At 43.6% G+C, this 57,671-nt stretch carries 51 protein-coding genes and 1 riboswitch (2 of these 52 cut by a window edge); of the genes, 8 read left to right on the top strand and 43 right to left on the bottom strand.

Annotation, left to right across the window (positions count from 1 at the left end; translation table 11 throughout):
• From NIE32_RS04610 to NIE32_RS04810, 41 genes are all read right to left on the bottom strand, one after another.
• A protein-coding gene (locus tag NIE32_RS04610) for a tRNA dihydrouridine synthase (protein ID WP_253053488.1) crosses the window boundary here: on the bottom strand, positions 1-745 show its 5' portion. The gene continues 254 nt to the left of window position 1, outside the view; the window shows 745 of its 999 coding nt (coding positions 1-745); it begins with the start codon at positions 743-745; its stop codon lies off the left edge, out of view.
• A 576-nt stretch (positions 746-1,321) separates the two neighbouring features.
• Entirely contained in the window at positions 1,322-2,071 is a 750-nt protein-coding gene (gene arr / locus NIE32_RS14415; RefSeq protein ID WP_253053489.1) for an NAD(+)--rifampin ADP-ribosyltransferase, read from the bottom strand.
• 498 nt (positions 2,072-2,569) lie between these two features.
• Complete coding sequence (gene rlmD / locus NIE32_RS04620; RefSeq protein WP_253053490.1) at positions 2,570-3,946, bottom strand: 23S rRNA (uracil(1939)-C(5))-methyltransferase RlmD; 1,377 nt, start codon at positions 3,944-3,946, stop codon at positions 2,570-2,572.
• 901 nt (positions 3,947-4,847) lie between these two features.
• Complete coding sequence (locus NIE32_RS04625; protein WP_253053492.1) at positions 4,848-5,387, bottom strand: cupin domain-containing protein; 540 nt, start codon at positions 5,385-5,387, stop codon at positions 4,848-4,850.
• A gap of 328 nt (positions 5,388-5,715) precedes the next feature.
• Entirely contained in the window at positions 5,716-7,362 is a 1,647-nt protein-coding gene (locus NIE32_RS04630) for an FAD-dependent oxidoreductase (protein WP_253053494.1), read from the bottom strand.
• A 13-nt stretch (positions 7,363-7,375) separates the two neighbouring features.
• Positions 7,376-7,678: a rhodanese-like domain-containing protein gene (locus NIE32_RS04635; protein WP_023511147.1), complete on the bottom strand. Its 303-nt coding sequence runs from the start codon at positions 7,676-7,678 to the stop codon at positions 7,376-7,378.
• An 89-nt stretch (positions 7,679-7,767) separates the two neighbouring features.
• The gene (locus NIE32_RS04640; RefSeq protein ID WP_023511148.1) at positions 7,768-8,088 is read right to left on the bottom strand and encodes a rhodanese-like domain-containing protein; all 321 of its coding nucleotides are present in this window, start codon (positions 8,086-8,088) and stop codon (positions 7,768-7,770) included.
• Positions 8,089-8,134: 46 nt separating this feature from the next.
• Positions 8,135-8,398: a metal-sensitive transcriptional regulator gene (locus tag NIE32_RS04645; protein WP_023511149.1), complete on the bottom strand. Its 264-nt coding sequence runs from the start codon at positions 8,396-8,398 to the stop codon at positions 8,135-8,137.
• 156 nt (positions 8,399-8,554) lie between these two features.
• The gene (locus NIE32_RS04650) at positions 8,555-11,023 is read right to left on the bottom strand and encodes an FAD-dependent oxidoreductase (protein WP_253053496.1); all 2,469 of its coding nucleotides are present in this window, start codon (positions 11,021-11,023) and stop codon (positions 8,555-8,557) included.
• A gap of 179 nt (positions 11,024-11,202) precedes the next feature.
• Entirely contained in the window at positions 11,203-11,436 is a 234-nt protein-coding gene (locus NIE32_RS04655; RefSeq protein ID WP_023511151.1) for a glutaredoxin family protein, read from the bottom strand.
• A 458-nt stretch (positions 11,437-11,894) separates the two neighbouring features.
• A complete protein-coding gene (locus NIE32_RS04660; RefSeq protein WP_253053497.1) occupies positions 11,895-12,833 on the bottom strand; it encodes a diacylglycerol kinase in 939 nt (312 codons plus the stop codon).
• Between the two features lie 714 nt (positions 12,834-13,547).
• On the bottom strand, positions 13,548-14,984 hold the full coding sequence (gene gatB / locus NIE32_RS04665; RefSeq protein WP_023511155.1) for an Asp-tRNA(Asn)/Glu-tRNA(Gln) amidotransferase subunit GatB: 1,437 nt from the start codon (positions 14,982-14,984) through the stop codon (positions 13,548-13,550).
• Positions 14,981-16,441, bottom strand: a complete 1,461-nt coding sequence (gene gatA, locus NIE32_RS04670; protein ID WP_253053498.1) for an Asp-tRNA(Asn)/Glu-tRNA(Gln) amidotransferase subunit GatA — start codon at positions 16,439-16,441, stop codon at positions 14,981-14,983. Before gatA ends, gatB begins: the two co-directional genes overlap by 4 nt.
• Positions 16,442-16,465: 24 nt before the next feature.
• Positions 16,466-16,762, bottom strand: a complete 297-nt coding sequence (gene gatC, locus NIE32_RS04675) for an Asp-tRNA(Asn)/Glu-tRNA(Gln) amidotransferase subunit GatC (protein ID WP_253053499.1) — start codon at positions 16,760-16,762, stop codon at positions 16,466-16,468.
• A 135-nt stretch (positions 16,763-16,897) separates the two neighbouring features.
• Complete coding sequence (locus tag NIE32_RS04680) at positions 16,898-17,500, bottom strand: LysE family translocator (RefSeq protein ID WP_354327097.1); 603 nt, start codon at positions 17,498-17,500, stop codon at positions 16,898-16,900.
• A 42-nt stretch (positions 17,501-17,542) separates the two neighbouring features.
• A complete protein-coding gene (locus NIE32_RS04685) occupies positions 17,543-18,004 on the bottom strand; it encodes an Lrp/AsnC family transcriptional regulator (protein WP_253053501.1) in 462 nt (153 codons plus the stop codon).
• A gap of 226 nt (positions 18,005-18,230) precedes the next feature.
• Positions 18,231-19,409, bottom strand: a complete 1,179-nt coding sequence (locus NIE32_RS04690; RefSeq protein ID WP_253053502.1) for a CamS family sex pheromone protein — start codon at positions 19,407-19,409, stop codon at positions 18,231-18,233.
• A 12-nt stretch (positions 19,410-19,421) separates the two neighbouring features.
• Entirely contained in the window at positions 19,422-21,425 is a 2,004-nt protein-coding gene (gene ligA / locus NIE32_RS04695) for an NAD-dependent DNA ligase LigA (protein WP_253053503.1), read from the bottom strand.
• A gap of 84 nt (positions 21,426-21,509) precedes the next feature.
• Positions 21,510-23,738 (bottom strand): DNA helicase PcrA, encoded by a 2,229-nt coding sequence (pcrA, locus tag NIE32_RS04700; RefSeq protein WP_253053504.1) that lies wholly within the window; start codon positions 23,736-23,738, stop codon positions 21,510-21,512.
• Between the two features lie 215 nt (positions 23,739-23,953).
• Positions 23,954-24,250, bottom strand: a complete 297-nt coding sequence (locus tag NIE32_RS04705; RefSeq protein ID WP_253053506.1) for a YerC/YecD family TrpR-related protein — start codon at positions 24,248-24,250, stop codon at positions 23,954-23,956.
• Positions 24,251-24,783: 533 nt separating this feature from the next.
• Positions 24,784-25,761 (bottom strand): L-lactate dehydrogenase, encoded by a 978-nt coding sequence (locus NIE32_RS04710; RefSeq protein ID WP_253053508.1) that lies wholly within the window; start codon positions 25,759-25,761, stop codon positions 24,784-24,786.
• A 200-nt stretch (positions 25,762-25,961) separates the two neighbouring features.
• On the bottom strand, positions 25,962-26,552 hold the full coding sequence (locus tag NIE32_RS04715) for a PIN domain-containing protein (protein ID WP_253053510.1): 591 nt from the start codon (positions 26,550-26,552) through the stop codon (positions 25,962-25,964).
• On the bottom strand, positions 26,536-27,201 hold the full coding sequence (locus NIE32_RS04720) for a helix-turn-helix domain-containing protein (protein WP_253053512.1): 666 nt from the start codon (positions 27,199-27,201) through the stop codon (positions 26,536-26,538). Before NIE32_RS04720 ends, NIE32_RS04715 begins: the two co-directional genes overlap by 17 nt.
• Before the next feature lie 149 nt (positions 27,202-27,350).
• Positions 27,351-28,616, bottom strand: coding sequence for a phosphoribosylamine--glycine ligase (gene purD / locus NIE32_RS04725; protein WP_253053514.1), 1,266 nt, complete (start codon positions 28,614-28,616; stop codon positions 27,351-27,353).
• Positions 28,617-28,646: 30 nt separating this feature from the next.
• Positions 28,647-30,188 (bottom strand): bifunctional phosphoribosylaminoimidazolecarboxamide formyltransferase/IMP cyclohydrolase, encoded by a 1,542-nt coding sequence (gene purH / locus NIE32_RS04730; protein ID WP_253053516.1) that lies wholly within the window; start codon positions 30,186-30,188, stop codon positions 28,647-28,649.
• Between the two features lie 56 nt (positions 30,189-30,244).
• The gene (gene purN, locus NIE32_RS04735; protein ID WP_253053518.1) at positions 30,245-30,814 is read right to left on the bottom strand and encodes a phosphoribosylglycinamide formyltransferase; all 570 of its coding nucleotides are present in this window, start codon (positions 30,812-30,814) and stop codon (positions 30,245-30,247) included.
• A complete protein-coding gene (purM, locus tag NIE32_RS04740; protein ID WP_253053520.1) occupies positions 30,804-31,844 on the bottom strand; it encodes a phosphoribosylformylglycinamidine cyclo-ligase in 1,041 nt (346 codons plus the stop codon). Before purM ends, purN begins: the two co-directional genes overlap by 11 nt.
• Positions 31,845-31,855: 11 nt before the next feature.
• On the bottom strand, positions 31,856-33,280 hold the full coding sequence (gene purF, locus NIE32_RS04745) for an amidophosphoribosyltransferase (protein WP_253053522.1): 1,425 nt from the start codon (positions 33,278-33,280) through the stop codon (positions 31,856-31,858).
• A complete protein-coding gene (gene purL, locus NIE32_RS04750; protein ID WP_253053524.1) occupies positions 33,256-35,478 on the bottom strand; it encodes a phosphoribosylformylglycinamidine synthase subunit PurL in 2,223 nt (740 codons plus the stop codon). Before purL ends, purF begins: the two co-directional genes overlap by 25 nt.
• The gene (gene purQ / locus NIE32_RS04755) at positions 35,459-36,151 is read right to left on the bottom strand and encodes a phosphoribosylformylglycinamidine synthase subunit PurQ (RefSeq protein WP_253053526.1); all 693 of its coding nucleotides are present in this window, start codon (positions 36,149-36,151) and stop codon (positions 35,459-35,461) included. The genes purL and purQ overlap by 20 nt, the downstream gene beginning before the upstream one ends.
• A complete protein-coding gene (gene purS, locus NIE32_RS04760) occupies positions 36,148-36,399 on the bottom strand; it encodes a phosphoribosylformylglycinamidine synthase subunit PurS (protein WP_253053528.1) in 252 nt (83 codons plus the stop codon). The genes purQ and purS overlap by 4 nt, the downstream gene beginning before the upstream one ends.
• Entirely contained in the window at positions 36,396-37,106 is a 711-nt protein-coding gene (gene purC, locus NIE32_RS04765; protein WP_253053530.1) for a phosphoribosylaminoimidazolesuccinocarboxamide synthase, read from the bottom strand. The genes purS and purC overlap by 4 nt, the downstream gene beginning before the upstream one ends.
• A 61-nt stretch (positions 37,107-37,167) precedes the next feature.
• Complete coding sequence (gene purB / locus NIE32_RS04770) at positions 37,168-38,466, bottom strand: adenylosuccinate lyase (RefSeq protein ID WP_253053532.1); 1,299 nt, start codon at positions 38,464-38,466, stop codon at positions 37,168-37,170.
• A complete protein-coding gene (gene purK / locus NIE32_RS04775) occupies positions 38,463-39,614 on the bottom strand; it encodes a 5-(carboxyamino)imidazole ribonucleotide synthase (RefSeq protein WP_253053534.1) in 1,152 nt (383 codons plus the stop codon). The genes purB and purK overlap by 4 nt, the downstream gene beginning before the upstream one ends.
• Complete coding sequence (purE, locus tag NIE32_RS04780; RefSeq protein ID WP_253053638.1) at positions 39,611-40,069, bottom strand: 5-(carboxyamino)imidazole ribonucleotide mutase; 459 nt, start codon at positions 40,067-40,069, stop codon at positions 39,611-39,613. The genes purK and purE overlap by 4 nt, the downstream gene beginning before the upstream one ends.
• Positions 40,070-40,315: 246 nt before the next feature.
• A riboswitch (purine riboswitch) is annotated at positions 40,316-40,417 on the bottom strand.
• Between the two features lie 72 nt (positions 40,418-40,489).
• The gene (locus NIE32_RS04785; protein ID WP_381451799.1) at positions 40,490-40,753 is read right to left on the bottom strand and encodes an NETI motif-containing protein; all 264 of its coding nucleotides are present in this window, start codon (positions 40,751-40,753) and stop codon (positions 40,490-40,492) included.
• A gap of 89 nt (positions 40,754-40,842) precedes the next feature.
• Positions 40,843-41,121 carry a hypothetical protein gene (locus NIE32_RS04790; protein ID WP_253053536.1) on the bottom strand — a complete coding sequence of 93 codons (279 nt, stop codon included), beginning with the start codon at positions 41,119-41,121 and terminating at the stop codon, positions 40,843-40,845.
• A gap of 414 nt (positions 41,122-41,535) precedes the next feature.
• Positions 41,536-42,828 carry an NCS2 family permease gene (locus NIE32_RS04795; RefSeq protein WP_253053642.1) on the bottom strand — a complete coding sequence of 431 codons (1,293 nt, stop codon included), beginning with the start codon at positions 42,826-42,828 and terminating at the stop codon, positions 41,536-41,538.
• A gap of 370 nt (positions 42,829-43,198) precedes the next feature.
• Positions 43,199-44,572 (bottom strand): sensor histidine kinase, encoded by a 1,374-nt coding sequence (locus NIE32_RS04800; protein WP_253053538.1) that lies wholly within the window; start codon positions 44,570-44,572, stop codon positions 43,199-43,201.
• The gene (locus NIE32_RS04805) at positions 44,569-45,264 is read right to left on the bottom strand and encodes a response regulator transcription factor (protein ID WP_253053540.1); all 696 of its coding nucleotides are present in this window, start codon (positions 45,262-45,264) and stop codon (positions 44,569-44,571) included. Before NIE32_RS04805 ends, NIE32_RS04800 begins: the two co-directional genes overlap by 4 nt.
• Positions 45,265-45,331: 67 nt before the next feature.
• On the bottom strand, positions 45,332-46,519 hold the full coding sequence (locus NIE32_RS04810) for a hypothetical protein (protein ID WP_253053542.1): 1,188 nt from the start codon (positions 46,517-46,519) through the stop codon (positions 45,332-45,334).
• A gap of 336 nt (positions 46,520-46,855) precedes the next feature.
• Here NIE32_RS04810 and NIE32_RS04815 point away from each other — a divergent pair, with 336 nt between their 5' ends.
• The 8 genes from NIE32_RS04815 to NIE32_RS04850 all read left to right on the top strand — a co-directional run bounded on the left by NIE32_RS04815 (position 46,856) and on the right by NIE32_RS04850 (position 56,619).
• Positions 46,856-48,031 carry a serine hydrolase domain-containing protein gene (locus NIE32_RS04815; protein ID WP_253053544.1) on the top strand — a complete coding sequence of 392 codons (1,176 nt, stop codon included), beginning with the start codon at positions 46,856-46,858 and terminating at the stop codon, positions 48,029-48,031.
• Between the two features lie 14 nt (positions 48,032-48,045).
• The gene (locus NIE32_RS04820; protein WP_253053546.1) at positions 48,046-48,192 is read left to right on the top strand and encodes a teichoic acid D-Ala incorporation-associated protein DltX; all 147 of its coding nucleotides are present in this window, start codon (positions 48,046-48,048) and stop codon (positions 48,190-48,192) included.
• Between the two features lie 14 nt (positions 48,193-48,206).
• Positions 48,207-49,721 carry a D-alanine--poly(phosphoribitol) ligase subunit DltA gene (dltA, locus tag NIE32_RS04825; protein WP_253053548.1) on the top strand — a complete coding sequence of 505 codons (1,515 nt, stop codon included), beginning with the start codon at positions 48,207-48,209 and terminating at the stop codon, positions 49,719-49,721.
• The gene (gene dltB, locus NIE32_RS04830) at positions 49,718-50,887 is read left to right on the top strand and encodes a D-alanyl-lipoteichoic acid biosynthesis protein DltB (protein WP_253053550.1); all 1,170 of its coding nucleotides are present in this window, start codon (positions 49,718-49,720) and stop codon (positions 50,885-50,887) included. Before dltA ends, dltB begins: the two co-directional genes overlap by 4 nt.
• 63 nt (positions 50,888-50,950) lie before the next feature.
• Positions 50,951-51,202 (top strand): D-alanine--poly(phosphoribitol) ligase subunit DltC, encoded by a 252-nt coding sequence (gene dltC / locus NIE32_RS04835; protein WP_253053552.1) that lies wholly within the window; start codon positions 50,951-50,953, stop codon positions 51,200-51,202.
• Positions 51,199-52,386: a D-alanyl-lipoteichoic acid biosynthesis protein DltD gene (dltD, locus tag NIE32_RS04840; protein WP_253053554.1), complete on the top strand. Its 1,188-nt coding sequence runs from the start codon at positions 51,199-51,201 to the stop codon at positions 52,384-52,386. Before dltC ends, dltD begins: the two co-directional genes overlap by 4 nt.
• Positions 52,387-52,640: 254 nt before the next feature.
• A complete protein-coding gene (adhE, locus tag NIE32_RS04845; RefSeq protein WP_253053556.1) occupies positions 52,641-55,256 on the top strand; it encodes a bifunctional acetaldehyde-CoA/alcohol dehydrogenase in 2,616 nt (871 codons plus the stop codon).
• 364 nt (positions 55,257-55,620) lie between these two features.
• Positions 55,621-56,619, top strand: a complete 999-nt coding sequence (locus NIE32_RS04850; protein WP_253053558.1) for a D-2-hydroxyacid dehydrogenase — start codon at positions 55,621-55,623, stop codon at positions 56,617-56,619.
• 60 nt (positions 56,620-56,679) lie between these two features.
• On the opposite strand, the gene NIE32_RS04855 is transcribed toward NIE32_RS04850, so the two are convergent.
• Positions 56,680-57,294 (bottom strand): TetR/AcrR family transcriptional regulator, encoded by a 615-nt coding sequence (locus NIE32_RS04855; RefSeq protein ID WP_253053559.1) that lies wholly within the window; start codon positions 57,292-57,294, stop codon positions 56,680-56,682.
• Positions 57,295-57,671: the end of a DUF2705 family protein gene (locus tag NIE32_RS04860; protein WP_253053644.1), read on the bottom strand. Its footprint extends 430 nt past the window's final position; only the last 377 of its 807 coding nucleotides appear in the window; its start codon lies beyond the right edge, outside the window; the stop codon is at positions 57,295-57,297.

The raw sequence follows: 57,671 nt of genomic DNA on the forward strand, positions 1-57,671 counted from the left end.
GCTCTTTCGGTTCTTTTTCAAAGGCAAATGGATTTGTAAAAATACCGCGCCCAATCATTAGCCCATCCACGCCATATTGATCAGCGAGCTTCAGGCCGGTTTGCCGGTCAGTGACATCACCATTGATCGTCAACAGTGTATCTGGTGCCAACTGGTCGCGAAGTTTCTTAATCTCCGGGATGAGTTCCCAGTGAGCATCAACTTTGCTCATTTCCTTCCGTGTACGCAGATGAATGGTAAGATTAGCAATGTCTTGTTGCAATACATGTGTCAGCCAGTCGTGCCATTCGTCGACATCCGTGTAACCAAGCCTTGTCTTCACACTTACAGGTAATCCCCCTGCTTTTGTTGCTTGTATTATATCTGCTGCGACATCGGGACGCAGAATAAGCCCGCTTCCCTTCCCATTCGCCGTCACATTAGGCACCGGGCAGCCCATATTGAGATCCACACCGCTAAATCCTTGTTTCGCCAGACCAATACTCATCTGTCGAAAGCATTCAGGCTTATCCCCCCATATTTGGGCGACAATCGGTTGTTCATCCTCTGTAAAAGTCAAACGCCCACGCACACTATTGATCCCCTCTGGGTGACAATAACTCTCCGTGTTTGTAAACTCTGTAAAAAACACATCAGGTCTAGCTGCTTCACTAACTACATGGCGAAAAACAACATCCGTCACCTCTTCCATTGGTGCCAGTGCAAAAAAAGGTCGTGGTAAATCACGCCAAAAATTATTGATCATATTTAAATTCAAATCCTCTCATTATGGGGTACCCAACCAAAACTTATCCCCAAAGTAAGGGGGGACCCGGAAATCAGAAATGTATCTTTCGGTTCAGAAGTTTATTTGTTCGTTAGACAGTTTACAGTTTTTTCTCTAGTAAAGTAACTGCTTTGACGTGGCTGGAGTCGATAGGATTGATGTCATTGGCCAATTGTTGAATCTTACGTTCAGGGAAACATATCAATCCGTCTTCACTAAAAACATTCTAACTAGCGTTCTCCATTACTGCAATAGATTTACTGCCAATAACCAACTCAGATGGGTAAATAAAAGGATGTGGTTGGAGCCCGTGGTGAGTGGTTCTTTAGCTTAGTCATCCGCGTTCAGGGAATCGAAACTCCGCATTTCACGCACAATCTTAATTTACCCAGGTCGCACTGAACAAGTCACTAAAACCAGCCACGGTACTTGTCCCCATGGCTAGCAACAACAACCAAGGCACCTACGGAATCAGGCGTAAGGTGCCTTGCTTTCTTTTTTGTATAAGCCCACAGACAAACTTGAAACATAACTATTTTACCCATTGAAATATGTTCAATTAATAATTTCGCCCTTGTTTTTGGCTAACTTTTGGTGCCATTCGTGTCGCTCCGTAGTTGTCTGTTTCCTCCACTCTGTTTCTTCACCAATAATTCTTAAAGGTTTTTGTGAGCGATATGACCGCGTTAAGTTACCCGGAAATTTTTTGTCCGTAAGATTTGGGTCGTTTTCAAATTCGCCTGTTGGTTCTATTATATAAACGCGTTCTCTTCCTTCTCCTTTTGCTAATGCTGCTGCAAGTCCTGCGCCATTTACATTAGCAGTAAAATAAATGTGGTTCATTTTAAGCTCAGGTTTGTAATTTGAAGTTCCACCCGCTGTCAGTAAATCGCCAACCTGCAAATCTGCCTTTGTCCCATGATAAAATGGTCCTTTATCAGAAGGAGCACCCTTATATGAATTTGACAATTCATAATTTCTTTTTGCGTTATCAGAATCACGCAACTCCTCATAACATTTGGCGATGTTTAAAAATAACGTTGAGTATGCACTTTTAACATTCTCATCATTTATATTTTGTGCACACTTTAAAGATGTTTCCATCCATTTCAATTTGTCTATAATACTAATTTGTTGACGAGCTAAATGGTAAGCTGCAATAAATCTTTCATAGTCGTCTGTTGCTTCGTGCCATGCTTTTTGAAATATCGCGGTCGCATCTTCAATGTTCCCGCTACTTTCCAAGTTCATCCCACTCATACAAAGTTTAATAATGATGTTATTCGGGTTAAATTTTATAGTCATTCAACCTTACCTCCGAATTAGTAATCACATTTCATCATGCCTAATAGGACGTCTCATTTTCCCATTCACCATTATGGCTAATTAACCGATTAACCTAGTTCAGTCATGTTCACGCGCCTATTTCACAACCATTTTATCGATTCAACCTTGACTAATCAAATCAATCCAATCCACGATCACACCGTGAAATAACCAGGAAAACATCCAATTTGACCACTCACAAACACCTAACATCTAAGCTGACCATTTGTCGACCACCAACATCTAAATCGTTCTGCCGCACTCAATACTGCCAGCTTTGACTTATTCCCTCGGAGCGACTTTCACATTGAACTTCTAAAAATGCTAATTACTTATCTACTGAGCTTTTGACACACTCACCATTTTACCGTTCATTAGTGGATCTGTTCCCAAAATAAGAAAATCCGAAAGTAACACCTGTCTAGGTGACAAGTCCCAACTCCCGAATATCACTTGTTTTCTACACTTTTTAGCCTTTTACTTTTCTACCCGTGACATCAATACCACGCACTCAACGTGCATCGTCTGAGGAAACATGTCCACAGGCTGCACTTTCTTCACACCATACCCGCCTGCAGTGAGCAGTTTGAGGTCACGAGCGAGTGTTGATGGGTTGCAGGAAACATAGACAATCCGCTCTGGCTGCATGGTAATCATAGTGTCAATTAATGCAGCGTCGCAGCCTTTGCGCGGCGGATCGACAACGATGACATTGGGTTCAATGCCCTGGTCACGCCAATTTGGAATAACATCTTCTGACTTACCGACTTCGAAGCTGGCGTTTGTGATTTTATTAAGTTCAGCGTTCTTCTTCGCGTCCTCAATGGCTTCAGGGACGATTTCAACACCATACACGTGTTTTGCTTGTTTGGCGAGGAACAGAGAAATGGTTCCGATACCGCAATAAGCATCGATCACCGTCTCTTCCCCAGTGAGTGCTGCGTACTCAAGAGCTTTTCCATATAATACTTCGGTCTGTGTCGGGTTAACCTGGAAGAAAGAGCGCGCAGAGATTGCGAAGGTGATACCGCCAATCTGATCATAGATCACATCGCGACCCCAGATCGTCTTCGTTTTATCGCCGAATATGGCATTCGTTCTTTTTGAATTCACATTTTGCGCAATCGATTTGATTTGTGGATATTGCTCAGTCAGTGCTTTGATCAACAGCTTGCGGAAAGGTAATTCTTCAGTACGCGTCACGAAAACAACCATCACTTCACCGGTCTGCTTGCCGACGCGTGCCATCACATGCCGAAGGATCCCTCGATGCTTGAGTTCATCGTATGGCGTCAGACCGTTTTCTTCAGCAACGCGGTGCGCGGTTTGCACAATGTCGTCGATGAGCGGATCGGTAATCATGCAGTGTTCCATGTCGACGATCTCATGACTGCGTTTTTTATAAAAGCCGAAAGCGAATTTCCCATTTTGCGTGGCCACTGGAACTTGAATCTTATTTCGGTAGCTCCATGGTTCTGCCATGCCGAGAGTGGGTTCGACAGGAATGTCACTTAAGCCACCGATCCGCTCGAGTGCATTGCGCACGATCTCCCGTTTGTAGGCGAGCTGACCTTCTGCACTGATATGTTGAATCGCACAACCTCCGCATTGATCGTAATAGGGGCATGGCGGTTCCGCGCGCCGATCACTAGGTTGGGTTATTTCGAGCAAACGGCCGAAACCGTACCCTTTTTTTGTTTTAATAACTTGTACTTTTGCCTTTTCTCCAGGCAGTCCACCTGGAATGAACAAGGTGTAGCCGTCGACCTTGGCAACGCCGGATCCGTCCTGAGTTAGGTCGGTAAAAGTCACTTCAAGTTGATCATTTTTGGCTACTGGGGTAGATTCGGACATGTTTTCGTACTCCTAATGATTAATTGTTTGCCTGAATGGGTTTGATGCTGATGATGCAGAGGTTATCAGTCTGTTTTTTGTTTTTATCGTTCTAATTCATAGTTTTATCGGTCTATTTGAAAAAAATATCGGTCTGTTTCGCAGATTTATCGGTCTATTTGCGAAAGTAAACGTACTGCGTTAGCTTATCTCTTTATAAGATAGCGGTAAAATGGCAATAATACAAGTTGCCCACATGCGCCGCGTTTTTTCGTTACTCGGAAGCTTATTATCGCTCGTTATGCCTCTCGATCTAATTTTTTCATGATTATTTGCGGAACAGCTCGGTGTGCACCACTGGTTTCTCATTTCCGGCATCGCTATTATTTTGATTGCTTTAATCGTGTAGCGGCGGCTTTCGATTCGTCCTAGATTAATCAATAGAAGTAAAGTGCTATGAAGTTGATCATATTCATAGCACTTTTTTATCTCCTCATCAACTTAGATTTACATGGGCTCTCATTTCTTAATAGATTATAAGCTAAGATAATCCTTCTCAAAGTCTTTCAGTGACGAATAACATCTTATAGTTTTATGTAATATCACATATTCGTTAGCGTACATATCCATCATTCGATCAAACGCTTCTGCAAATTCTTCGAGATTTCGGGGATCGAACTCTTTCAACAAATTAATGGCTACAGTTCCATATTCCTCATGCATCTCATGATAAAATTGCTGACAATACATAGCTGTCATTAGTAATAAACCCATTACAATCTCATTAATTTTCCTATTTCGCCAGATTGCGTTCTGACGTTATATTATAAATTAATCTTGTCTTCCTTTGGAAAAAAGCAGAAGTGTTCATTTTTACTTAACGACTACAACGTTTTAATTGCATACTCCAAAGCCAAATTGATTACCTCGTTCCTTGAGCCATAGCTTTCGTTTCATGAACTGTACCATACGGATGCTCAGGTGGGGCATAGACAACGTACACTTTAAGGGGGCGATTACCTGTATTGGTTAAATTGTGCCATTTTCCTGCAGGTATCATAATTGCATAGTCATCGTACGCCATAACTTGAAAATCTAAGTTATCTCTGCTATCACCCATTTGAACAAGCCCCTGACCTTCTTCAATCCGTATGAACTGGTCGGTTGTTGGATGAACTTCCAAACCTATGTCTTCACCAACATTAATACTCATCAAAGTTACTTGAAAATATTTACCTGTCCATAAAGCGGTGCGGTAATTATTGTTTTGTTTGGTTGCTTGGTCAATATTCACTACGAATGGTCTTGTTCCATAATCTTGTAATAGGATGTTTCCATATGGATTATAGTTGTGGTTGTTCCAGTCGTAATAGTGGGGATTCCAATCATAATTCCATTTATTATTCCAGTGGCATTGCATTGGATTATGCAATTGATGGTGATAGCATGAATTAGGGTACATACACATGTTCCTCTCAGTGATTTTCTTATTGACCATTTATCCTATGCAACTACCTAGTTACAGGTAACCAAAATGGGCAAAAGTCCACTTGAACCTACACCTGAGCCAATTAGGACAGCCTTGAGACCGCTTTTGCTATTAAAAGAACCACCATCTCCGTAGAAAGAAGAGAAGAGGGGAAAGAAGTTTTTATTAAATGAATTTCGTCTCCATAAAAAATAAAATAGCCGGACAGATCCTGGCTTTCCCTGTCCGACAACCCATAATTTTGTTCTTCACTTTTCATAACACTGATTCAATCGAACTGATTGTTAACCTTTTGTATTGGTTACTTTACTATTTCTGGAAAAACGCTACTGTACAGTTTATAGCCTCCATCCAGATTCTTTACCGAATAACCGTTCTGAGCAAGAATACGCGCCGCAAGATAGCCGCGAAGACCCACCTGACACGTCACAATCAGATCTCGAATTTTCGGAATCTCACTTAACCGTTCACGAAGATCGTCTAAAGGAATATTCACAGCCCCTTGGATGGTTCCGTTCCCATATTCCTGTTCTGTCCGAACATCAATAAGCATTTCGCCTTGTTTTACCAGTTGATCGACTTCGTTCCATTGAACATTCTGCACATTGCCGTCCAACAGATTTGCTGAAGCATAGCCGATCAAATTAACCGGAGCCTTGGCCGAGTTAAATGGCGGAGCGTAGGCAAGTTCAAGTTCGGTCAGATCATTGACAGTCATTTGTCCATGAATCGCTGTGGCAAGTACATCAATGGTCTTATCAACTCCCTTCTTGCCAACCGCCTGAGCACCTAGTACCTTCCCAGATTCAGGGTCAAAGAGCAGTTTGAGTGTCATCTGTGCACTACCTGGATAATAGGACGCATGATCCGGCGGACTCGTGTGCAGTGCCTCGTAAGGGATATTGAATCGCTGCAATAGTTTCTCACTCAATCCAGTGACAGCCGCAGACAAATCAAAGGCTTTCACTATTGATGTACCCAGAGTTCCCTTGTAACTGCGTTTCATTCCGCTAAGAATATCGGCAACCATGCGTCCTTGGCGATTTGCCGGAGAAGCGAGCGGAATGACCGCTGGTCGACCGCCGACAGTTTGAGCAACCTCTATTGCATCTCCAATGGCATAGATGTTTGAATCGCTGGTCTGCAGATGATCATTCACTGATATACTTCGGCGTATGCCAAGCGCTAAGCCTGCTTGCTCAGCTAAGGATGATTCTGGAACAACACCGACCGACAAAAGGGTCAAATCTGTCTTTTTGCGCATGCCATCATCGAGAACCAGAATCGATCCATTTTCATCGAAGCCAGTTACGGTTTTCCCTTTAAGCACTTCAATGCCGTGCTTTTTCAGTTCTGCTTCTACCACAATAGCCATTTCTGGATCAAGTGGAGGAAGGACTTGGTGTTCTCGTTCAACGATCGTCACTTTAAGTCCGTGTTCCGCCAGATTCTCGGCCATTTCAATGCCGATAAAGCCGGCACCGATGATTACCGCGTGATCCACTTTATGCTGCTGCAGGTACTGAACAATGTGTTCAGCATCCGGAACATCGCGCAGCGTGAACAAATGATCGGCTTGGTCGATCCCTTCAATTGGCGGACGCATCGGACGCGCTCCTGTTGAGAGAATCAGTACGTCGTAGGTCTCTTCATAAGATTTTCCATTATGATCAATGATCACCTTCTTTTGTTCTCGATCAATACGGGTGACTTCGCTTTTCGTCCGCACATCCAGACGAAAACGCTGATACAGCTTTTCTGCCGTCTGCACAAGCAGCTTCGACCGTTCTTTAATCACACCGCCAATAAAATAGGGAAGCCCGCAATTGGCAAAAGAAACATAAGGACCGCGTTCCAAGACAATAATTTCTGCCTCTTCATTCAACCGGCGAAGCCGCGTTGCTGCCGACATACCGCCGGCCACCCCTCCAATAATTACATATTTCATTGAGTTTCCCTCCTTAAAATTCGATCGGTCCGTGCCAGTTCATCATCCCGCCAACCATATTCTTCACCTTAAATCCACTTGCGGATAAGATGGCAGAAGCCACACCGCTTCTGCTTCCAGAATGACAAACAATAATGTGCTCTTGATTTTTGTTGATTTCATCAAGACGATTCTGGATTTTATTAACCGAAATATTCTTGGCACCAGGAATATGCCCCTCAGCAAATTCAAAAGGTTCGCGAACGTCAATAATACTTACAGGCGCATGACTGCGTATCCGTTGCTCGACCTCTTCGGGTGTCCACTCTTCATACATGCTGTTTTCCTCCTTGGAACAACTTTTTATTTTTTATCAAAAACTGCGCATCTATATACCCATATGGGTATATTTTTTCCCATAAAAAATTAAAACCAGCGATTCATTCCGCCACGCACATTAGTCACTTTTTCATAACCTGCTTTTTTCAAAAGCTTACAGGCCACCGAGCTTCTCATACCGCTTTGACAAATGACAACCACTTCTTTTTCTTTCGGAATCTTATTGAGATGATTGCTCAGGGTTTGCAGTGGAATATTGACAAAACCCGGAATTGACCGACCGCTGAATTCTGCTTTTGTACGTACGTCAAGAAAATAGTTACCCTTTTTACTCGGCAGATAGACTTCCTTTAGCTCTGAAGTGCTTATCTTCTTGATTTTGGGTTTGCAAAAGAACATGCATCTCATGATTGATTTCCTCCTTACGCCGTTGGACTCACTTCATCTTGATCCCTTAACGGCTTTTCACCAGCATTTGAACCGCTTCGTTTATGATTGATTCAGCTGACCCTTCACCGTTTTCAATCTGTTGCCGCAAGCAACTCTCGAGATTCTTTCCAATGACCAAACCTAGTGCACGGTCCATTGCCGACCGTGCAGCCGTCATCTGGGTGACCACGCTGCGGCAGTCCTCTCCCTGTTCCATCATGTGAATAATTCCGCGGATTTGCCCATCAATCCGTTTCAATCGATTGGTCATTTGCGATGTATACTCCATGAGCTGCCTCCTTTTATACCGATACAGGTATATTATTCAACTTATTTTTTGAAGTCAAGCAAATAGGAACAGTCCCGCAGGAGTTTCGCACCTACACGCTTAATCTATAACCTACCCTTATCAAAGAGGGGCGGCTTATTCAATGATTTGATCTGATTAAATAAATAGATTCACATTTGATTTTGCTGCTTCGCCTAAATAGCTGGCCACACCGCCGAATTCAACACCATCGATAATTTCTTCCCGTGCAACGCCCATGAGATCCATACTCATCGTGCAGGCAACCATTTTCACGCCAAGCTGTTTTGCACGCTCGATCATAACAGCAAGACTATCAACATTCTTGTCAGCCATGACCTTTTTTATCATTTTCGGCCCTATGCCACCCATATTCATCCGTGAGAGCGGCAAATGATCCGCGCTCTTCGGCAGCATCATACTGAACAGTTTGTCGGTTCCCGACTTGCTAATCTTTGTATTGGCATGCCTCTTAATAATATTTAGCCCCCAGAAGGTGAAGAAAAGCGTGACTGGCTTGCCCATCGCAGCCGATCCAGTCGCAATAATAAACGTTGCGATTGCTTTATCCAAATCGCCGTCAAAAACCACCATCGTCGTTGCACCGCCAGTGTCTGGGGCAGCTTGCAACGTATGAGCAGCATCGTCATGGCTAGCCTTTACTCCCTTCACCAGCGTCGCAACCACCTTATTGCCGACAATATCATTCGTCAGCAATTGATTACCTGTCGCATTTGCCCAAGCAACAATATCCTTGTGAAAACCAAAATCAGAAGCCTGCACTTGCAAGATGTCTCCCTTATTCATCTTCTCCATGGATTGCTTGACCTTGAGAATAGGACCTGGGCACTGTAGCCCGCAAGCATCTACTTCAATTTTTGTACATTGCGGTGCTTGCTGCGCAGTTGTTGAATCCGATCCACTTTGAGCTGCAAGATGGGGCTGCGTTTTCATCTGACCCGTCTCATACTTTGCTTGTTCATAAGTTTTTAAACCGCCGTCAAGATTATAGACTTCAAAACCATTTAGTGCCAAAATGCGCGCGGCATTATAACCACGAAGTCCTACAGAGCAATAAACGTAAATCGGCTGTTCCTTGGGAAGCTCCGCCATCCGCCCTCTTAGTTCGCCTCGTGGAATATGATGACTGCCAGGAAGTTTTCCGGCAGCAAGCTCGAAGGATTCGCGAACATCCAAGAAATACGCCTGTTTCTCAATCAGTGCATCGACCTCATGCCATTCAATCGTCTTCACTAATCCTTGCCGCTGATCCGCAGCGATATAACCAGCATAGTTGATCGGATCTTTTGCCGATGCATACGGCGGCGCATACGCTACTTCAATCAACTGAAGATCCTCAACCGATCCGTTTAAACGCATCACTGCTGAAATCATGTCAATGCGTTTGTCCACGCCTTCCGTACCAATGGCTTGCGCACCGAGAATTTTCCCATGTTCACCATAGATCACTTTCAATTCAATGGGTGCTGCGCCAGGATAATAGCCTGCATGGGAATTGGGGTGTAAATGAACAACCTGATAGGCAATGCCGGCCTGATTCAAAAGGCGCTCGTTTTTCCCTGTGGTTGCCACGGTGAGTGCAAAAACCTTAGCCACAGCTGTACCCTGCACAGGAGGATTCTTCGCATCCAACCCATTTAGATAGTCTGCGAGAAAACGTCCTTGCCGATTGGCCGGGCCGGCAAGGGGGATTAACGTTGGTGTACCAGTGATGAAATCTTTAACTTCGATCACATCGCCAATCGCAAAAATATCTGGAACATTTGTTTCAAAATGCTCGTTAACAACAATCGCACCTTTAATGCCCGTCTTCACACCCACTTTTTGCGCCAATGTACTGTCGGGTAAGACGCCGATCGCCATCACGGTCAGGTCGGTGTCTATTTCTTTGCCGCTACTAAGCACTACCGTTTTCCCATTGTCGGAAAAACGTGCAACGCCATCGTTTAAGATGAGTTGAACACCATGAAGTTCAATTTGCTCATGAGCAAATTGCGCCATTTCAAAATCAAGCGGTGCCATCACTTGCGGACTCGCTTCAACAAGTGTGACCTCCAAGCCGAGATCTGCAAGATTTTCAGTCATTTCTAGCCCAATAAAGCCGCCACCGATTACCGCAGCTTTGTGCACTATATGAGCATCGATATAATTTTTTATACGTTCAACATCCGGTATATTCCGTACGGAAAAGACATTATCCGCTTGATCAAGTCCCTGGATCTTAGGTACAATCGGTTTTGCGCCAGTAGAAAGGATTAAACGATCGTAATGATCCGTTGCCGCTTCACCGTTCAACACATTTTTTACCGTAATGATGTGTTTTTCCGGATCTACATTAACCACTTCTCTGTTGTTGTGCACCTCAATATTGAATTCCTTGACCATGTTCTCAACCGATTCGACAAGCAGCGCGTCTTTTTCAAGGATGGTACCGCCGACATAATACGGCAACCCGCAATTAGCAAAAGAAATGTAGGTACCTTTTTCATACATGACAATTTCATTATCTTCACTTAATCGCCTGAGCCGTGTCGCTACACTTGCACCGCCGGCAACGCCGCCGACAATAATGATTCGCTGTTTCACAATGAGCCCTCCTGGTGCATGTATTCATGGCGATGGATTCGCCAATGTTCAACCGTATTATACCCTATGGGGTATATAGTTTACAATCTTTTCTCAATACCCAAAAAATGAGAAGGGGGTTTCCTGTTCTCTTTTTGGTCAATTATTGATTTCTTCAACCTATTGCTGGTCAAGCAAGATTATGCATGAACAAAACTCATGATTCGATTAGGATCAAATCCGAGTACCCATTGACCATTAACATTTGTTTGTGGCACACCCATTTGTCCGGTTGTTTCCACAAGACGTTGACCAGCAACTGGATCTTGTTGCACATTGACTTCTTTAAATGGCAATCCTTGTTTTTCAAGAAAATTCTTCACCATATGGCAATAAGGACAAGTATTGGTCGTGTACACAGTAATTTCATTCATCGCTAATAACTCCTTTAAAATGTTTTTTCAATCTTAAAGTCAAAAGTTTAATTGTTTATCACTAGCGAGCCGATATCCTCAAAACCTAACATGAGATTCCGACTACAATTGCAGTATATACCCATACGGGTATTCAGGGAACTATTTTGCTCACAAATTTTTCTCCATCCTCATTAATCACATGCACCTCGCGGCAGAGTATGGAGAATTGATCATTTTTACTTTTTCTTCGATCTCAAAATGCTTTTAACCAGCTTTTATCGGTCTCTTCGAAAAAAATATCGGTCTGTTTCACAGATTTATCGGTCACTTTTCAAAATTTATCGGTCTTATCGTAAAATCCACGTACAGAGTTGATTCATCTCTTTATAATAGAGCGATAAATACACAAACCGCTTGCACACGCATGCGAAAGTGCCATGAACCCCATTGAGTTCATGGCACTTTTTTCAGCCTGTTTACTGGAGTTGTTTCACTTCTTGCTCAATGTTCAGCAGATGCGCATCCTGCGTTTCTTTCGGGACCATCAAATGCAGATGGTGATAGAGATTAACGATTTCGCCGGGCAGATCACCGCCATATTCTCCGTCGATATTCAGCTGCATTTTTTCTTGGGATTCAATCTTGATGCGGCTTGCTTGAGCATAGATGACTTTCTCATCTTTCATATGCTCACCGCGAGTGGCCATGGATGCGAGGCGAATGAACTCCGCCAGGTTGGCCGCCTTCAATATAATCAGGTCGAACAGACCGTCGTTCATTTTTGCTTCGGGAGCAAGCTTCTCGAATCCGCCGACTGAGTTGCTGTTGGATACGAGAAACAGCATGATGTCGCCTTCAAAGGTGCGATCGTCATAATCAATTTTCACTTTGATTGGCCGGATCGATGGAAGCATTTCAATGCCCTTGATAAAATAGGCCATCTGGCCAAGCATGGTTTTCAGCTTGCTCGGTACATCATAGGTCAACTCGGTCAGTTTCCCACCGCCGGCGATGTTAACGAAATAATTGTTGTTGACTTTGCCAATATCAATCGGCATCTCGTGACCGTTGCAAAGCACATCGCAAGCTTTGACAATGTCACGGGGAATGCCGACGGCGCGGGCAAAATCATTGGTTGTTCCTAATGGCAGGATGCCGAGCTTCGGGCGATAATCCATTTCCGCAAGTCCATTGATCACCTCATTAATGGTGCCGTCACCGCCTGCCGCCACTACCAAGTCAAATTTCCGCTTGACTGCTTTGCGCGCGCCTTTCGTTGCATCTCCCTCGGCTTTGGTCGCATAGGCTGATGCTTCATAACCTGCATCCTCAAGACGATCCAGAATGTAGGCGATATTTCTCTTCGCCAGTTCGCGGCCTGACGTTGGATTGTAGATTAATCTTGCCTTCTTCATGATTATCACCCAATCAAACTCTATATATAAATATCTACGTTCAAATGTAGAAAAAGGAGTCTTCCTTATCGGCTTAAATTTAAGATGTCATATGTCATGGTACGATTTATCGGACGCTTTTGATTGTTTTTATTCATTGTTTCCGATCTCACTTACTGCTAATCAGCGATTGGAACAAATCAATGGTTTCTGAGACAATCATGGATGCGTTTACGTAAAACTGCAACTGCACACAGTTCGCTCTCTTTTCACGAACTTCCTTATTTTATTATATTGTAAACAATTTTTAAAATCAAAATCGATCACGTGACGTTTCAATGGTTCGCTTTCCAATGCAGTCGGCATTTGCCGTGGCAAATGCCTGCCGATTTTAAACTGTATAAGTCAGTTTTACGAACTTATCGATCAGTTTCAAAGTTTTATCGATCAGTTTGGAAAAAGTATCGATCACTTTCAAAAATTTATCGATCAGTTTGGAAAAAATATCGATCATTTCAACAGTTGCCAGCAATCAATCCGGTCGTTATCGCGGATAATTCGTCGTTGCGGCGTTTCATTCGGTCATCGCAGATATTCCGGTCGTTACCGAAAATAATTCGGTCGTCTTCACGAATAATCCGGTCTAAGTGCCAAATATGGTAGCGAACATCGGCGTTTTACCGCAAAAAAGCGGGATCCCGCACAATTAGGGGTCCCGCCTTTACAGCTTTATTTTTACAGCTTGTCAATTTCTTCGAGAATGATCTTGTTGACCATCTTTGGATTGGCTTTGCCGTGTGTTTGTTTCATGACCTGTCCAACAAGGAAGCCGAGGGCACGGTCCTTGCCGTTCTTGTAGTCAATCATGGATTGCTTGTTGGCTTCGAGAATCGGTGCCAGCATTTCGCGAAGTGCGCCTTCGTCGGAGATCTGAACAAGGCCTTTGGCTTTGACAATTTCTTCCGGATCGCCACCCTTTTCGATCAGGTCTTTGAAGACCTTCTTGGCGATCTTGCTGGAAATCGTGCCTTTTTCAATCAGCTGCACCAGTTTGGCCAAGCCTTTGGCGGTCATCGGTACTTGATCGATGGTCTTGTACTTGCTGTTCAGGTACGCAGACACATCGCCCATCAGCCAGTTAGACACGAGTTTGGCATCGGCACCTTCAGCAACGGCATCCTGGAAGAAGTCGGACATCGTTTTCGCCTGTGTAAGCACCATTGCGTCGTACTCCGGAAGGCCGAATTCTTCGACGTAGCGTTTCTGACGAGAATCCGGCAGCTCAGGAATTTCCGCTTCGATCCGGTCGATCCATTCCTGATCGATCTTCAGCTTGATGATATCCGGTTCCGGGAAGTAACGGTAGTCTTCGGAGCCTTCTTTACCACGCATTACAGTTGTCGCTTTAGTTGCGTCATTATAACGGCGCGTTTCCTGAACGACTTCGCCGCCGGAAAGCAAAACCTTTTCCTGACGTTTTTCTTCGTAAGCGAGCCCTTTTTCAACAAATGTGAATGAGTTCAGGTTCTTCAATTCGGTCTTTGTGCCAAATGTCGTCTGGCCGAAAGGACGGATGGAAATGTTGGCGTCACAGCGAAGCGAGCCTTCTTCCATCTTGACGTCGGAAACGTCGATGTACTGCATGATCGCTTTCAATTTTTCCAGATAAAGATAAGCTTCATGTGGGTCGCGCATATCTGCTTCGGAAACGATTTCGATCAGCGGTGTGCCGACACGGTTGAAGTCGACAAGCGAACCGGAACCGTCTTCCAAGTGGTTCAGCTTTCCGGCGTCTTCTTCGAGGTGCAGACGGTGCACACCGATCCGTTTCTTTTCGCCATCGAGTTCGATTTCAATGTAGCCGTTGCGTCCGATTGGCTGATCGAACTGTGAAATCTGGTAGGCTTTCGGATTATCCGGATAGAAATAGTTTTTGCGGTCAAATTTGGTCTCACGTGAGATTTCGCAATTCAGCGCAAGCGCTGCTTTAATTGCATAATCAACGGCTTCGTGGTTCAAAATCGGCAGAACACCAGGATGTCCGAGACAAATCGGGCATGTGTTGGTGTTCGGTTCGGCACCGAATTGGTTGGCGCAGCCGCAGAATGCTTTCGTTTTTGTTTTCAGTTCGACATGGACTTCAAGTCCGATGACTGTTTCAAAATTGCTCATTTATTCATCGCCCCTTTGGCAGGCGTTAGTGTAAATCCGGCGGTTTGTTCATAGGCATGAGCCGCGCGATACAGTGTCTCTTCGCCGAATGGTCGACCGATCATCTGCAGACCGACCGGAAGTCCATCAGCAAGACCGCATGGAAGGCTGATCGCTGGAATGCCTGCAAGGTTGACTGGAATTGTTAAAAGGTCGTTTGCATACATCGTCAGCGGATCATCGATATTTTCACCGATCTTGAAGGCAGTGGTTGGTGTCGTTGGTCCGACAATGATGTCGTGATCCTTGAACACTTTTTCAAAGTCTTGCTTGATCAGCGTGCGCACTTGCTGCGCTTTTTTATAGTAAGCATCATAATAGCCAGAACTCAGAGCAAAGGTACCAAGCATAATTCGGCGCTTCACTTCATCGCCGAAGCCTTCGCTTCTCGATTTGTTGTACATGTCGATCAAATCGTTTGTTTCCGCGCGGACGCCGTAACGAACGCCGTCAAAACGTGCGAGGTTAGCCGACGCTTCAGATGAAGCAATAATATAGTAAGCAGGCACCGCATATTTCGAATGCGGCAAGGACACTTCGTCCACAACCGCACCCAGTGATTCGAGCTGCTTAATGGCTGCACGGATATTCGCTTTTACCGATTCATCGATACCTTCGCCGAGGTATTCTTTCGGAACAGCCACTCGGAGACCTTTGATGTCGCCGGTCAAAGCCGCGGCATAATGAGGTACAGCTAAATCGGCACTTGTTGAATCATGGCGGTCAAGTCCGGCAATGGTTTCAAGCAGGTACGCGTTATCTTCGACCGTACGTGTAATTGGTCCTGCCTGATCCAATGATGACGCAAAAGCAACCAATCCATAACGGGATACACGCCCATAAGTCGGTTTCATGCCGACAACGCCGCAGAATGCGGATGGCTGGCGGATGGAACCACCTGTGTCGGTACCCAGCGCAAAAAGCACTTCGCCCGCAGCGACCGCCGCTGCGGAACCGCCGCTGGAGCCGCCCGGTACACGTTCGAGATCCCATGGATTTTTCGTAATCGCAAAAGACGATGTTTCAGTAGATGAACCCATCGCGAACTCGTCCATGTTTAATTTTCCGATGGTAATCGCCTTTTGTGTTTTTACCTTCTCAACTACGGTAGCGTCATAGAGCGGATCGTAGTTTTCAAGAATATGGCTGGCACAAGTGGTTTTCAATCCCTTTGTGACCATGTTATCTTTAATTCCGATCGGCATGCCTGTAAGAATTGCATCTTCAGCGGATCCGTTTTCGTCAATGGCCTTTGCTTCTGATCTGGCTGCTTCTTCATTCAAGGTCAGAAACGCCTGCACATCACCATCGACATCATGAATACGCGTAAATGCTTCGTCGACAAGATCGGATGCCTTGATTTCCTTGCTATGTAACTTTTGAGACAAAGACACAAGGCCTTCTTCAAAAAGTGGCATCACTATTTCCTCCTTCAGCTTCAATCAATCCGCTTCCATAATCAGCGGTACTTTAACTTGTCCATCTTCCTGGAGCGGTGCGTTCTTGAGCGCTTCTTCGCGCGGCAATGATGGTTCAACAACATCCTCGCGCATCACATTATACATGTCCAGCACGTGGGTGGTCGGTTCAATGCCTTCTGTATCCAGTTCATTAAGCTGTTCTGCGAAACCAATGATCGCATCCAACTGCGTCGTAAATGTTTTTATTTCCTGATCATTAAAAGACAATCGCGCCAGATTTGCGACATATTTTACTTGTTCTTCGTCGATCCTGCTCATCTTTTTCACCTCCGCCAATCGGCTTCATTTGCCACCTCTTGGCAAATTCCAACAATGCTTTAATCATATCAAATTCTCTCTGCACTATGCAATGATTGCAGTGGGCAAACCACATAAATAGAATCGAAAGTTTCCTTAATACAACTCACTGATTTTGATCAGTACCTTGTAAAGGGCGGTAAGCCCAAATGCGAGAATAATGAGTGCAGAAAACCGGTTTATCCAGCCTAGTCGTGTTGTGTCCATCTTTTCCCGAAAATACCCGACACATACGCTGAGCAGCAACCACCATAACGCCGACCCGCAAAAGACGCCGATCACTAATAGCATCGCAGCAGCAGGGTTTCCAGCCGGAATGCCCATGCCGGCAAAAATACTGATAAATGATAAGATCGTCATCGGATTCGTCAGCGTCAAAAAGAAAGTAGACAGATAGCTACCGATGATTTGCCCCGTCTGTCTCATCCCTTGAGGCTGATGTTTCGCTACAGCAGACCGCCATGTTCTCATGCCCAAGAAGCAGAGAAAACAGCCACCAATCAGTTGGAGCCAAAACTGCTGTCCTAGCAAAAGTTGCGAGACTATAGTGAGGCCAAATGCTGCAATTGCCCCATAACAGGCGTCAGCGCTCGCCGCACCAAGACCGGATACCAATCCGTGGATGCGTCCCAATGCGAGTGTTCTTCGAATGCAAAGTACGCCAATTGGACCTACCGGCGCAGCGATTACAAAACCCAAAATGAGACCTCTCAGGAAAAAGGATACGTCCATTGGTTCACCTCATGCAAACCGATCAGAGTGAATCGGAAGCTTATTCGTTTCCTTCAATGAGTTCATCACAATCGTTGTGCGCGTCTTCACACCGGGCAATGCCTTCAATTCACAGCTGATCACTCGGTCCAAATCCTTCGTGTCTCGACATCGCACCTTCAGCAAATAATCATAGGCACCAGCAATGTGATGACATTCTTGGATCTCCTCAAGCTTAGCGACAATGTCCAGAAAGTCGGCACGCTGCTCAGTCTTCTCTAGTGTCACTTCCACAAAAGCTGTGCACGTATTACCGACATGCTCCGTATCAACGACCGCCTCATACGATTTGATCACCCCTCGCTCCTCTAAGCGTCGCACTCTTTCCGCAGTCGCAGGTGAAGACAAGCCAATCTCATTTGCCAAATCCGACCATGTTGCACGCCCGTCCTTCATTAATCGTACGACTAATTTATAATCATATGAATCCAATATGTATCGCCTTCTTTTCTTAACTTATTACTCTAATTATACTAACATAACTAAATAGCACAATGTTTTCATCGAAAGATCTCCCATCAATGGCCATTTCGTCTTCTGTTTTTCGATGGAGATCATTACTAAAGAGCATCATGCTCTGAACGTAGAAAAAGAGTGAAGCCTTTAGTAACTGCTTCACTCTTATCGCCTAACTAGTAAATGTTTTCCTACACAAAGCTTAGTGTTGGAAAATATGGACATACGGTTCATCCATGCTGCTTGTGCGCTCGATCAACGCTTCCGGAACACTGCCTGTTGTGATATAAATGTGGATTGGCAAACTATGTGAAAATGGAATCCGGTCCTTCACCAATGAAGTCACATAGTTGGTAAAGCTCAGCATTTCCGTCTCATCAACAAATTTATTAAAGTTGATATCCAAAGTCAGATCACTCAATTGTTTGTTCCGATAATATGCTTTGCCGATCACACCGACATAATCAGGATAGTACTTCTGCACGAGACTCTTTACTTGATTGAATTTCTGCAGATCTTCCTTATAGTGGCTGGTTGCCGTATTCGATGGGAACAAGACATGATGTTCATCCACATTTGTCCATTTACTAACCGTTGTCGATCCGCTTGGAACTTCCGCCGTTGCGAAGAAGTCTCCCGGTACATACGATTGCGGCGCCGCGGTCATGTAGAGCGTCATGAAAATAGGTACATTTTGCAAATCACTGTGTAGATTTCTGATCCGCTGAAGGATTTGCCCAGCATGTGCCTTTCCCCACGCCTTTACTTTTGCCCGATTTAAATTCTCTGAAATCGGATAAATCTTGCCGTTATAGTTAATATTATCTGCATACACGGAGTTCAAAGATACCGCAATGGATAGACCGGCAATCTTGTATTGTCCTTTATTGTTTTTCTTCAAATAATCCTGCTCAAGAACATAATTAATGTATTTCGGACTGCTCTTCGACTGATTAACAATATTATTTCCTTTTCCAAGTGCCGGATTTATTCCCGGTACATTTTTATGGGGTTCCTGTCCGCGTCTGTAGAGAATACTATTAATCGTTGATTCAGTCATATATTGTCCGCTCTGAAAAACATAATCTTTCGTACTGTATACACTTTTGGACAAATTCATCAGGCCGAGTTCGAGCTGATCCATATCGACACGATTCTTTGGCCCATACTGAATATAGCCGCGCGTTGGATCGGCTTCCTTTGGTTGCAACGATTGATAATCCGAATCATTAGCATTAGGAATCAAACTGGCCGTCTCGGTCTTTCCACTATCTGTCTTCACTACTTTATTATCCGATGCATTACTAAACCAGCATCCTGACAAGACGAGCTGCAAGGAGAGCAACACTGATCCTACAGCTGCTGTTTTTTTCCATTTCATCTGGGACATCCCCTATTCTTTCAGTGTTTCCACAAAACGCGCTTCATCCCAGACCTCGATCTGCAGCGTTTGCGCTTTCTTAAGTTTTGATCCGGCGGCTTCTCCTGCAACAACGAGATCCGTACTTGCACTGACACTCCCGGTGACTTTTCCGCCGCGACGCTCAATCTCTTCTTTGGCTTCATTGCGTGTCATGAGTGTCAGTTTGCCTGTCAGGACAACCGTCTTCCCGCTAAAAAATGAATCAGAGTGTGCTGCAATTTCAGGATCCGGACCGAGATAGGTCATATTTACGCCTGCTGCCTTCAGCTCACTGATCAACGCACGAACCTCAGACTTTGAGAAATAAGCAATCAGTGACTCAGCCATTTTCTCACCGATTTCATCGACTGCAAGCAGTGCATCCATTTCAGCTGCTGCGAGTTGGTCGATATCTTTAAAAGCTTGAGCTAAGATCTTTGCCGCCTTTGACCCGATATAGCGGATGCCAAGGCCAAAAAGCAAATGTTCTAATGAGTTTTCCTTGGAGTGTTCGATCGCCTTCAATAAATTGTCGGTCGATTTCTCACCCATACGTTCCATAGATAATAATTCATCACGGTTCAATTTGTAGAGATCGGCAACATCGGCGATCAGTTGTTTTTCAAACAACTGAGTAATCACCTTCTCACCGAGCCCGTCGATATTCATCGCACCGCGAGAAACAAAATGGATCAGTCCCTCACGAATGAGTGCCGGACACTTCGGATTAATACAACGAAGTGCCACTTCTTCCTCAAGCCGTACAAGAGCGCTGCCGCATTCCGGACAGTGGGTTGGCATGGCAAATGGCGTCTCATCGCCGGTTCGCTGCTCAACGAGAACATTGACGACCTCTGGAATTATGTCACCCGCCTTCCGAATAACAACACGGTCACCAATCCGCAAATCTTTTTCACGAATCAAGTCTTCGTTATGGAGTGAGGCTCTTTTGACCGTTGTTCCGGCAACTGCTACCGGAGTCAAGACAGCCGTTGGCGTCACTGCCCCAGTACGACCAATGCTGACTTCAATCGCTTCGAGTGTTGACACGACTTCTTCTGCAGGGAATTTATATGCAATCATCCAACGCGGCGATTTCACCGTGTTGCCAAGTGCACGCTGCTGCGCCATGGAATCGACTTTCACGACGATACCATCGATGCCATAGGGCAATGCATCACGTTTTTCAGTGTATTCTTTAATATAGTCGAAGACTTCCTGCATTGTCCGGCAGCGCCGTGATTCCGGATTAACCGGGAGACCAAGTCGCTTGATCTCTTCAAGTAGTCCATAATGCGTTGTTATTTTCTCGCGATCAAATTGTCCGGAACTATATAAAAAGACCGATAGTCTTCTTTTCGCCGAAATCTTCGGATCGAGTTGCCTGAGTGATCCGGCAGCGGCATTCCGTGGATTCGCAAAAAGCGGTTCGCCATTTCTGCTTCGTTCCTCATTGAGCTTCTCAAATGATTTTTTCGGCATGTACGCCTCCCCTCGCACCTCGAAATTAACCGGTTCAGGTAAAACCAGAGGCAACGATCGGACAGTCTTTAAATTATTCGTAATATCTTCGCCAATCGTTCCGTTTCCACGTGTTGCGCCTAAAATAAACTGCCCATTTTCATAGGTGAGGGATACCGCGAGCCCATCAATCTTCAATTCGCATACATACACCACATCATCGCCAACTGCCTGACGTACGCGGCGATCAAAATCAAGCAGCTCTTCTTCATTGAAGACATCCCCTAAACTCAACATCGGTACATCATGAGTCACCTTAGTAAATGCCTTAAGCGGTTCGCCCCCGACACGTTGCGTTGGCGAATCCGGAGTGATCCATTCCGGATGTTCCGTTTCGATTGCGATCAGTTCATTCATCAGGCGATCATATTCGCTATCGGGCACACTTGGACGATCTTCCACATAGTATTCATAACTGTATTGATTCAGTTGTCTGCGCAAGTCGGTCAGTTTTTGTGGCCATTGAGCATCCATAATTCGTTTCTCCTTTTACAGGTATCCATGAACTGCGCATATGCCGCGCCATCTATTCATGAACTTCATTCTATTATTAACCGATCACACTTTTTCAATCGGTGCGAAAGCGCCAAGCAGTCGTTTGAGACCAATCGGGCTTGGGAATACGATATCCAGTTCAACACTATCCCCATCCCCGCGTTTGCCAACGATCGTCCCTTGGCCCCATTTCTTATGAAGAACCTTGTCTCCGGCTTGCCAAGTCTCTGTGTGATGATTTGATTTCTGCAGTACCGGTGTCGGACGACTTTGCGGAGTTGTAAATTTGCGTTCAAATGGAGAACCTGACATTGATTTGGACGAGAATCTTCCGGTGATTTGACGTTCCTCAGAATCTTCTACCTCGAGCAACTCTTTAGGAATTTCTTTAATAAAACGAGAAGCCGGGTTAGCAATGGTTTTCCCGAACAACATGCGTACTTGTGCACTGGTCATAAAGAGTTGCTGCTTGGCACGTGTAATGCCAACGTACGCCAAGCGCCGCTCTTCCTCCATTTCCTCTTCATCATCCAAGGCACGAAGATGAGGGAAGATGCCTTCTTCCATCCCAACGAGGAATACAACTGGAAACTCCAGACCCTTAGCGGAGTGCAAGGTCATCAATGTCACTGCATCTTGCACCGTCTGATCTTCTTCTTCATCGATATCAGCATCTAAGGCGAGTTCGGTCAAGAAATTAATCAAGGACTTATCTTCATGTGTACTCTCAAATTCCTTCGTCACAGAGAGCAATTCATCGAGGTTCTCCAACCGACTTTGTGCTTCAATCGTTCGTTCGGACTTCAAAGCCTCACGGTAGCCGGATTTATCAAGGACATCTTCAACTAACTCCGTAACCGAAAGAAATTCCTGCATTTTCGACCAGTTCATAATCATGTCGGCAAAGGCTTCTATTTTGTGAGCCGTCCGTGCAGCGATTCCCGTTTGTTCAACTTCGTCGATCGCTTTCATTAACGAAAGATCTGCAGCCAGTGCATAATCCGCCAGCTTATCCATAGAAGAAGCGCCAATACCGCGCTTCGGTTCATTGATAACGCGTGCCAAACTGATTTCATCATCCGGATTGGCAATTAGGCGAAGATAAGCGAGCATGTCTTTGATTTCTTTGCGGTCATAGAATTTAATACTTCCAACCATTCGGTAGGGAATATTTGATTTTACGAGCGTTTCTTCGATCACACGCGATTGGGCATTGGTTCGGTAAAGGACAGCCAGTTCCGAATACTTGAACCCATCTTTAGCTAACTCACGCATTTTCCCAGCAATATAATAGCCTTCTTCACGTTCCGTTGGTGCGCGATAATAGGCGATTTTCTTCCCATCGGCGTTTTCTGTCCATAGATTCTTCGGCTTGCGATCATGGTTGTTCTCAATCACGTGATTGGCAGCGTCCAGAATCTTCTTTGTCGAGCGGTAGTTTTGCTCCAGCTTAATCACTTCAGCATTTGGGTAGTCTTCCTCAAACGAGAGAATGTTATGAATGTCGGCACCGCGCCAGCCGTAGATGGACTGATCCGAATCACCGACCACACATAAATTTTTGAAACAATCGGCCAGCATGTGTACAAGCAAGTACTGTGCTCTGTTCGTATCCTGGTACTCATCAACATGAATATATTGAAACTTCTTTTGATAATAGTCCAATGCTTCAGGAACTCTTTGAAAAAGATGAACTGTAGTCATAATGAGGTCATCAAAATCAAGCGATTGGTTCTGAAGTAGTTTCTTTTCATAATCCTTATAGACATCACGCACCACTTCGTCATAAGGCCCTTGTGCAACCTTGGCAAATTGAGCGGCAGTTTTCAGTTCGTTCTTAGCAGCGCTGATTTTTCCAAGAATGCCTCGTGGTGTAAATTTCTTCGGGTCCAAATTCTGATCCTTAAGAATTTGCTTAACCACCGATAACTGGTCGGTACTGTCTAAGATCGTAAAATTCCGACTGATCCCTAAGCGATCAATATCGCGGCGCAAGATACGCACACACATGGAGTGAAACGTTGAAACCCACGCATCTTCAACAAGTGGTCCGGCAAGATTCGCCAGTCGTTCTTTCATCTCTTTTGCCGCTTTATTTGTAAACGTAATCGCCAATATATTCCATGGTGCAACATCACGTTCAATCATCATATACGCCATTCGGTGTGTCAGTACACGTGTCTTCCCACTACCTGCACCCGCCATAATCAATAGCGGTCCTTCGTGATGTTTGACCGCCTTTAGTTGTTCCGGATTCAATCCTTCAAGCAGTTCTTGTGAAAGCCGGTTCATTTCATCACTTCCTAAATAATAGAGTTGCTGTCGAATGAATAATTCAAAGAGAAATAAAGACTCCGCCACTATTCACCCATTTACCATATATCTGTCAATCGGTTTCTTTCTTCATTCACATAAATCGTGTGCAAATGCAAAGCCGGCGCATTCTGAACACTACCTGCAGAACACCCCGTCTTCTCATCTACCTGTTCATGTTTGCCTCGGTTAGATTACTTTTGCTCTTCCAACCGATCAAGCGTCATTTGATACCCGTCAGTGCCGAAATTGATGCAGCGCTTGACCCTGGATATCGTTGCTGTACTTGCACCTGTTTCTTCTTCAATCTGATGATATGTTTGTCCCGCCATCAGCATTCTTGCCACTTCCAGACGTTGCGACAGCGACTGAATTTCTCCCATTGTGCAAAGATCATCAAAGAATCGATAACATTCTTCACGATCTTTCAATGTCAGGATGGCATCAAACAGCTGATCAAGAGACTTGCCTCTCAATTTATCAATTTGCAACCTTGTCCATTCCTTTCCCCACGGTTAATCCGTAACTTCATCACTTTCACACGTTTCTCGTTCCACAAATAGATGATCCATTTGCTCGAGCATACTTGTTCAAGCAGATCTATCTTTATCTTTCATCTTAAATGCGAATATGTCCACATTTCGAAAACGACATTACTACTCCTTTTATCATCTTACATCAATTATGGCTAGTGATAAAGTCAGAGAAAAAAATGTTTTCATTCTGTACTGTGTGAAAATCTCTTATTCACTTAAATGTACACTGATCGTGACGGATCAGAACGAATCTCAGCAATTTTTATACATTTCTGTCCGAACAGATGGATGAGTTGAGTAGCAAAACTTTGGGGTATCGGTCTGTTTTGCAATTTTATTGGCCATTTAGCGATGAACGAGTATAAGCTTGGTCGCGCATCTTCGTTGCATGTGTACACTCAATGTGTTTACCTTCTTATTTTTTTAAAAAAAGCCCCCTCCACTGAGTGCGGTGATCAGCGAGGGGGCCGTGCTATTTTTCAAAATCTTTATTTTGTTGTTTCTTCGTGTTCATCCAACGTTTGCTTAATGTATCCTTTGATGAGTTCAGCAGATGCATTAAAGCCTTGTTGTTCCTGATCATTCAATCTCAACTTAATGATCTTCTCCACACCATGCTTGCCGAGAACAATCGGCACACCTATTGCTAAATCAGTCTGGCCATATTCACCGTCTTGAACGACTGATGCAGCGGTAACGATGTGCGCATTATTCAGAATTGATTTAGCAAAGAATGCCAGCTCATTTCCGATACCAAACTGTGTGTTGCCCTTTCGAGTAAGAATCTCCCATCCGAAATGCCTTGCTGTATCCTCTACAGACGGACGATCAATTTTTCCTAATTCATCCTGATTGTCTTCTTCGAATTGATCAAGCGGTTGGCCGCCGATGGTTACATGGGACCAGGCAGCAATCTGCGAATCCCCATGTTCACCGACCATGAATGCATTGATGCTTCGTGGATCAATGCCGCCGACTACTTTAGAAATCTGTTTGCGTAACCTCATGCTGTCCAGTGATGTACCGGTTCCAATCACATGGCTCTTTGGAAGTCCTGAGAGTTTATAGAATAAATAGGTAATGATATCGCATGGGTTGGTTGCAATCACGTATTTTCCTTGAAAGCCAGCCTTCTTAAGTCTTGGGACAATATCATATGTAATTGCCGCTGTTCCTTTTAATAGTTCAAGTCGAGACTGACTCGGAATCTGTGATCTTTCCGTTACCGCAACTAGAATGACGTCACATGCAGCAAGTCCTTCAAGTGGAACATCGATGACACGCGTTCTTGATTGGGTAAGTTCAATACTATCCTCGAAATCGTACGCTTCACCCTTTGCACGTTCCGAATCAATATCTGAAAGGTACAGTTCGTCCGCGATGTTCTCATGTACAATGGTAGAAGCCGCTGCTTTCCCAACATTACCAATGCCGACGATACCTACTTTTCGAATCGTTTCGTTCACTTCAATCCTCTCCTTTGTTTTCTAATTTAGTATTCCTTATCTCGTTCCGTTATTTTACACCTTCGTACTCGTTGCATCAATAATTTTCGGATTATTTGCACTTGCCTCACTTGCCTATACTAAATTTAAAAATGATTGCTACTAGCATCATTTTTATCTATCATAAATTTTGCGCTTGTTTTTATAGAGAAATCAGTCGATTAGGGGTTACTAAGTTGCTCATAGAAATCACTTGGATGAATACGTTTAATATCACCTATTTGTTCTGGAAAACGTTTATGATTGGTCGTTAGTATGTATTGGCATTTTTCTTGAATAGCTGTAACCCAAACATGAAAATCATCCTGGTCAAAAGCAGATAGAGGTTGTGTCATCTCTTGTGACGATACAATTTTCTTTGCCTGATCTGCATTACAATTGCTTAATTCCACTAATACTTCACCAATAGGCCTATTCTCTCTAATAATTGTTTCAATACTGTAACGACCTACCAAACTATTTACTGGCAACCCCATATAATACTCAAGAATTGGATATAAAAAAAGCCGCAGGAATTCTTCAACTTCTGCAGGTGTATAAATAACTTTATTCATTCCGTCACCTAATCCTTCTAAAGCATGTCGCATGAATTCGAATAAACATACTCTCGAAACTATAGGTTGGAAAAAATTAGGATAACGTGCGGCTTTAAGAATTTTTCTATTTGTACCATCAACTCGAAGCGCACCGCACAATACCGTTGTATCAATAAACACTTTTGGAGGAACTTTAGCATCATAAATTAAATTCATCTATATCCCCGCTCTGAAGATTTTTTTTATCTATTCTCTGCAAAATGGTTTCAGCTTGCTCATCTTGCATGCTTGTAGTGATAAACGCTTCTCGAGGAATTCTCCAGTGACCTCCATCCGTTTGATAGGCATTAGGAAATTTACCTTTTTCGCACATTCGTCGAATTGTTTGATCACTCAGTCCCAATTTGACTCCAACTTCTTTCGGTGTATAAAATGGCTTATCTTCTCTTTTCAAAAGGAGAACAGCTGCATTTTTTTCGCGATAAAGTTGATAATGGACACGTTTTCCTCTCCGATGCCTCGTTGCAGATGGAAGTATTTTATTTCTGACTGATGATAAATCATTTGCAGTCAGCGTGCTCATTTGTTCAATATATTCTGCTAATAATTCTTCAAATCTTAAATCGTTATTCTTTTCAAGTGAATCATTCAATTCCCCTTCTAGTTGTTGCAATCGCTGCAATTCTTCTGGTTCTGGTAAGGTCAGCGATTGACTAGAAGATACAGGAAGAACAATTCCAAAATGACGAAACGATCTTTGAATTGTTACATTTAGTACTGCCTTCGCTTGTTCAACATTAATTTTTGACAAAGTCTGAATACTGTTCCACATTTCTTTTTGATCGTAGATTATTGTTCGGGTCATTTCAACAACCTCCTTATTTCCATTATAACCGATTGCCATCAAAATACTCAACAATCTCAACATACTCAACAATCCCAACAAACAATAATAGATAATAAAAACTGCCTTCATTTTTACGGTGAAGGCAGTTTAGCTTGTGACAAATTCTATTATTTTGATACTTTAAGCGCATGATGACCGATGTCCGTACGGAAAAATACTGCATCGGTTTGAATCGTTTCCAAATCGTGATTCACTGCGTCGCGAGCGGTGCGAAGGTCATCGCCGAGTCGCGTAACAAGCAGTACGCGTCCACCGTTGGTCAACCAATCCTCACCTGATTTTTTGGTACCTGCATGGAAAAGCAGCGCTTCTTCCGGCAGGCTATCAAGATCGCCGAGTTTCTCACCCTTATCATAGTTCCCTGGGTAGCCACTTGATGCGAGCACAACGCCAACGGCTGCTTTTTCACTCCATTCAAGGTTCGGCTGCTTGTTATCGAGTACATCAAGCACTACTTGGATGAAATCAGATTGCATGCGCGGCAGTACAACTTGCGTTTCCGGATCACCAAATCGGCAATTGAATTCAATGACTTTCGGTCCATTCTGAGTCAGTATCAAGCCGGCATAAAGGACCCCAGTGAATGTACAGCCCTCTTCAACCATGCCCGCTGCTGTCGGATGAAGAATTGTTCGAACTGCTTCGTCAACAACCTTCTGGTCAATTTGCGGTACCGGAGAATAGGCACCCATGCCTCCTGTATTCGGACCTTTGTCGCCTTCAAATGCACGCTTATGATCCTGAGCAATCGCTAGCGGTACAACTTGTTTGCCGTTCACGAGCGCCATCAGTGAGAATTCCTCACCTTCGAGGTACTCTTCGATAACCACACGCGAACCCGCTTCCGCAAACTGTTTGTCCTTCATGATCACTTTCAGGCCGCTTTCTGCTTCCTCCATGGTCATCGCGACAATGACGCCTTTTCCAGCAGCAAGTCCGTCCGCTTTCAGAACGATTGGCGCACCAACCAGTTGCAGATAGTCGCTCGCTTCCTGATAATCTGTAAAGGCTTGGTAGCGCGATGTGGGAATGTTGTACTTTGCCATGAGCGCTTTGGCAAAAGACTTGCTGCCTTCAATCTGAGCAGCCGTTTTCGATGGCCCGAACACGTTCAAACCATTTGCTGCAAATACATCGACAATACCACCAACAAGCGGCTGCTCCGGACCAACAAGAGTCAGACCCACACGATGTTCCTTTGCAAAGGAGGCAAGGGCCTCAAAATCCATCGCATCAATAGGTACACATTCTGCGACTGCTGCCATTCCATCACTGCCCGGTGCCGCATACACTTTATCTACTAAAGCGCTTTGTGCTGCTTTCCAAGCCATCGCGTGTTCGCGGCCTCCGCCGCCAACAATCAACACATCCATAAGCGTTCCCCTTTCAAAAAGCGAATGAAATTAATGCTTGAAGTGGCGCATACCGGTGAAGACCATTGCGATGTTGTATTTGTTCGCCATATCAATTGAATCTTGATCTTTAATCGATCCGCCAGGTTGAATAATTGCAGTGATTCCTGCTTTTGCTGCTGCTTCTACAGTGTCATTCATTGGGAAGAATGCATCCGAGGAAAGAACGGCGCCTTTTGTTTTTTCACCTGCTTCTTCAAGTGCGATTTTCGCAGCACCAACGCGGTTTGTTTGTCCGCCGCCCATGCCTACCATCCGTCCGTCATTAACAAGGGCAATGGCGTTTGATTTCACATGCTTTACAATTGTCCAAGCAAATTTCAGGCTTTCCATTTCTGCTTCTGTTGGTTTACGGTCTGTGACCACCTTCAGATTTTCTTCAATGTCGGCATAGCCCTTTGTATCCAAGTCTTGAACGAGCATACCGCCGCGAACAGATGTATATTGTGCGAAATCTTGTGGTTCATCGCTCATTGCTACTTGAAGTAAACGAATGTTTTTCTTCTTTTCGAGAATTGCAAGTGCTTCATCAGAATAAGAAGGAGCAATGACAATTTCAAGGAAAATCTTGTGCAGTTCTTCTGCTAATGCTGCGTCAACTTCACAGTTTAATGCAACGATTCCGCCGAAGATGGAAATAGGATCGGTCTCATAGGCTTTATCATAAGCTTCATTGACAGTCTCGCCAATACCGATACCGCATGGATTCATATGTTTGACCGCAACAGCAGCAGGTTGCTTGAATTCTTTGACAATCCCGAGTGCAGCATCAGCGTCACGGATGTTGTTATAAGAGAGTTCCTTACCGTGTAACTGTTTTGCTGCGGCGATCGTTGAAACATCTTCAATCGGTTCACTGTAGAAGGCAGCCATCTGATGTGGATTTTCACCGTAACGAAGGGCTTGTTTCTTTTCATAAGTAAGCGTCAGTTTTTCTGGGAATTCTTCCCCAACTTGTTTCGTGAAGTAATCCGCAATCAGTGCGTCATAGGCTGCAGTATGGCGGAAGACCTTAGCCGCCAGCTTTTGTTTCAGTTCAAAAGGAACATCCGCATTGTCATCGAGACTTTCTGCAACAAGGTCATAGTCAGCAGGATCACAGACAACCGTGACACTGCGATGATTCTTCGCTGCGGAACGAAGCATACTTGGTCCGCCAATATCAATATTTTCAACCGCGTCATCATAAGCAACATCCGGTTTTGAGATTGTTTCCTTAAATGGATAAAGGTTAACCACAACAAAATCAATCGGCTGAATCCCCAGTTCCTTGATTGCTTCCATATGGGACTGTTTCCCGCGAACAGCGAGCAAACCGCCATGAACGGCTGGATGCAATGTTTTTACACGTCCATCAAGAATTTCAGGAAATTCGGTGACTTCGCTAATTGACATCACAGGAAGACCTGCAGCTTCAATTGCTTTTTTCGTTCCGCCAGTTGAAATAATTTCAATACCTGCATCTACTAATTTTTTCATAAAATCAATAAGGCCTGTCTTATCTGAAACACTGACTAATGCTCTTTTTGCCACTTCAATTCTCCCTTTCTCTTTTCGGATGTTCTCAATAACTGATTCTGTGTTTTTGGTTATTCACTCAATAGTTTCGCGATCGTTTCGGGATACAGTTTGTGCTCTGTTTCATGAATGCGCGTTTCTAGCGTCTCAATTGTATCGTCATCTTTTACCGGAACAGCAGCTTGTGCAATAATCGGTCCGGTATCCATGCCTTCATCGACATAGTGGATCGTGATGCCCGTAATCTTAACGCCCTTTTCAAAGGCTTGGCCAATCGCATCCAATCCCGTAAAAGACGGTAACAATGAAGGATGTATATTAATAATGCGATGCGGATAAGCAGTCAGCATCACTTTGCCAAGAATCCGCATATAGCCTGCAAGAAAAATATAAGCTACTTCATGTTCTCTACATGCATCTGCAATGGCTTGTTCAAAGGCTGCTTTGGACGCATAGTCTTTTCTTGAAACAACCAACGTGCTCACTCCGGCTTCTTTCGCGCGTTCTATGACCGCTGCGCCCGGTTGATCACAAACGAGCAATTCGATGGTTGCCGGAATTTTTCCCATTTGAACAGCCTCGTTAATCGCAACAAAATTTGTTCCATGTCCCGATGCAAATACGGCAATTTTATGCTTCATTACGGTTCACCAACGTCAATTCATGACCTTCAATAACTTTTCCAATCTCATAGGGCGTTTCCCCGGAAGCAACCAGTGTTTCCATCGTCTTCTTTTTATCTTCAGGAGCAATCGCCAAGACCAAACCAATGCCCATATTAAAGGTGTGGAACATGTCATCTTTTTGGAGATTGCCCAGCTTTTTCAGCCACTGGAATACAGTAGGCATTTGCCAAGCATCCGTACGAATTTCTGCAGTAACCCCTTCAGGGAACATTCGCGGTACGTTCTCGTAAAAGCCGCCTCCGGTGATATGAGCGATCCCATGTACATCGATCGATTTGAGCAGATGAAGTACCGGTTTGACATAGATTCTTGTCGGGGTTAGGAGTACGTCGCCAACGGTTTGATCAGGATTGGGAGCAAAGGCGTCGCTATACTTGAGACCGGCATCGGCCACAAGCTTTCGAACGAGTGAAAAGCCATTACTGTGGATGCCATTAGATGCTAGACCGATCAGCACATCACCCGGCTTCACTTTGTCCCCGGTAATTCGTTTCGATTTTTCAACAACACCCACCGAAAAACCGGCAATGTCATAATCGTCTTCTTGATACATTCCCGGCATTTCCGCAGTCTCACCACCAATTAGTGCACAGCCAGCATCCGCACAGCCATCGGCAATGCCCTTGACAATCGCTTCTGCTTTTTCCGGTTTCAGTGCTGAACAGGCAAGATAATCTAGAAAATAGAGCGGTTCTGCGCCTTGCGTCACGATATCGTTCACGCACATTGCTACCGCATCAATGCCTACGGTGTCATGACGATCCGTTGCAAAAGCGATCATCAACTTCGTACCGACACCATCAGTGCCTGAAACAAGCACAGGTTCTTTCATATTCATCTGCGACAAATCAATGGCTCCGCCGAAACCGCCCAAACCGCCAATTACTTCCGGACGGAAGGTACGTTGTACATGTTTCTTGATTCGTCCCACAGTCTCATAGCCGGCTTCTATGTTCACGCCAGCCTTCTTATACGCATTCGCCATTATGAACCTCCTCAGACAAGCAGTTCTTTTTCATGCGGCAGGACCGTATCCGGATAAATTTCCGTTGGGTACTTGCCCGTGAAGCAAGCCATGCACTGTCCGCAGTTCTTCATTGCAGGATTGCGTCCGATTGCCTTTTGCATACCTTCAACACTCAGATAAACAAGTGAGTCCGCACCAATCAATTTGCGGATATCTTCTACTGAATGCGTCGATGCAATCAGTTCTGATGTGGTGGAAGTATCGATACCGTAGAAGCAAGGATGGGTAATCGGCGGTGAACTGATGCGGACATGAACTTCAGTTGCACCAGCATCACGAAGCATGCCGACAATTCTTCGGCTTGTCGTACCGCGAACGATTGAATCGTCAACCATCACCACACGCTTGCCTTCGACAATTGCACGTACTGCAGAGAGCTTCATCTTAACCCCTTGTTCACGCAATTCTTGAGACGGCTGAATGAACGTTCGACCAACATAACGGTTCTTGATCATCCCTAATTCATACGGAATACCTGTTGTTTCCGCATAACCGATTGCAGCAGAAATACTGGAATCGGGAACACCGGTAACAACATCCGCTTCAACCGGCGCTTCTTGTGCAAGCATACGACCGAGATTCTTTCGCGCCGCATGGATATTGATTCCTTGAATGTTGCTGTCAGGCCGCGAAAAGTAGATGTATTCCATACTGCAGATTGCGGGTTCCGTCCGGTTGGTAAAGAAATCCGAATGAAGCCCTTCATTATCAATCACCAGAATTTCACCCGGATTGATATCACGAACAAAGGTTGCACCAATCAGATCAAACGCACAGGTTTCCGATGCGACAACCCAAGCATCACCTAACTTACCAAGAGAGAGTGGACGCAGTCCATTCGGATCAAGAGCAGCAATGAGTTGATGTTCAGTCAGCATGGCAAGCGCATAGGCGCCTTTAATTACAGACAACGCATGTTTTACACTTTCAATAAAATTCTCAGCATAATCACGCTTAATTAGGTGGGCAATCACTTCTGTATCGGAAGTGGTTTGAAAAATGCTACCGCGTTCTTCAAGTTCACCCTTCAGTTTATGAGCATTCACCAAATTTCCATTATGTGCGATCGACAGTGAATCTTTTTGTGAACGGAAAACAAGTGGCTGTACATTGGCGTAACTGTTCCCGCCTTGTGTTGAGTAACGGACATGACCAATGGCTGCATGACCTATACTTAGTTCTTCCAGTTTATCGTGATCAAACACATCATTAACCAATCCAAGTCCCTTATGGTCATAGATGTGTTTTCCATCGGATACCGCAATGCCTGCACCTTCCTGGCCGCGGTGCTGCATGCTGTGAAGACCGTAGTACGTCAACTTCGCCGCATTTTCATGTCCCCAAATACCAAATACCGCACATTCTTCATTCAGTTCTTTGCCGACATAATGCATGACAGAGCACCTCTCCATTCATTTTCAAGTTCTGTCCGGTTCAGAGTTACGGTTGATGCTTCAAAGTCTAGGTTTATCTTTTCACTACGTGTAACTTTACCTACAAGAACGGCATCTTCAATCAGAGATTCGAAAGCGCTCTTCGATGCTTCTGGAACAGTAACGAGATAACGTGATTGTGTTTCAGCGAAAAGCTCTACTGCAGGATCCGAATTAAAATGGAGATCACAGCCAAATTCTGTGCCAAATAACGATTCAGCAATTGCAAGCGCAAGCCCGCCTTCAGAAATGTCATGTGCCGAAGCAAGATAACCTGATTTAATCGCTTTGAGCACGAGTCCCTGACGATTTTTTTCAAGTTCAAGATCAAGAACAGGAGCTTTGCCACTTACTTCGCCATCCATCAAAATCTGCAATGCGCTTCCGCCAAATTCCGGATTTGCTTGACCAATGACATACACTGCGTCACCTTCATTTTTGAACGGTGCGGTCATTACATGATCAAGATTCTCAACAAGACCAACCATACCGACGACCGGAGTTGGATCAATGGCTCCGCGATCTGTTTCATTGTAAAGAGAAACATTTCCGGAAATAACCGGCGTTTTCAATACGTCGCATGCCTTGGCCATACCTTTAACGGATTCATCGATTTGCCAGAAAACTTCCGGATTTTCAGGGCTACCAAAGTTCAGGCAATCGGTAATTGCGAGTGGAACACCGCCGGAGCAGATAATGTTTCTTGAAGCTTCTGCGACTGCAATTTTCCCGCCTACATTCGGATCAAGGGCCAGATATTTTGCATTACAATCTGTAGTCATGGCGAGGCCTTTATTTGTTCCACGAACACGAACAACTGCTGCGTCGGAACCCGGTGCAACAACTGTATTGGTTTGCACCATATAGTCATACTGGCGAGTCACCCATTCCTTAGAAGCATGGGTTGGCTGAGCAAGTAATTTCTTAATTGTTTTTTCAAAATTAGTAATCTCCGGAATCCATGCCGATGCGGATTGATTTGCAAGATAAGAAGCCGGAACTTTGGATGGCATATGACGAACTGGAGCAGAAGCCAGTGAATCAGAAGGAACATCCGCAACAATCTTACCTTTATGTTCAAGGCGAAGTACTTCTTCTTCGATAACCTCACCAACAGCGACGGCGTGAAGACCCCAGCGAGCAAAAATCGCTTTGATCTCTTCTTCGCTACCTTTCTTAATCACAATAAGCATCCGTTCCTGTGATTCAGAAAGCATCATTTCATATGGTGTCATTTCTGTTTCACGTTGGGGAATAAGATCCAAATTCATATGGATACCAACACCAGCTTTTGCCGCCATTTCACTTGCGGAAGAAACGAGACCTGCAGCACCCATATCCTGAATGCCGACAAGTGCTTCATGTTTCGTGAGTTCCAGACATGCTTCAACAAGCAGTTTTTCCATGAATGGATCGCCAACCTGCACAGCCGAACGCTTTTCATCCGATTTCTCGGAAATTTCTTCAGAAGCGAACGTTGCTCCATTAATCCCGTCGCGGCCTGTACTTGCACCTACATACATCACCGTGTTTCCAATGCCTCGTGCTTGACCAACCTGGATATCTTCATGGTTCATGATGCCGACACACATCGCATTAACGAGCGGATTACCGTTATAACAAGGATCAAACTGCAGTTCTCCGCCTACAGTTGGGATGCCAATGCAGTTACCATAGCCAGCTATGCCGCTGACCACTTCTTCAAACAAATAGCGGACACGTGAATTGTCCAGATTTCCAAAGCGTAGTGAGTCAAGCAGTGCAACCGGGCGAGCACCCATCGAGAAGACGTCGCGGATAATACCGCCGACGCCGGTTGCAGCGCCTTGATACGGTTCAATGGCAGAAGGATGATTATGACTTTCAATTTTAAAAACCACAGCCTGTCCATCACCAATATCGACGATTCCAGCACCTTCACCCGGTCCTTGAAGCACATGCTCCCCAGTTGTCGGGAAATATTTCAGTACCGGTTTTGAGGTTTTATAGCTGCAGTGTTCCGACCACATTACCGAAAATAAACCTGTTTCGGTATAATTCGGTTTACGACCAAGCAGTTTTTTAACCTTCTGATATTCTTCCTCAGTCAGACCCATTGTTCGATACACTTTGTCTTGTTCGATCTGATCCGGTGATGGTTCAAGATGTGTAAGCGGCATGTGTGGATTCCCTCCAATGATTTAGGATTGACTGGAACAAGCGTAGACCATCGGCGCTGCCGAGCAGTGCATCTGCGGCGCGTTCCGGATGCGGCATCATACCAAGCACATTTCCAGCAGGGTTAATAATGCCGGCGATATCAGCTCTTGATCCATTTGGATTCTCTCCTGAATAAGTGAAGACAATACGATTATTGTCTTGTAATTCTTTCAATGTCGCGTCATCGCAGAAATAGTTGCCTTCGCCATGCGCAATCGGAATGCCAATGATTTCGTTTTTATCATAGAGCTTCGTAAATTGTGTTTGATTATTCTCTACCTTAAGATTCACCATATCGCAGATGAATTTCAAATGTTTGTTCTTCAGCATCGCTCCGGGAAGCAAACCTGCTTCGAGAAGAATCTGAAAACCATTGCAGACACCAAGCACTGGTTTGCCCTGGTTTGCAGCTTCAATAACTGCAGGCATGATGCCTGCGAAACGGGCAATCGCACCTGAACGTAAATAGTCACCATAGGAAAAGCCGCCTGGAATCATAATTGCATCATAGCCGTCCAGCGAGGTTTCCGCATGCCACACATAGTCTACTTCTTCACCGAGTCCGTCTTTAATCGCATAATACATATCCTGATCGCAGTTTGAACCGGGAAAAACAATGACTGCGGTTTTCACGAATGAACATCCTCCTCGATTTCATATCGATAATTCTCAATCACAGTATTCGCGAGCAGTTTGTCACAAACCGTATCGACCTGCGTTGCAACATCTGCTGAATCTTCCATTTGGAGTTCAATATATTTACCAATACGGACGTCTTTAACATTTTTATAGTCCATATTATGAAGCGACTGCATGACAGCCTGTCCTTGAGGATCAAGCACGCTTTCCTTCAATGTAATGTACACCTTCACCTTTTTCATTTGACATCCTCCAAACGTTTCAGCAATTTTTCATAGGTTTCCGGAAGATCAGCTATATTGCGACGGAACACATCTTTATCCAGTTTCTCATGCGTTTCCTTATCCCATAGACGACAGCTGTCCGGCGAGATTTCATCAGCGAGCACAATCTTGCCTGTTTCTTTCAGTTTGCCAAATTCTAGTTTGAAGTCGACAAGAAGAATGCCTGCTTCTGAGAAAAAGGCCTGAAGGGCGTCATTTACGGTCAGTGCCAAGCGACGGATTTCCGCCAGTTCGTCTTTTGTTGCGATCTCCATCGCCAGTGCGTGATCGCTGTTAATCATCGGATCGCCAAGTTCGTCACTTTTGTAGTAATATTCAACGATTGTCCGACCAAGTGTCTCACCTTCGTCAACACCAAGACGCTTGGATAGGCTACCTGCAACCACATTACGAACAACGACTTCAATCGGAACAATTGAAACGGCTTTTACTAATTGTTCGGTCTCCGAAATGGTGTCAATGTAGTGGGTGGGTACATTTTTCTGCTGAAGCATTTTGAAAATTTTTGTGCAGATCGCATTGTTCAAGCGTCCTTTACCTTCAAATGACGCTTTTTTCTGTCCATTAAATGCAGTCGCATCATTTTTATAAACGACACGCAACACATTCGGGTCATCCGTTGTGAACATTTTTTTCGCTTTGCCTTCATATAAAAGCTGACTCATGTAATCTTCCCCTTTTACACTATTGATCAGAATTACGATCGTCTGGTTATTTTAGAAGCAATTAGTCATTCAAGCCTAAACGTTCAAAGATAAAGTCAACATTTTTCAGATGATAGGTTTCATCAAAGCAAGCGTCAATTTCTGCCTGAGACAGTTTGTTCGTAATTCGTTCATCGTTTTCAACGATTTCTTTAAATGGTGTTTCCGTCTCCCAAGACTTCATGGCATTTGGTTGAACAATGTCATAGGCAGCCTCTCGGCTTAGTCCTTTTTCAATCAAAGCAAGCAGTACATGCTGTGAGAAGATCAAACCAAAGGTACGTTTCATGTTCCGTTTCATATTTTCAGGGAATACAGTCAGTTTCTCTAGAATATTAGAGAAACGGCTCAGCATATAATCCAATCCGATCGTCGCGTCCGGAAGAATAATGCGTTCTGCTGAGGAGTGTGAAATATCGCGTTCATGCCAGAGTGGCACGTCATCGTAAGCCGTCATCATATAGCCGCGAATCACACGTGCAATCCCGCACATATTCTCCGAGCCAATTGGGTTGCGCTTATGCGGCATTGCGGACGAACCTTTTTGCCCTTTTGCAAAGTACTCTTCAACTTCACGTACTTCGGAACGCTGCAGGCCACGGACCTCAACCGCAAATTTTTCAATTGAAGTAGCGATTAATGCAAGCACAGACATATAATGTGCATGGCGGTCACGTTGCAACACCTGTGTCGAAATCGGGGCCGGCTTAATCCCAAGATGTTCACAAACATAGTTTTCAACGGCCGGATCAATATTTGCATAAGTGCCGACTGCTCCGGAAAGTTTGCCGTATTGTACTTCATCAGCCGCCCGTTTGAAGCGTTCCAGGTTGCGTTTCATTTCCTCATACCACAAGGCCATAACCAGGCCGAACGTTGTTGGTTCCGCATGTACACCATGGGTACGGCCCATCATGACCGTATTTTTATATTTTTTCGCCTTCTGGCGGATCACTTCAATAAAGTGTTCAATATCTTTTACTAGAATCTCATTCGCTTGCTTGAGCAGGTAACCTTGTGCAGTGTCAACAACATCGGTTGATGTTAAGCCATAATGCACCCATTTCTTTTCTTCGCCAAGCGATTCGGAAACTGTTCTTGTGAATGCAACCACATCATGGCGCGTTTGTTGTTCGATCTCGTGAATTCGGTCAACCGTAAACGTTGCGTTCTTCCTTAATCTTTCAACATCTTCCTTAGGAATTTCCCCGAGTTCGGACCAACCTGCACAGGCAAGAATCTCGACTTCCAGCCAAGCCTTATATCTATTTTCTTCTGTCCAAATGGCGCCCATTTCCGGTCGCGTATAACGATCAATCATGAATGCTTACCTACTTCCTGTTCAATTTTCCATATCCCTAATTTCTCTGCTCTCTCGATAGCTTCTTGCACAGTCTCACCAAGAATGGTGAGATGTCCCATCTTACGTCCGGTTTTCGCCTCATCTTTTCCATATAGATGAAGATGGGCTTCTGATAATAATGCAATCTTGTCCAAAACCGGCTGAACATGTTCACCAAGAATATTGATCATAATGACCGGTTTCAGAAGCTGTGTGCTGGAAAGCGGCAATCCACATATTGCACGGATGTGCTGTTCAAATTGAGAGGTCTCACATGCATTGATTGAGAAATGGCCGGAATTATGTGGACGTGGTGCTGTCTCGTTGACGTAAACCTTTCCATCCGTACCGACAAACATTTCAACAGCCAGCGTGCCGACGAGTTCAAGAGCTTCGGCGAGATGCAAAGCATGTTCGGTTGCTTCGATACGCAGACTTTCAGATATTCTTGCGGGCACTAGAGTATGATGAAGGATATTATGACGATGTATATTTTCAGCGACTGGAAAGACTGAGGTTTCTCCAGCCGTACTGCGTACAACAATAACCGAAATTTCTTTTTCAAAAGGCAGCCATTTCTCCAGTTCAAACGGTGTCTTTCCCACATAAGGAAGAGCTTCCTGAAGGTCTTCTTCAGAATTAAGAACGTATTGTCCCTTCCCATCATAACCGCCTTGCGTTGTTTTCAGAACAGAGGGAAATCCAATCTCATCAATCGCTGCCTTTAATTCATCCTGCGTACGGACAGGCATATAGGGAACAACCGGCAACCCTGCTTCACGGATTGCCGCTTTCTCATTAAGTCTGTCTTTTGTTATTTCAAGCAGGTGGCCGCCTTGAGGAAGATAGCTGTGTTCCTGCAAGTAGTCCACCGTTTGTACAGCTACATTTTCAAATTCATAGGTTACGACGTCGGCACATGCTGCCATTTTCTTTGCGCCTTCGGGATCGTCATAATCCGCAACAATGGCGACATCGGCAACTTGAGCACACGGACAATCGTCAACCGGATCAAGCACAGCGATTCGATACCCCATTTGTTTGGCACTGATCGCCATCATCCGGCCCAGCTGACCGCCGCCGAGAATGCCTATGGTTTGTCCTGGCAAAATCGTTTTTTGCTTCATTTCAGTTCACTTTCCTTTGCCTTTTTGGCGAGAGATTCACGATAGGCTTCCAGTCGATCCTTCAATTGTTCGTCAAAAGCCGACAGCATCTGTGCTGCTAAGAGGGCAGCATTTTTTGCACCTGAATCACCGATTGCCACCGTCGCCACCGGAATTCCGGCCGGCATTTGCACGATTGACAACAGCGAATCCATGCCGCTGAGCGCGCGCGACTTCACCGGAACACCAATAACCGGTAACGTCGTCTTTGCTGCCGTCATACCCGGCAAGTGTGCTGCTCCGCCCGCACCGGCAATAATCACCTTTAATCCGCGATCGCGGGCAGTCTCTGCATAGTCAAACATCAGATCCGGTGTTCGATGTGCAGAAACTACTTTCTTCTCATAAGGAATGTCCAATTCATCTAAAATGTCACATGCATGCTTCATGGTTTCCCAATCCGAACTACTTCCCATGATCACACCAACTACTGCTTGACTCACGATATTGCCTCCCCAAAAAGTACCAAATAAATTTAAAGTCTGGGAATATTTTTCGCTCAATCTCGACATTGAACGACTCGACGCACAACAGTTCCAATCTTTCTTGACCGTCATAATAGGGCTCGAAATCCAGACAATAAAAAGCCCAGAACAGCTGTTTTCCCGGAAAAAGAGAAAACAACCGTCTGGTCTTTTACCGCGGGCAGCGGTTTAAAACAAAACGTAACATTTTCCCTTCATAGTCCGGCAATTATCGGTCGCCAGGTAGAAACAGTTGGGCCATATTCCCAAAAATATATGAGGGTTCGCTTTTCTTTTTTGACACTCTCATCATAACAACAATATTCACAGCATGTCAACCGGATTATCGAACATTAAGTAGGCAAAGAGAATCTATTGTTCGCCTTTTGAGGGTATCTTTCGTCCTTCCATTACGCATTCTCTCCCAATGCATTCTGGACCTTCTGGCGTTTCACGGAATAGTGGCTGCTCAGAGCGTCTGATTGGCGTGTATCCTTCGCTTTTCATTCGATCAAGACATTGAGCGATTGTTTCCGCTTCGCCAACAACAAATTTTTTCTTTAGTGGTTGATCAGTCTGGTTGTTGCTCTTTCTTTTTTTGCTCAAGTACCAATCACGGATTTCATACTCCCTCACCAATGTAGACTTTTAGCAACTTTTATCGAATTTTGTACATTTATTATATCAGTTGCACCTCAATTTCGACAATTTGAAAATGCAAACAGTCAATGGAAATAAAAAGCGAGCGCAACAAAACCAATAACAAAAAACATGGAGCCAAGGACAGCGCCTACAAGATGAAGAACATAGCTTGGAATATGGTCAAGAATAGCTCCCTCAATAGTTCGCGCAATGCTGGCGGAGTTGTCTTTCCCTTCCTCATGTTCAGCATCCTCAAGTAAATGATCGCTTGCTTCACGCATTTTCTTAGTTAAGAAAAAGCCCGCATTCATCAAGATCATACCCAGCACCCAAAATAAAATAGCTAATACTAAAGACATCATTATTTTCACGCCTTTCAGGATTCATTAATCCTTAGCATGTCTCTGATTATCTTTAGGTATTCTCATGTATTTAGACTTAACGGACTCGGATGAATATACTGAGAAAAATTGGGCAAAAAACCGCCAAGTTCTTACGTTCTCATGATGTGGTAGCTTCTGCTTTGCATTTGGCTTTGAATAGCTCCGGTTGCTCGCATCAGCTCGGACAGCCCCGGGCGATCCGTGAGCCTCCATGATCAACCGGTAATCTCTGGGGTCTTACTTCGCTCACATGAACTGGAACGGTCCCGCAGGAGTTTCGCATCTTCGCATTCTGTCCCCTAACTTTGCTTCGTCAAAAATTACAAACTTGCCTTACTTGCAAAAAAAATCTCCTCCAATATACCTGGAGGAGATTTTTCTTAGTGGATTCGTTTATACAAGTGCAAAGAAGATAATAAAGACAAAGAACAGTACATAAACAATCGGATGAATTTCTTTCCAACGTTTAGCGGCAATCATCGTAATTGGGTAAACGATGAAACCAATTGCGATACCGTCTGAGATGCTGTAAGTCAGCGGCATGCCCAGTACTGTTAAGAAGGCAGGAACTGCAATTTCGAACTTATCCCAAGGAATCTGTTTCAGGGCACTTGCCATCAGCACACCAACAATAATCAGTGCAGGAGCCGTTACTTGTGCAGTAACAACTGACAAGAGCGGCGAGAATAGCATGCCGAAAAGGAACAGAATACCAGTGACAACAGCAGTGAATCCGGAGCGTCCACCAACAGCAATACCTGTAGAGGATTCGATATAAGCTGATGTTGGTGATGTACCTACTACAGAACCAACAAGCATCGACGTTGAATCGGCAAGTAGAGCCTGTCCAACTCTTGGCATCTTGTTATTCTTAATGAATCCCGCTTGTTCAGCGAGTCCGATTAACGTACCGGCAGTATCAAAGAACGTCACGAGCAAGAAAGTCAGAACAACAACACCAAGTTGCAGTGTATTAATATCAGGAACATGGGTTATCGCCTTGCCAAAAGTAGGAGCGAGGCTTGGTGCAGCGGAAACAATTGATGTAGGTAGCGAAATCAATTTGAAAATGATGCCGACAATTGAAGTCAAAACCATACCGATAAAGATAGCGCCCGGAACTTTTCTAACCATCAAAATAATTGTTACAATCAAACCGAAAATCGTCAGCCATGTTGTGCCGACATTCAATGGTCCAAAAGCTACCGTTGTTGCCTTATCTGCAACAATCAAGCCGCCTTCATGTAAACCGATGAATGCAATAAAGAGACCGATACCAGCAGCCATTGCCAGTTTCAAGCTCTGTGGAATCGCATCAATGATTATTTCACGTAGTTTAAAAATAGTAATAATAAAGAAGATAATTGACGCAATGAATACACCTGCTAACGCAGTTTCCCAAGGAATTTTCATGCCGATGCAGACAGAATAAGCAAAGAATGCATTGACTCCGAGTCCAGGTGCAATCGCAATTGGATACTTAGCAACAATACCCATGATCAGGCAGCCCAACGCGCTGGCAATAGCTGTGGCGGTGAATACCGCACCTTTGTCCATGCCGGAAGCACTGAGCACGCTTGGATTGACGAAGAGTATGTACGCCATCGAAATAAAAGTAGTTAGTCCTGCCAACGTTTCACGGCCCAAAGTGGTCTTCAACTCTGAAAACTGAAAATAACGTGACAACCAGTTCTCGTTCACAATAATCCCCCTTATGGTCTTATTTTGCTCGTATCAATCTTATTATTCTTTGCATTTCAACCCGTATTCAAACACAGTAGCTCATGAACAAAAAAACAAAAAAAGCTTCAAAGCCATTGAAGCACGAAGAATAAATGCTAATGCAAGGTGATATGCAAAGAAAAATAATTCTTTTGAAACAGGAACAAAATAATAACTCTTTTTACCTCGTTCATTATATCAGCAGAATGCACGATACGTCAACGAAACAACGAACGCTATATTAAATTCATCAAATAACGTTCGGAAATAAGAAAATAAGAGTAGGAAATCCGAGTATACTAAAGAAGCCGATGATCCAATTGAATTGAACGGATCATTCGGCTTTTGGTAATGTGATCACTACTTTGGTTCCAGATTTAAGGTCACTGGTTATTGATAAAGTTCCCCCATGGAGGTCAATGATGTTCTTTGATATCGCAAGGCCAAGACCCGACCCACGACCATTTGATTTTGTTTGATAGAAGGGATCCGTTAATTTTGGAATCTCGTTTTGTTCAATCACGACTCCCCAATCCTTAATCGATATACGAATTGACGTTTGATCTTCGTCAATCGAAGCGATAATTTGCGTACCGGCATCCGCAAATTTTATTGCATTAGCGAGCAAATTGATCAGGACCTGTTGCATTCTGTTTGCATCGGCATCAACGACGACTTTTTTATCATGCTGAATAACAACGCGACAATTTTTTGCGGCTGCTTTCATTTGAATTGAGCGAATGGATCGTTTGAGCACCTCATCAATTCTTATTCTTTCGCGATGTATCGTTAATGTATTCTGTTTCAATTTCGATAAATCAAGTAGATCACCGACTAATTGTGTTAATCGATTAGATTCTTTGCTGATCACAGTCAAACCTTCGCGAAATTCATCTATGGTCGTTGCCTCATCCATAAGCATCGTTTCACTCCACCCTTTGATGCCTGTTAATGGGGTCAATAAATCATGCGATATTGAAGAAATGAATGTGTTCTGTAACCGCTCATTTTTTTGAATCTCATCAGCCATACTATTCAGTGTCTTTGCCAAGTCCCCCAATTCATCCTGATAATCTTCATGCATCCGTATCGTAAAATTACCCGATGCCATTTTTGATGAAACATCAATCATCTGTTTCATCGGTGTCGCAATGGATTGCGCAAGTTTTAAGCTCACAACGAAAACGAGCAACGCGACAGCTCCACCGCAAAGAAGGGATGCAAGCAAGATGATACGCAATTCGTGATCAACAGGAATAAGTGAAGAAAGATAGCGGAGAATGTACACTTTTCCCCTGACATGAACTGGAAAGTACACGGCCATGACCTTTTCACCAGTCGATGCGAGCCGTTCCACCTGAGCGAACTCATTGTTATAAAACAGGGATGCGTTCAGTTCGATTTTAGATGGATCGATTACGTTTGTTGATGAATCGACCATATTGCCACTTGCATCATAGATTTCCAAGGTCGTCCCGGAAAATTTAAAACTATCCATGACCTCATTCAGCGGATTGCTCCATCGATGAATGACCAGTTTGCTATTGAATTTCTTATAGAGGCTATTCGAGTCTTGTGCATGTACTTGTAATGTATTTTCAACGCGATCATAGAAATAATGGCGAACAGCCCAGAACAGCACTGTTTCACTCAAGGCGAGGGTAAGTAAAATAATGATCATAAAATGTAAAACTAATTTGCGCGTCATTTACTGCCACCATGCCAGAAGTAACCTCTACCCCAATGCGTACAAATATATTGAGGATCAGATGGATCCTCTTCTATTTTCTGCCTCAAGCGTCGAATATTAACATCAACAATTTTTGCATCGCCAAAATGAGTGCCCCATACATGTTCAAGCAATTCATCCCGTGAAAGCAGACTATCTTCATGTTCCATTAATGTTTCGATCAACAGAAATTCTGTTGGTGTCAATTCAATTAATTGATCGTCCTTAAAAAACTGTTCATTTTTCTTTGAAAGCTTAAATGGAGATGATGTAATATACTCATTTTGAACTTGAGAAACAGGGTCATTCAGGCGACGTAACACCGCTTTTACACGTGCAATCATTTCAGCAGGACTAAATGGTTTTGTAATATAATCATCAGCACCCAAATCAAGCCCCTGCACCTTATCAGCTTCTTGTATTTTCGCTGTGAGTAGGATGATGCCTATGGATTTATTCCATGCGCGCACTTGTTTTGCAACATCAAATCCATTGATACCTGGAAGCATCACATCTAATAAAATAATTTGTATCATCGGTTTCTCTTCAAGAATCTCCAATGCTTCTTCTCCGGTTTCCGCCTGGAGCACATCAAACCCGGCATGTTTCAGACTTAATACAATAAATCCCCGGATTGATGCTTCATCTTCTACAACCATTATTTGTTCCATTTGATCGTTCACCTCGTATTACCGCTTTGCTCCATGCAAAGCTAATTTCTCTTACTTTTTTTCATCATTATTCATGATAAGCACCCGCAATAACGCCACTTGCCACGTCTCTATATTCTCTTGGCACTGCAAACACATAGTTGCGTGAAGCACCGATTTTCTCCCAACGGCTCTTGTTTCTCGTTAGCCAATTCGTTCTTTTGAATCGAAACACCTCAAGATAAGTTGATCCATTTTTTCCAATGAATTGAACATGATCTCCGGACAATTTCACGCTATTGATTTTCATAGCCGCACCGACGGGTAGATCAATGAAAAATCGTTTCAAACTATCATAATACCTTTCTACAATCGGTATTTGTGACCTGGTCAAGGTGTTCTGGGTAAAAGGGTTCCATCGGAGCGGTATGCGTGCATGAAGATAAACACCTTTTGGTATCCACGTAGGGTCTCTCCATCGCACGACAGAAGTAGTCGTTCCGAAAACGAGCTCTTTTCCCTTGAATAGTGGATTTCTGGAATCAAACCACTGGTTTTGAATCGTTATCCCATCATTTGAGTGCGCACCGCGTTGGTTCATCATCCACTTTTCAAAATGCATCATCTGCGCGCTTCTGTTCTCTCGTTGGATTAACACCGGTACATTTTGTTTCGAAAATTGATAAAGGTCCATCCCAATATTCTGAGATGCTTGAATAGGTCGAAAAACAGCCAATTCAAGAAGTTGATTGTTATTCCCCCATACACCTGTAGCCATACTTGCGAATGGTGAAGACAGCTGTTTGATCAGCCGGCCATGCTTGACTGTGTACACATTCAATTGATTTTGAGGCACACTTTCTCGTGCAATAAAAATTTCTGCTTCTTCATGATGACCCAAAGCAGTAATGGCAACTTTTGAGATGCTTGAAGCATTCATTTCTTCGTCATATATTTTTCGCCATTTGTCTTTGTATTGTGCGATTGCAACAAAATGAATATGATTTTCAATCACATAAAAAAAGAGTGCTGTCCTCCGTCCAAAGACCTCTGGTTTCACCACCATAACTTTTCCCTTATAGTTGGACTGGATCGGAGCAATCAACTGTGCATGTTCTGGTACCGTTTGATTCACAAATTTTAACATTCTTGTATTTGTTTCAGACAATCTTGGTTGCTGAATTAATCTTTGTGGTTGCTCATTGAGTGAGCAGCCTGAAATGATAAAAAGCAGTATAAGCGCAAAGCTCATGATTCTTTTTTTCTGCAAATGCATGATTTCCTCTCTTTTGAGCGACCTTTTATCAATCGAATGGAGTGCTCTAACTTTATTGAGTACTGATTTAATTATACTTCGTCTATACTCATTGATCATGCGATGAAGTGAAACATCCTGATGGTCTTTCCTATTTGGTAAGGTGAGCCACCACGTCACACTAATACTATAAAAAAATATTCACCAATTGGGTAACAAAAAAGTTACGATCTGCCGATTTAAGACATTTTCTGCATCTGGTTGACTAATGTTTGTTGTGATCAGCAAAGGATCTTCAGAGGGTATCGCCCTTAATGATCTGATCTAAAACCGTGCGTTTTCTGAGAAAGGGTAACGATGAAAACAAAAAACATACTCTCAATCTTAATCTGCAGTCTTTTACTAGGAGGTGGAATTCTAGCTGCGCTAATGACATTTAAACAAAACAAGAATCTCATTAGCGCACATCATGCAGTTCAGCCGTTAATTACTAAATCAGCATCTAAGAAGTTATTAACGGTAGATGTGTCTCAATCGAAAATTTTCAAAGAGCGTCTGGTGATTGACCGCCTTATTCATCAAAGTGGGTTCTCAGGCAGTGCACTCATCATCAGTCACGGAAAAGTTATCTTGAGTAAGGGTTATTATTTGAGCAATCTTCGTTCAAAAAAATATAATCAACCGTTGACCGCCTACTATATTGGATCCATTACAAAGTCAGTGACCGCAATTGCTTATATGCAGATGCAAGAACGTGGTTGGATCCATTTAAATGATACAGTATCCAAATTTTATCCTTATTTTCCGAATGGAAACAGGATATCCATGCTTGATCTGTTATGTCACATGTCTGGTCTTCGTGATGTTCCCGAAACCACGCAACCTATGACACGCGATGAAGTGGTTCAAACTATTGAACGGCATTCCGAGAGACTTGCATCGAGACCAGGCACAGTCTGGCACTACTCAGATACCAATTACGCACTTCTTGCTGCCATTCTCGACAGAGTGGTACAGAAAAATGATCACGAATCGTTGCATGACTACATTCGACAGTTTATTTTCCAACGAGCAGGCATGCTTCACTCCGGATTTGGAGATGAAATGCTTCATTACGCTTACCCATCCACCGGATATGTCTTTCAAGATGAGCATGCATTTGTAGAACGTATTCCCTCGTTTACACAGCTGATTGGATGCGGTGATGTGTACGCGACCAGTTGGGATCTTTATCTGTTTGATCGCACAATTGCTCATGCAACGATTATTTCACGAACAAGTCGGCAACAAATCTTAAGCCGCCATTTTCCCGGCGTTTCTTATAGCTGCGGATGGTATATCAACCGAAAAGGCTGGGGAGCCAATACCTATTCCAGTCACGGGGTTCTTGGCGGTTGGAATGGAAGCAACGCCTTTACGAAGGATAAACAAAATTATATTATCCTACTTTCTAATGTGAATACACCAAGAGTGCAATTCAGCAAGTTGAACAGGACGATTTTCCACATTCTTCGTTCAAATTCTCATCATTAAGGAGTGATGCAACAATGAAACTTATTAAATTTGGACGCACAAATCCTGCTCTTTTCTGGACTGTTCGTACACTTTTCTACACAGCAATTCTGTTTGGCCTTGTAATTATTTATGGCTTTTCAGCGGCGCATACCGGCACGTTTATCTACAGTGATTTCTAAGGAGGACTTCAATAATGGATATTCTTGACCACATCAATGAATGGGCGTTGAAAGCGCCCAATCGTCTTTGCTATATTCATCGAGATCATCAACTTACCTATGGTGAATTGAAAGGTGAGTCAGACACAATTGCTCAGTGGATGATTGAAAAATTCGGTACAGATCGATCGCCGATCATTGTTCATGGCCATATGGACCCGATGATGCCTGTCCTTTTTCTCGCATGTGTGAAATCAGGCCATGCCTATATTCCTGTGGATGAATCCGTACCCTCCGAAAGAGTAAGTATGATCGCTCAAAGTTCACAGTCAAAACTTGTATTCAGTAGCACACCAGATTCATTACCCCTACTTAAGGCAGAGATTATCGATGTTCATGAACTGGAAGTTAAACTTCAAAATTCAGTTTATCCACACTTTGATAATCGTTATGCTGTTCAAGATGAGGAAACCTTCTATATCATTTACACATCGGGGAGTACCGGAAAACCAAAGGGAGTACAGATTCCAAGACGTGCACTGACGAGCTTTACAACATGGATGCTCGATGATTTTCAACTTGAAGAAGGATTAACATTTATGAACCAAGCACCTTATTCTTTTGATCTTTCGGTGATGGATCTCTATCCTGCACTGATCTCCGGAGGAACACTATGGGCTATTGATCAAGAGATGATTGCACGTCCAAAAGAATTGTTCGCGTCGCTTGCGCAATCTGGGATCAATGTTTGGACATCAACACCATCATTTGCCGAAATGTGCTTGATGGAACCTAGTTTTTCATCGAGACTTTTGCCGAATTTACGCACCCTACTCTTTTGTGGCGAAACGCTCCCTGTTTCAGTGGCAAAACGGTTGAAAGAACGGTTTCCGAATGCGGACATTATCAACACATATGGTCCAACCGAAACAACAGTTGCTGTCACAAGTATTAAGATCACTCAAGATATGATTGATTCAGGAAATCCCTTTCCTGTAGGCCGTTGCAAGCCAGACTGTACGATTGCCATTCTAGATCAGGACGGTTTGCCCGTACCCGAAGGTGATAAAGGTGAAATTGTTATCTGTGGACCGAGTGTTGGTCAGGGCTACCTTGGTGAATTGGAAAAAACAAAGGCAAGTTTTAATACGGTTCATCGTATGCCTGCCTACCATACGCGCGATGTTGGCAGTCTGATTGACGGTGTGCTCTATTATTTTGGACGTATGGATCATCAGATCAAACTCCATGGATTCAGAATGGAGCTTGAGGAAATTGAGCATGTACTCACTGCATGCCACTATGTGAAACAAGCAATTGTGATTCCAATTAAATCTGGTGACCGATATGACCACCTCGTTGCCGTTGTCGTCCCGGATGAACACCCTTTTGAATCAACATTTAAATTATCATCTGCGTTGCGCCAAGAACTCGCACGTGTCTTACCAAGCTATATGATTCCAAGAAAGTTCACCTATCGGTCATCTCTTCCCATGACAGCCAATGGAAAAGTTGATCGCAGCGTTCCGTTAAAAGAGGTTATTCAATGATTTCCTTTATTCCTTATGCCTCTTTTCGTTTTTTTTGTTTAATCGCTGTCCTACTCTTACCAGTCATTATTCTTGGACTCATGGGAAAGCGGAACTTGCTGTACAACGATTGTGTTGCCATTTTGATGACTTTCTTGATCTTTGCCGCCCAACCAGCACAACTTATTTCTTTTCTTATTTTTATTATCTGGGAAGCGGTATTAATCAGAGGTTATCTTGCACTACGAGCCAGAAAGAATACGGGTCTTTATTTCTATATCGCCATTGTGCTTTCTGTTCTTCCGCTTTTTCTTGTTAAACTCTCAGCAGATGTTACGTCGTTAAGCGTTCTTGGTTTTCTAGGGATCTCTTATGTCTCTTTTAAGTCAATTCAAATGATTATTGACATTCGCGATGGTTTATTAAAAGAGGTTCCACTTAGTCAATTTTTCCGATTCATTACGTTCTTTCCGACAATTTCTTCCGGACCAATTGACCGCTACAGACGGTTCAAGAGCGATATGGATCAAATTCCGTCAGCATTGACGTATCGGACGCTTTTGTATCATGGATTAAATAAAATTTTTCTTGGCTTTCTGTACAAGTACATCATTGGCTATCTGATTCACAAGTACTGGATGGGCTCACCACTACTTGACTCAAACACATTTTCAAGTATTCTGCTCTATATGTACGGATACAGCATGTATTTATTTTTCGACTTTGCGGGTTACAGTCATTTTGCCATTGGCGTTAGCTCCCTAATGGGAATCCAGACGCCTGAGAACTTTAACAAACCGTTTCTTAGCCGCAATATTAAAGACTTCTGGAATCGTTGGCATATGAGCCTGTCTTTTTGGTTTCGTGATTTTATCTACATGCGTTTCGTCTATACCGCAGTGAAAAATAAATGGCTAAAAAATCGATACTTGATTTCTGATATTGGCATCACAGTGAACTTTCTCGTGATGGGCTTCTGGCATGGATTCATGCTACACTACATCATTTATGGAATTTATCATGCCATCGCATTTATCTTATTTGACAAATTTGAGCGTTGGAACAAGACCCATCATCTTTGGGCCAAAGATAATCCATGGGTACATGGTCTTTCCATTGTCATTACATTCCATGTGGTCTGTTTCAGCTTTCTTATTTTCTCGGGGCGGCTTAATTTTCTATGGTAGTTCACTACCAATCGATTCAATAGAGAATTGATACTATATTTTTTACACTATGGGGGTTTTACAATGATCGAAATAACTCAAGAATTTACAGATAAAGTATTCTCTATCCTTGCAGACGTTTGTGACTCTGAGGAAATAAAAGCAAATCCAAATATGAAACTCTTTGATGAAGGATTACTTGATTCATTCGGTACAATTTCACTTGTGGTTGAATTTGAGCAACAGCTGAACATCTCTGTACCCATTTCTGATTTCAACAGAGATGATTGGGCAACACCAATGATGATTGTTCAACAGTTGGCGAAACGCAAATGAAGTTTAACCGATTCGGGCCAATGATCCTTGCAGTCGTGCTTGTTTGCGCGATTATCTTCATGCCCACATCAATAGAACGTAGGATGGTCAGCTCTAAAGATATGGCGAATGCTGCGCAGAGCCTTGATCCTCATGTTTTTCAAGGCATTCTTGCACAACAGAAAATGTTAGAGAACAAGCAGTATCTGCCAATGTATGGTTCATCCGAATTGTTACGACTTGACCGCTATCATCCGGCAAACTATTTCAAGGTGAAACCAGACGGATTTACCCCTTTTCTTATTGGTCGAGGCGGCATGTATTCACTCGTACATTTTCTAAATCTCGCGACCACAGCAAATGAACTAAAGGGCCATAAAATCGTATTCATCCTTTCACCGGAGTGGTTCACGAAAACGGGTCTGGATCCATTACATTTTAAGCCGAATTTTTCCAAAGAACAGGCTTATCATTTTGCATTAAGTAATACAATCAGTCCGGCATTAAAGGAAAAGGTGGCAAAACGTCTCGTACAATTCAAGTTTATTCGTGATGAAGGTACTTTAGGTCGCGTTTTGGAGGATGTCGCCTATCCGAACAGAAGATCACCAATGCTTAAGATTGCAGATCAATTCAGAGCTTATGGCACCTATAAAATACTTACATTACACGACTTGATTGAAATGCACAGAATTAAACCTGGTTATAAACACGCGCAATATCAAAAGCCTGATTTTCGATTGGCAAGTGATAACTGGAGGCAATTGAAACAATCAGCGCGTGAAATGGCAATCCAAAAAACTCGATCTAATTGTTTTCATATTGATCAACCCTTGTACGATAAGTTCATACGTCACCACTTAAATAAATTTAAGAATTATCGTGCCAGCGAAAGTTATGGTCAATCACCCGAATATGCGGATCTCCAACTGGTCCTTGATCTGCTGAAAGAAAAGCATGTCGATGCGCTTTTTATTTCCGTGCCCTTCAATGGAAAATGGTACGATTATGCGGGTGTACCAAAACAGCGACGTGAAATCGCTTATAAAAAAATTGCTGATGAAATTCGAAGCAATGGCTTTAAATTAGCCGATTTCACTCGATTTGATAGTAAACCCTATTTTTTGCAAGACACAATGCATATTGGCCCGATGGGTTGGGCTTATATTGATCAGTCAATAAAAAAGTTCTATGATCATAACTAAAGAAAAAGACAAATGGAGATGCCTTTTAATGAGGCATCTTTTTTTCTTTAGTTCATCTACCTCTGCTCTTCTCCAACCCCTTACATCCTATGGCAGAACACGATTTTAAAAAATTCACAAATTATACATAAACGTTTTAATAAATTGTGTCAGCGCTTTCAATAATGTTGCAATTACGTATCGTGTGCCGTAAATTATACATGTGAAATATTTCACAATGTCATAATTGATTCATATCTAAGGAGGAAAATCAAATGGCTATTCATGAAGAGGCGTTAAACGCAAAGGAAACAAAAAGCGTATCACTAAACGAAACAATTGATCAATTGGTTTCAAACGCACAGAAAGCTTTGGAAGCATTTCGTCCCCTGAATCAAGAACAAATCGATGAGATTGTCCGACAAATGGCTTTAGCCGGCCTTGATCAACACATGTACTTAGCAAAAATGGCCGTTGAAGAAACTAAGCGCGGCGTTTACGAAGATAAAATGATTAAGAACATATTTGCAACGGAATATATCTATAACTCCATTAAAAAGAATAAGACGGTCGGCGTGATTACTGAAGATCCATACGATGAAGTTGTTCAAATTGCAGAGCCGGTGGGTGTGATTGCAGGCGTTACCCCTGTCACGAACCCAACATCAACCACCTTGTTCAAATCACTAATTTCACTTAAGACGAAGAATCCAATCATCTTTGCCTTCCATCCTTCTGCTCAGAAATGTAGCAGTGAGGCAGCCCGCATCGTTCGGGATGCAGCAATTCGAGCAGGCGCACCGGAAAATTGTATTCAGTGGATCGAGACCCCTTCACTCGAAGCTACTCAACTTCTCATGCACCATCCTGGTGTTGCGTTGATTCTTGCTACCGGCGGATCCGGAATGGTAAAGGCTGCCTATAGTTCCGGCAAACCAGCCATCGGTGTTGGTCCTGGAAATGTGCCTGCCTACATTGAAAAAACAGCCGACATCAAACAGGCAGTGAATGATTTGATTCTTTCAAAGACTTTCGATAATGGGATGATCTGTGCCTCTGAACAGGCGGTTGTCATTGATCAACAAATCTATGAGGCCGTGAAACAAGAAATGATTGCGAACAAGTGCTACTTCCTTTCCAGTGATGAAGAGAAGAACGTAGAAAAATTGGTCATTGATGAACGTCGTTGCGCGGTAAATCCGCAAATTGTTGGAAAATCTGCTGCGTATATTGCCGGTCTCGCGGGTATCAAGGTACCTGAGGACACAAAAGTGATCATTGCCGAACTGCAAAGTGTCGGTCCTGAATCGCCGTTATCACGAGAAAAATTGAGTCCTGTACTTGCCTGCTTTAAGGCAAAAACAACCGAAGAAGGATTCAAACGCTGCGAGGAAATGCTTAACTTCGGGGGCATCGGGCACTCTGCTGTCATTCATTCAAACGAGCAACACGTTATCGATGCATTTGCTTTAAGAATGAAAGCCGGACGCCTGATCGTCAATGCACCTTCTTCTTTAGGCGGTATTGGCGATATCTACAATCACTTCATTCCGTCACTCACTTTAGGCTGCGGTACTTATGGGGGAAATTCGGTATCGACAAACGTCGGCACAGCCAACCTCATTAATATTAAAACGATGGCGAATCGCCGCAATACTATGCAATGGTTTAAAGTTCCGCCGAAGATTTATTTTGAAAAAAATGCGACCAAATATCTTTCAGTAATGCCGGACATTACACGGGCATTCATCGTCGCCGATCCTGGTATGGTGAAATTCGGCTATGTGGATCGTGTCCTGCACTTTCTGAGAAAGAGAAACACACCCGTTCATTATGAGGTCTTCTCAGATGTTGAACCTGATCCATCCGTGACGACTGTTATGAAGGGTACAGAAATGATGCGGAAGTTTGAACCGGATGTCATCATTGCCCTTGGTGGCGGTTCAGCAATGGATGCTGCAAAAGGAATGTGGCTCTTCTACGAAAGTCCAGACACCGACTTTTTCGGACTGAAACAGAAATTCTTAGATATACGAAAACGTGTCTTCAAATTCCCGGAACTCGGTAAAAAAGCAAAATTTGTTGCGATTCCAACAACCTCGGGTACCGGATCGGAAGTCACTTCCTTCTCTGTGATTACCGACAAAGAAAATGATATGAAATACCCGCTTGCAGATTACGCATTGACACCAAATGTGGCGATTATTGATCCCGAATTCGTGATGACTGTTCCGAAACGCGTGCTTGCCGACTCCGGTATGGATGTGCTCACGCATGCTATTGAAGCCTATGTATCGAACATGGCAAACGACTTCACTGACGGACTTTGTATCAAAGCCATTCAGCTTGTATTCAACTATTTGCCAAGATCCTATAAAGACGACACTGATAAAGAAGCAAAGGAAAAAATGCATAACGCATCAACAATAGCCGGCATGGCATTCTCCAATGCTTTTCTAGGAATCAACCATAGTTTAGCACACAAGCTTGGCAATGAATTTCATCTGGCACATGGACGCTGCTGTGCGCTCTTATTGCCACATGTCATTCGTTATAATGCTCAGAAGCCAACCAAGTTTTCGGCATTTCCAAAGTATAAACATTTCATTGCTGACGAACGTTATGCAGAAATCGCTCAAATAATCGGCGTTGGCGGTAAGACTACTGAAGAAAGTGTAGAAAATCTTGTTCAAGCCATTAAGAAACTCACGCAAGACCTGAACATGCCGATGAGTATTGAAGCGAATGGTGTAAGCAAAGAAGCGTTTGAGAAAGCCGTAGATAAATTGGCAGACCGAGCATTCGGTGACCAATGTACACCTGCCAATCCTAAAATGCCGCTGGTTACTGAACTTGCAGCTATTTACCGTGAGGCATTTAAAGGCATTTGAACGGAGCAGTATTGATGGCATCCACTCAATATAGGGTGGGTGCTTTTTTGATGAAAGTAAATCTGTGAATCAGGATAAACTCTTTTAAATAGGCTGTTTTCTGTCCTAGGAGCAATGTGTGAGGCGCCTGAGGCAAACGAATACAGGGCAATAGCACCAAAAAACAACAGCGTATCTAAACAAAGCCTTAACTATAAACAATTATCTTTAGCACATAAAAGCATCTACGCTTTAAATTGGATACGTTTACACTATTGAATAAATCCGTTAAAATTAATTGTGAAATCAATCACATGATTAAAAAATGGTCCACCCCATGGAACAATCACCACAACGTGTTGCGACTGAAGGAGGAAGAAATACGATGAAAATTCTCATGTATGGCGTACAGGATCACGAAAAGGCTATTATTCAACACTGGGCGGATAATCATCAGGCTGAAATCACCACCACTTCTGATTTTCTTTCAGAACAAACGGTTACCGCAGTAGAAGGGTTTGACGGAATTTGCATTCAGCAGCCCGTAGTACTTGGTGGGCCCCATCTGTATGCTCAATTGAAAAGTTATGGAATCAAACAGATTGCGACACGTACTGCCGGCTATGACATGATCGACTTGAACGAAGCTAAGAATAATGGGCTGCTCGTAACCAATGTCCCTGCTTATTCGCCTTATGCTGTCGCTGAATTAGCCGTTACACAGGCGATGCAATTGGTACGTCACATTCCCGCCTTCCAAAAACGCATAGCAAATAAGGATTTCCGTTGGAGTGGCCTGCTTTCCAGAGAAATCCGTTCACTGACCATCGGTATTATCGGCACCGGTCGTATTGGCGCAACTGCTGCCGAGCTCTTTAAGGGATTAGGTGCGAACGTCATCGGCTTTGATCAATTCCCAAATGATCAATTGACGAATATTCTTAATTATCGATCATCTTTAGAAGAAGTGCTCAGGGAAGCAGACATCGTTTCGCTACACACTCCACTATTTAATTCAACACGTCACTTGATTAATAAAGATACATTAAAAATAATGAAGAATAGTGCTTATCTGATCAATATTGCTCGAGGCGGGCTGATCAATACCGCTGATTTAATTGAAGCCCTTGAGCATGGTGAAATCGCCGGCGCTGCTCTCGATACCTTTGAAGACGAAACGGTAATTAATAAAAAGTTGAGTGGTCAGCCACTTGGTGACCCGCTCCTTGAAAAATTAATCACCATGGACCAAGTTATGCTCACGCCGCATGTCGGTTTTTTCACGGAGACAGCCATTCAGAACATCGTTGAAGGCGCACTGGATAGCGTAGCTGACGTGCTGGAAACAGGAACTAGTCAAAATCTAGTTCAAGTACATGATTAAGTTTCTCAAATAAAGAGCAGGCGCACGCACCTTCCCGGTGTGTACCCCTGCTCTATTTTTTTACTTATCATGCTTCTGTAATCCCCGTAAACTCATTGCGTTCATTGCCAAATATTGATTAATAAATGGTCTTAATTCATCGATGGTTGTTTCAGGATGTTTTTTCAAATGGTCCATTGCTTGACTCGAATAATACTGATAATGTGAAAACAGTACATGTTGCAAAGTCTTCGTATCAACATCATCTTTCAAATCTAATGCGTTAATCATTTGATTAATAAATTGCGGGACCATTAACTGTAGATCTTTGAAAAGACGGCCCATTTTATCCGTCAATTGCTTCGGTGGTCTGGTAAATGCCTGAACAATCAATTGGTAGAAATCAGGATAGTTTTTACAAAAGAGCAATTCCTGTTCACAATAACCCTTTAATTTTTCCATCAGGTCATCACTTAAATCCCACTTTTTGAAGTCGAGAGCCTTCATTGAGAAATCAAGTGCATAGTTGACGCTTTCCTCAAAGAGCTTTTCTTTGTACCCATAATAGTGAAAGATCAGCCCTTTTGAGGCACCTGCCGACTGTGCAATCTGATTTGTCGATGCTTGCGCGTACCCTTTTACCGCAAATTCATGAATGGCCGCAATCAAGATCGCGTGTTCTTTCGATTCTTCCATTTATACTTTCAAATCCTTCCTTTTGTAAAACCAGAACGTCAACAAACAAGTGATAAAGAGCACGACCAGATCAGTCATTATATAGTTCCACTCGATACCATTTTTGAATACGGCACTTGGCAGCGCTGCATCTACCGGTGAAAAATAGACGAGTACTTGGAAATCATCCTTTAGCTTTCCGACAACTCCCAAAATAAACGTTAGAAAAACAAGGCCAAGTGACAAAGAGGTTGCTGATTTGTTGGAAGAAAGCAAGGAGGATAAAAGAAATCCAACCATGAGAAAAGTTAGCCCCATGATCCAACCGGCAAAGGTCAGTTGCGCAAAAGCTTTGAACAGGTTCGATACAGATGCCCCGGCTTCCTTAAAAATAAGAC

It is taken from the genome of Sporolactobacillus kofuensis (assembly GCF_024125425.1).
In the GTDB taxonomy this organism is placed as follows: Bacteria; Bacillota; Bacilli; order Bacillales; family Sporolactobacillaceae; genus Sporolactobacillus; species Sporolactobacillus kofuensis.

Excerpts from the sequence above, each read along its gene's own strand:
- NIE32_RS04645 (WP_023511149.1), bottom strand. The coding sequence starts at position 8,398 with ATGGAGTATACATCGCAAATGACCAATCGATTGAAACGGATTGATGGG.
- NIE32_RS04655 (WP_023511151.1), bottom strand. The coding sequence starts at position 11,436 with ATGAATGAAATTACTGTGTACACGACCAATACTTGTCCTTATTGCCAT.
- NIE32_RS04815 (WP_253053544.1), top strand. The coding sequence starts at position 46,856 with ATGAAAACAAAAAACATACTCTCAATCTTAATCTGCAGTCTTTTACTA.
- NIE32_RS04690 (WP_253053502.1), bottom strand. The coding sequence starts at position 19,409 with ATGAAATGGAAAAAAACAGCAGCTGTAGGATCAGTGTTGCTCTCCTTG.
- purN (WP_253053518.1), bottom strand. The coding sequence starts at position 30,814 with ATGAAGCATAAAATTGCCGTATTTGCATCGGGACATGGAACAAATTTT.
- NIE32_RS04820 (WP_253053546.1), top strand. The coding sequence starts at position 48,046 with ATGAAACTTATTAAATTTGGACGCACAAATCCTGCTCTTTTCTGGACT.
- purB (WP_253053532.1), bottom strand. The coding sequence starts at position 38,466 with ATGATTGATCGTTATACGCGACCGGAAATGGGCGCCATTTGGACAGAA.
- NIE32_RS04720 (WP_253053512.1), bottom strand. The coding sequence starts at position 27,201 with ATGACCCGAACAATAATCTACGATCAAAAAGAAATGTGGAACAGTATT.
- purK (WP_253053534.1), bottom strand. The coding sequence starts at position 39,614 with ATGAAGCAAAAAACGATTTTGCCAGGACAAACCATAGGCATTCTCGGC.
- gatA (WP_253053498.1), bottom strand. The coding sequence starts at position 16,441 with ATGCCACTTTTTGAAGAAGGCCTTGTGTCTTTGTCTCAAAAGTTACAT.
- NIE32_RS04855 (WP_253053559.1), bottom strand. The coding sequence starts at position 57,294 with ATGGAAGAATCGAAAGAACACGCGATCTTGATTGCGGCCATTCATGAA.
- NIE32_RS04625 (WP_253053492.1), bottom strand. The coding sequence starts at position 5,387 with ATGTACCCTAATTCATGCTATCACCATCAATTGCATAATCCAATGCAA.
- NIE32_RS04810 (WP_253053542.1), bottom strand. The coding sequence starts at position 46,519 with ATGCATTTGCAGAAAAAAAGAATCATGAGCTTTGCGCTTATACTGCTT.
- gatB (WP_023511155.1), bottom strand. The coding sequence starts at position 14,984 with ATGAGCAATTTTGAAACAGTCATCGGACTTGAAGTCCATGTCGAACTG.
- NIE32_RS04635 (WP_023511147.1), bottom strand. The coding sequence starts at position 7,678 with ATGTATGAAGAGTGGACACCCGAAGAGGTCGAGCAACGGATACGCAGT.
- pcrA (WP_253053504.1), bottom strand. The coding sequence starts at position 23,738 with ATGAACCGGCTTTCACAAGAACTGCTTGAAGGATTGAATCCGGAACAA.
- NIE32_RS04715 (WP_253053510.1), bottom strand. The coding sequence starts at position 26,552 with ATGAATTTAATTTATGATGCTAAAGTTCCTCCAAAAGTGTTTATTGAT.
- arr (WP_253053489.1), bottom strand. The coding sequence starts at position 2,071 with ATGACTATAAAATTTAACCCGAATAACATCATTATTAAACTTTGTATG.
- ligA (WP_253053503.1), bottom strand. The coding sequence starts at position 21,425 with ATGGATGCTCAATGGCCACAAAAACTGACCGACTTGCGCAGACAACTG.
- NIE32_RS04805 (WP_253053540.1), bottom strand. The coding sequence starts at position 45,264 with ATGGAACAAATAATGGTTGTAGAAGATGAAGCATCAATCCGGGGATTT.
- NIE32_RS04790 (WP_253053536.1), bottom strand. The coding sequence starts at position 41,121 with ATGATGTCTTTAGTATTAGCTATTTTATTTTGGGTGCTGGGTATGATC.
- rlmD (WP_253053490.1), bottom strand. The coding sequence starts at position 3,946 with ATGTCCGAATCTACCCCAGTAGCCAAAAATGATCAACTTGAAGTGACT.
- NIE32_RS04850 (WP_253053558.1), top strand. The coding sequence starts at position 55,621 with ATGAAAATTCTCATGTATGGCGTACAGGATCACGAAAAGGCTATTATT.
- purS (WP_253053528.1), bottom strand. The coding sequence starts at position 36,399 with ATGAAAAAGGTGAAGGTGTACATTACATTGAAGGAAAGCGTGCTTGAT.
- dltB (WP_253053550.1), top strand. The coding sequence starts at position 49,718 with ATGATTTCCTTTATTCCTTATGCCTCTTTTCGTTTTTTTTGTTTAATC.
- NIE32_RS04640 (WP_023511148.1), bottom strand. The coding sequence starts at position 8,088 with ATGAGATGCATGTTCTTTTGCAAACCCAAAATCAAGAAGATAAGCACT.
- dltA (WP_253053548.1), top strand. The coding sequence starts at position 48,207 with ATGGATATTCTTGACCACATCAATGAATGGGCGTTGAAAGCGCCCAAT.
- NIE32_RS04660 (WP_253053497.1), bottom strand. The coding sequence starts at position 12,833 with ATGAAGAAGGCAAGATTAATCTACAATCCAACGTCAGGCCGCGAACTG.
- adhE (WP_253053556.1), top strand. The coding sequence starts at position 52,641 with ATGGCTATTCATGAAGAGGCGTTAAACGCAAAGGAAACAAAAAGCGTA.
- NIE32_RS04630 (WP_253053494.1), bottom strand. The coding sequence starts at position 7,362 with ATGAAATATGTAATTATTGGAGGGGTGGCCGGCGGTATGTCGGCAGCA.
- NIE32_RS04800 (WP_253053538.1), bottom strand. The coding sequence starts at position 44,572 with ATGACGCGCAAATTAGTTTTACATTTTATGATCATTATTTTACTTACC.
- dltC (WP_253053552.1), top strand. The coding sequence starts at position 50,951 with ATGATCGAAATAACTCAAGAATTTACAGATAAAGTATTCTCTATCCTT.
- purD (WP_253053514.1), bottom strand. The coding sequence starts at position 28,616 with ATGGATGTGTTGATTGTTGGCGGCGGAGGCCGCGAACACGCGATGGCT.
- dltD (WP_253053554.1), top strand. The coding sequence starts at position 51,199 with ATGAAGTTTAACCGATTCGGGCCAATGATCCTTGCAGTCGTGCTTGTT.
- purF (WP_253053522.1), bottom strand. The coding sequence starts at position 33,280 with ATGCATTATGTCGGCAAAGAACTGAATGAAGAATGTGCGGTATTTGGT.
- purE (WP_253053638.1), bottom strand. The coding sequence starts at position 40,069 with ATGGGAAGTAGTTCGGATTGGGAAACCATGAAGCATGCATGTGACATT.
- purC (WP_253053530.1), bottom strand. The coding sequence starts at position 37,106 with ATGAGTCAGCTTTTATATGAAGGCAAAGCGAAAAAAATGTTCACAACG.
- purM (WP_253053520.1), bottom strand. The coding sequence starts at position 31,844 with ATGGCGAATGCGTATAAGAAGGCTGGCGTGAACATAGAAGCCGGCTAT.
- purL (WP_253053524.1), bottom strand. The coding sequence starts at position 35,478 with ATGCCGCTTACACATCTTGAACCATCACCGGATCAGATCGAACAAGAC.
- gatC (WP_253053499.1), bottom strand. The coding sequence starts at position 16,762 with ATGAGCAGGATCGACGAAGAACAAGTAAAATATGTCGCAAATCTGGCG.